Annotated in this window: 48 protein-coding genes (2 of these 48 cut by a window edge); 36 read left to right on the top strand and 12 right to left on the bottom strand. The window is 45.8% G+C overall.

The features are described from left to right. The 12 genes from pstA to PATL_RS16945 form a co-directional block, all read left to right on the top strand. Positions 1 to 1,270: the 3' portion of a phosphate ABC transporter permease PstA gene (gene pstA, locus PATL_RS17000; RefSeq protein ID WP_011576052.1), read on the top strand. Its footprint begins 56 nt before the window's first position; the window shows 1,270 of its 1,326 coding nt (coding positions 57–1,326); the start codon falls outside the window, past its left edge; its stop codon occupies positions 1,268 to 1,270. Positions 1,271 to 1,282: 12 nt separating this feature from the next. Then, entirely contained in the window at positions 1,283 to 2,155 is an 873-nt protein-coding gene (pstB, locus tag PATL_RS16995) for a phosphate ABC transporter ATP-binding protein PstB (RefSeq protein ID WP_011576051.1), read from the top strand. A 15-nt stretch (positions 2,156 to 2,170) separates the two neighbouring features. After that, positions 2,171 to 2,872, top strand: coding sequence for a phosphate signaling complex protein PhoU (gene phoU / locus PATL_RS16990; protein WP_011576050.1), 702 nt, complete (start codon positions 2,171 to 2,173; stop codon positions 2,870 to 2,872). Between the two features lie 393 nt (positions 2,873 to 3,265). Continuing rightward, positions 3,266 to 4,654, top strand: a complete 1,389-nt coding sequence (locus tag PATL_RS16985) for a porin (protein ID WP_011576049.1) — start codon at positions 3,266 to 3,268, stop codon at positions 4,652 to 4,654. A gap of 235 nt (positions 4,655 to 4,889) precedes the next feature. Continuing rightward, positions 4,890 to 5,801, top strand: a complete 912-nt coding sequence (locus tag PATL_RS16980; RefSeq protein ID WP_011576048.1) for a hydrogen peroxide-inducible genes activator — start codon at positions 4,890 to 4,892, stop codon at positions 5,799 to 5,801. A gap of 74 nt (positions 5,802 to 5,875) precedes the next feature. Then, a complete protein-coding gene (locus PATL_RS16975; protein ID WP_011576047.1) occupies positions 5,876 to 6,424 on the top strand; it encodes an RNA polymerase sigma factor in 549 nt (182 codons plus the stop codon). After that, complete coding sequence (locus PATL_RS16970) at positions 6,411 to 7,061, top strand: hypothetical protein (RefSeq protein WP_011576046.1); 651 nt, start codon at positions 6,411 to 6,413, stop codon at positions 7,059 to 7,061. The genes PATL_RS16975 and PATL_RS16970 overlap by 14 nt, the downstream gene beginning before the upstream one ends. A 10-nt stretch (positions 7,062 to 7,071) precedes the next feature. Continuing rightward, positions 7,072 to 7,995 (top strand): hypothetical protein, encoded by a 924-nt coding sequence (locus tag PATL_RS16965; RefSeq protein WP_011576045.1) that lies wholly within the window; start codon positions 7,072 to 7,074, stop codon positions 7,993 to 7,995. Positions 7,996 to 8,335: 340 nt separating this feature from the next. After that, entirely contained in the window at positions 8,336 to 8,779 is a 444-nt protein-coding gene (locus tag PATL_RS16960) for a PaaI family thioesterase (protein WP_011576044.1), read from the top strand. 104 nt (positions 8,780 to 8,883) lie between these two features. Then, entirely contained in the window at positions 8,884 to 10,233 is a 1,350-nt protein-coding gene (locus PATL_RS16955) for an alpha/beta hydrolase family protein (protein WP_011576043.1), read from the top strand. Positions 10,234 to 10,687: 454 nt separating this feature from the next. Continuing rightward, complete coding sequence (locus PATL_RS16950; protein ID WP_011576042.1) at positions 10,688 to 11,161, top strand: MgtC/SapB family protein; 474 nt, start codon at positions 10,688 to 10,690, stop codon at positions 11,159 to 11,161. Positions 11,162 to 11,493: 332 nt separating this feature from the next. After that, positions 11,494 to 12,024: a CC0125/CC1285 family lipoprotein gene (locus tag PATL_RS16945; RefSeq protein ID WP_011576041.1), complete on the top strand. Its 531-nt coding sequence runs from the start codon at positions 11,494 to 11,496 to the stop codon at positions 12,022 to 12,024. Positions 12,025 to 12,128: 104 nt separating this feature from the next. On the opposite strand, the gene PATL_RS16940 is transcribed toward PATL_RS16945, so the two are convergent. Beyond that, positions 12,129 to 12,761 carry an NAD(P)-dependent oxidoreductase gene (locus PATL_RS16940; RefSeq protein WP_011576040.1) on the bottom strand — a complete coding sequence of 211 codons (633 nt, stop codon included), beginning with the start codon at positions 12,759 to 12,761 and terminating at the stop codon, positions 12,129 to 12,131. Positions 12,762 to 12,876: 115 nt separating this feature from the next. Between PATL_RS16940 and PATL_RS16935 the strand changes: the two genes are divergently transcribed. From PATL_RS16935 to PATL_RS16925, 3 genes are all read left to right on the top strand, one after another. Next, on the top strand, positions 12,877 to 13,773 hold the full coding sequence (locus PATL_RS16935; protein ID WP_011576039.1) for a LysR family transcriptional regulator: 897 nt from the start codon (positions 12,877 to 12,879) through the stop codon (positions 13,771 to 13,773). Between the two features lie 81 nt (positions 13,774 to 13,854). After that, positions 13,855 to 14,103 (top strand): hypothetical protein, encoded by a 249-nt coding sequence (locus PATL_RS16930; RefSeq protein WP_011576038.1) that lies wholly within the window; start codon positions 13,855 to 13,857, stop codon positions 14,101 to 14,103. A gap of 235 nt (positions 14,104 to 14,338) precedes the next feature. Next, the gene (locus PATL_RS16925) at positions 14,339 to 15,148 is read left to right on the top strand and encodes a hypothetical protein (RefSeq protein WP_011576037.1); all 810 of its coding nucleotides are present in this window, start codon (positions 14,339 to 14,341) and stop codon (positions 15,146 to 15,148) included. 90 nt (positions 15,149 to 15,238) lie between these two features. On the opposite strand, the gene PATL_RS16920 is transcribed toward PATL_RS16925, so the two are convergent. Then, positions 15,239 to 17,635 (bottom strand): fatty acid cis/trans isomerase, encoded by a 2,397-nt coding sequence (locus PATL_RS16920; RefSeq protein WP_011576036.1) that lies wholly within the window; start codon positions 17,633 to 17,635, stop codon positions 15,239 to 15,241. Positions 17,636 to 17,888: 253 nt separating this feature from the next. Between PATL_RS16920 and PATL_RS16915 the strand changes: the two genes are divergently transcribed. From PATL_RS16915 to PATL_RS16865, 11 genes are all read left to right on the top strand, one after another. Next, on the top strand, positions 17,889 to 19,190 hold the full coding sequence (locus PATL_RS16915) for an MFS transporter (protein ID WP_011576035.1): 1,302 nt from the start codon (positions 17,889 to 17,891) through the stop codon (positions 19,188 to 19,190). 147 nt (positions 19,191 to 19,337) lie between these two features. After that, positions 19,338 to 20,711, top strand: coding sequence for a glycerol-3-phosphate transporter (gene glpT, locus PATL_RS16910; protein WP_011576034.1), 1,374 nt, complete (start codon positions 19,338 to 19,340; stop codon positions 20,709 to 20,711). Between the two features lie 423 nt (positions 20,712 to 21,134). Further along, a complete protein-coding gene (locus PATL_RS16905; protein ID WP_011576033.1) occupies positions 21,135 to 22,259 on the top strand; it encodes a beta-ketoacyl-ACP synthase III in 1,125 nt (374 codons plus the stop codon). A gap of 60 nt (positions 22,260 to 22,319) precedes the next feature. Beyond that, on the top strand, positions 22,320 to 24,338 hold the full coding sequence (gene prsK / locus PATL_RS16900) for an XrtA/PEP-CTERM system histidine kinase PrsK (RefSeq protein WP_011576032.1): 2,019 nt from the start codon (positions 22,320 to 22,322) through the stop codon (positions 24,336 to 24,338). A gap of 25 nt (positions 24,339 to 24,363) precedes the next feature. Further along, positions 24,364 to 25,722 carry a PEP-CTERM-box response regulator transcription factor gene (prsR, locus tag PATL_RS16895; RefSeq protein WP_011576031.1) on the top strand — a complete coding sequence of 453 codons (1,359 nt, stop codon included), beginning with the start codon at positions 24,364 to 24,366 and terminating at the stop codon, positions 25,720 to 25,722. 64 nt (positions 25,723 to 25,786) lie between these two features. After that, complete coding sequence (locus PATL_RS16890; RefSeq protein ID WP_011576030.1) at positions 25,787 to 26,164, top strand: CidA/LrgA family protein; 378 nt, start codon at positions 25,787 to 25,789, stop codon at positions 26,162 to 26,164. A 42-nt stretch (positions 26,165 to 26,206) separates the two neighbouring features. Then, a complete protein-coding gene (locus PATL_RS16885; protein WP_011576029.1) occupies positions 26,207 to 26,920 on the top strand; it encodes an LrgB family protein in 714 nt (237 codons plus the stop codon). An 86-nt stretch (positions 26,921 to 27,006) separates the two neighbouring features. After that, on the top strand, positions 27,007 to 28,722 hold the full coding sequence (locus PATL_RS16880; RefSeq protein WP_011576028.1) for a DUF1566 domain-containing protein: 1,716 nt from the start codon (positions 27,007 to 27,009) through the stop codon (positions 28,720 to 28,722). Position 28,723: 1 nt separating this feature from the next. Next, entirely contained in the window at positions 28,724 to 29,221 is a 498-nt protein-coding gene (locus PATL_RS16875) for a DUF1566 domain-containing protein (protein WP_011576027.1), read from the top strand. A gap of 90 nt (positions 29,222 to 29,311) precedes the next feature. Continuing rightward, positions 29,312 to 30,091, top strand: a complete 780-nt coding sequence (locus tag PATL_RS16870; protein ID WP_011576026.1) for a YggN family protein — start codon at positions 29,312 to 29,314, stop codon at positions 30,089 to 30,091. Between the two features lie 67 nt (positions 30,092 to 30,158). Further along, positions 30,159 to 30,815 (top strand): DNA-methyltransferase, encoded by a 657-nt coding sequence (locus PATL_RS16865; protein ID WP_011576025.1) that lies wholly within the window; start codon positions 30,159 to 30,161, stop codon positions 30,813 to 30,815. A gap of 58 nt (positions 30,816 to 30,873) precedes the next feature. On the opposite strand, the gene hemW is transcribed toward PATL_RS16865, so the two are convergent. Then, positions 30,874 to 32,064: a radical SAM family heme chaperone HemW gene (hemW, locus tag PATL_RS16860; RefSeq protein WP_011576024.1), complete on the bottom strand. Its 1,191-nt coding sequence runs from the start codon at positions 32,062 to 32,064 to the stop codon at positions 30,874 to 30,876. 4 nt (positions 32,065 to 32,068) lie between these two features. Further along, positions 32,069 to 32,683: an XTP/dITP diphosphatase gene (locus PATL_RS16855; protein WP_041714547.1), complete on the bottom strand. Its 615-nt coding sequence runs from the start codon at positions 32,681 to 32,683 to the stop codon at positions 32,069 to 32,071. 241 nt (positions 32,684 to 32,924) lie between these two features. On the opposite strand from PATL_RS16855, the gene PATL_RS16850 reads away from it, so the two are divergent. Together PATL_RS16850 and PATL_RS16845 are read left to right on the top strand one after the other, a co-directional pair. Next, positions 32,925 to 34,031: an energy transducer TonB gene (locus PATL_RS16850; RefSeq protein WP_011576022.1), complete on the top strand. Its 1,107-nt coding sequence runs from the start codon at positions 32,925 to 32,927 to the stop codon at positions 34,029 to 34,031. A gap of 144 nt (positions 34,032 to 34,175) precedes the next feature. Next, positions 34,176 to 34,577, top strand: coding sequence for a hypothetical protein (locus tag PATL_RS16845; protein ID WP_041714004.1), 402 nt, complete (start codon positions 34,176 to 34,178; stop codon positions 34,575 to 34,577). A gap of 190 nt (positions 34,578 to 34,767) precedes the next feature. Here the strand turns inward: PATL_RS16845 and srmB are convergent, their stop codons facing one another. The 3 genes from srmB to PATL_RS16830 all read right to left on the bottom strand — a co-directional run bounded on the left by srmB (position 34,768) and on the right by PATL_RS16830 (position 38,022). Further along, on the bottom strand, positions 34,768 to 36,006 hold the full coding sequence (gene srmB, locus PATL_RS16840) for an ATP-dependent RNA helicase SrmB (protein WP_011576020.1): 1,239 nt from the start codon (positions 36,004 to 36,006) through the stop codon (positions 34,768 to 34,770). Positions 36,007 to 36,093: 87 nt separating this feature from the next. After that, complete coding sequence (locus tag PATL_RS16835) at positions 36,094 to 36,750, bottom strand: dUTP diphosphatase (protein ID WP_011576019.1); 657 nt, start codon at positions 36,748 to 36,750, stop codon at positions 36,094 to 36,096. A gap of 54 nt (positions 36,751 to 36,804) precedes the next feature. Then, positions 36,805 to 38,022, bottom strand: a complete 1,218-nt coding sequence (locus tag PATL_RS16830; protein WP_011576018.1) for a multifunctional CCA addition/repair protein — start codon at positions 38,020 to 38,022, stop codon at positions 36,805 to 36,807. A 263-nt stretch (positions 38,023 to 38,285) separates the two neighbouring features. On the opposite strand from PATL_RS16830, the gene PATL_RS16825 reads away from it, so the two are divergent. The 8 genes from PATL_RS16825 to PATL_RS16790 all read left to right on the top strand — a co-directional run bounded on the left by PATL_RS16825 (position 38,286) and on the right by PATL_RS16790 (position 53,321). Beyond that, positions 38,286 to 39,197 carry an ExeA family protein gene (locus PATL_RS16825; protein WP_011576017.1) on the top strand — a complete coding sequence of 304 codons (912 nt, stop codon included), beginning with the start codon at positions 38,286 to 38,288 and terminating at the stop codon, positions 39,195 to 39,197. Beyond that, positions 39,190 to 40,335 carry a general secretion pathway protein GspB gene (locus PATL_RS16820; protein ID WP_011576016.1) on the top strand — a complete coding sequence of 382 codons (1,146 nt, stop codon included), beginning with the start codon at positions 39,190 to 39,192 and terminating at the stop codon, positions 40,333 to 40,335. Before PATL_RS16825 ends, PATL_RS16820 begins: the two co-directional genes overlap by 8 nt. A gap of 133 nt (positions 40,336 to 40,468) precedes the next feature. Further along, entirely contained in the window at positions 40,469 to 41,383 is a 915-nt protein-coding gene (locus PATL_RS16815; RefSeq protein ID WP_011576015.1) for a substrate-binding periplasmic protein, read from the top strand. A 1,087-nt stretch (positions 41,384 to 42,470) separates the two neighbouring features. Beyond that, positions 42,471 to 45,491 (top strand): TonB-dependent receptor, encoded by a 3,021-nt coding sequence (locus PATL_RS16810; protein ID WP_011576014.1) that lies wholly within the window; start codon positions 42,471 to 42,473, stop codon positions 45,489 to 45,491. 143 nt (positions 45,492 to 45,634) lie between these two features. Next, positions 45,635 to 47,167 (top strand): tryptophan halogenase family protein, encoded by a 1,533-nt coding sequence (locus tag PATL_RS16805; RefSeq protein WP_011576013.1) that lies wholly within the window; start codon positions 45,635 to 45,637, stop codon positions 47,165 to 47,167. 156 nt (positions 47,168 to 47,323) lie between these two features. Beyond that, positions 47,324 to 48,886 (top strand): tryptophan halogenase family protein, encoded by a 1,563-nt coding sequence (locus PATL_RS16800; RefSeq protein WP_011576012.1) that lies wholly within the window; start codon positions 47,324 to 47,326, stop codon positions 48,884 to 48,886. Positions 48,887 to 49,265: 379 nt separating this feature from the next. Beyond that, on the top strand, positions 49,266 to 50,807 hold the full coding sequence (locus PATL_RS16795; RefSeq protein ID WP_011576011.1) for an MFS transporter: 1,542 nt from the start codon (positions 49,266 to 49,268) through the stop codon (positions 50,805 to 50,807). 45 nt (positions 50,808 to 50,852) lie between these two features. Next, a complete protein-coding gene (locus tag PATL_RS16790; RefSeq protein ID WP_011576010.1) occupies positions 50,853 to 53,321 on the top strand; it encodes a GH36-type glycosyl hydrolase domain-containing protein in 2,469 nt (822 codons plus the stop codon). Between the two features lie 94 nt (positions 53,322 to 53,415). On the opposite strand, the gene PATL_RS16785 is transcribed toward PATL_RS16790, so the two are convergent. From PATL_RS16785 to leuB, 5 genes are all read right to left on the bottom strand, one after another. Further along, the gene (locus PATL_RS16785; protein WP_011576009.1) at positions 53,416 to 53,880 is read right to left on the bottom strand and encodes a CreA family protein; all 465 of its coding nucleotides are present in this window, start codon (positions 53,878 to 53,880) and stop codon (positions 53,416 to 53,418) included. A gap of 63 nt (positions 53,881 to 53,943) precedes the next feature. Beyond that, the gene (locus PATL_RS16780) at positions 53,944 to 54,966 is read right to left on the bottom strand and encodes a LacI family DNA-binding transcriptional regulator (protein WP_041714000.1); all 1,023 of its coding nucleotides are present in this window, start codon (positions 54,964 to 54,966) and stop codon (positions 53,944 to 53,946) included. Between the two features lie 266 nt (positions 54,967 to 55,232). After that, a complete protein-coding gene (gene leuD / locus PATL_RS16775; RefSeq protein ID WP_011576007.1) occupies positions 55,233 to 55,859 on the bottom strand; it encodes a 3-isopropylmalate dehydratase small subunit in 627 nt (208 codons plus the stop codon). A 15-nt stretch (positions 55,860 to 55,874) separates the two neighbouring features. After that, positions 55,875 to 57,281: a 3-isopropylmalate dehydratase large subunit gene (gene leuC, locus PATL_RS16770; RefSeq protein ID WP_011576006.1), complete on the bottom strand. Its 1,407-nt coding sequence runs from the start codon at positions 57,279 to 57,281 to the stop codon at positions 55,875 to 55,877. Between the two features lie 12 nt (positions 57,282 to 57,293). After that, positions 57,294 to 57,671, bottom strand: the 3' end of a protein-coding gene (gene leuB / locus PATL_RS16765; RefSeq protein ID WP_011576005.1) for a 3-isopropylmalate dehydrogenase. 723 nt of this gene lie beyond the right edge of the window; 378 of the gene's 1,101 nt are visible here — the last part of the coding sequence; the start codon falls outside the window, past its right edge; its stop codon occupies positions 57,294 to 57,296.

Here is a 57,671-nt window from a genome sequence, read left to right as displayed (position 1 = left end):
AGTTAACCGGAATCTTGCTAAACGTAAGCGCGCTGAATGGCGTTTTCGTGTGTACGGCATCGGGGCCATCCTATTTGGCTTTGCCTGTTTGCTCATTCTGTTTAGCGATATTATCAGCAAAGGACATGGTGCTTTTTTTAAGACCCAGATTCATTTACAGGTTCATTTTAACCCCCAGCGTTTGCAGGTATCACAGCCCAGTGCTATCGAGCAATTCAATAATGCTAACTACGATAATATTGTTCAGGACGCGCTATTTGCAGACAATGCACGTATATCGCCCACATCATTGAGTGCTGTGGATAAGCGCCAATTGCTGAGTTTGATCAGTACCGGGGCGGTGTACAGCCTGAGGGAAATCTTGACTGATTCACCTAGCGTATTTAACCAATCCGTGGGGATATGGCTAACGGTTGATGATGATGTGGATAATTACGTCAAAAGTCTTGCCCATGGCGGAAAGGGGTACACTGGCCGTTTGAGTCAGCAGCAGCAAAGCTGGGTAAACCGCTGGATTGAAAACGGGCAAGTAAGGCAAACGTTCAATACTACTTTTTTTACGTCAGGTGACTCCCGAGAGCCAGAGCAAGCGGGTATTCGCAGCGCACTAATGGGCTCTTTATATATGTTGCTGGTCACCATTGGCTTGTCGTTTCCCATAGGCATTGCCGCTGCGGTGTACTTAGAGGAATACGCGCCTAAAAATAGAGCCACTGATTTCATTGAAGTGAATATAAACAACTTAGCCGCAGTGCCCTCAATTATTTTTGGGCTGTTGGGGTTAGCCATTTTCATCGGGTTTTTCGATATGCCGCGCTCAGTTCCATTGGTGGGCGGATTGGTATTGACCTTGATGACCTTGCCAACCATTATTATTTCAAGTCGCGCGGCGATTAAAGCGGTACCCTCTTCTATAAGAGATGCGGCCTATGGACTTGGCGCATCGAAAATGCAGGTTGTGCTGCATCATGTTTTACCGCTTGCGATGCCCGGCGTGTTAACCGGCGCTATTATTGGTTTCGCCCAAGCATTAGGTGAAACGGCCCCATTACTCATGATAGGCATGGTGGCATTTATTGTGGATGTGCCCGCGGATTTAATGGATCCGTCTAGTGCTTTACCCGTACAGATTTTTCTTTGGTCAGATAGCCCAGAGCGTGCCTTTGTTGAGCGTACCTCAGCGGCAATCATGGTGTTACTCGCTTTTTTAATTTCGATGAATGGCTTAGCGGTTTGGTTGCGCCATCGTCTTGGTCGCAGTCATCAATAGTAGGAATAGGTAGTGAATTCAAAGTCAGGATACAATCGTTTGTTTGACCCTATGGCTGAGACAGGCCAGGCCTTAGATTTTTCTCAGCATGGCCTGGGGCAAAAAACCGTCGGTAACCCTTTTTCAGCGAAGGCTAAAATGTCGGTGCGTAATTTGAATGTGTATTACGATGACAAGCAGGCCATCCACGACGTGAGTTTAGATATTAATCGCAATGAAGTGATGGCGATGATTGGCCCATCAGGTTGCGGTAAATCCACTTTTTTGCGCTGCCTTAATCGCATGAATGACACCATAGAAAACTGCAGTGTTAATGGTGAAGTCACGCTTGATGAACAGGATATTTATCATAAAAAGCAAGATGTTGTACCGCTGCGTGCGAGAGTCGGTATTGTGTTTCAAAAGCCCAATCCGTTTCCTAAATCGATATACGAAAATGTGGCTTACGGGCCAAAAGTGCATGGATTGGTTTCACGACGTGCCCAGTTAGATGAGATTGTCGAAGACAGTTTGCGTAAAGCTAGCCTGTGGGATGAGGTAAAAGACCGCTTGTTTTCTCCTGGCACCGGCCTATCCGGCGGGCAACAACAACGTTTGTGTATTGCCCGTACAATAGCGGTAAGCCCAGAAGTTATTTTAATGGACGAGCCCTGTTCAGCGCTTGACCCCATTGCAACGGCTAGAATAGAAGAGCTGATGGCGGAATTAAGCCAAAACTTTACCATCGCCATAGTCACGCACTCTATGCAACAAGCCGCTAGGGTGTCGAGTCGAACGGCTTATTTCCACATGGGGCGGCTTATCGAAGTAAACGACACACGCCGCGTATTTACCAATCCAGAGCATGAGCTTACCGAAGCCTACATTACCGGCCGATTCGGTTAACCTAAGGAGCATAATATGGAACGCCATATTTCTCAGCGCTTTGACTCTGATTTAGAAGCACTGAAAAGCCAAGTCCTAGAAATGGGCGGCATAGTTGAGCAACAGATTATCGATTCAGTTAAAGCCATAGAATCTGTTAATAGGCCGCTAGCCGAACACGTTCTGGAAGTGGAAGACGATGTCGATCGCCGTGAGGTACTACTCGATGAGAATTGCACCATGATCTTAGCGTGTCGCCAACCCGCAGCGTCAGATCTACGCATGGTGCTATCGGTCACCAAAATGACCCGTGATTTAGAAAGAATGGGAGACGAAGCGCAAAAAATCGCTCAAATGGCCATTGCGTTAAGTGATGATGGTGCAGCGCCAGGTGGTTACGAAGAAATTCGTCACATGGGCGCATTAGTACAAAAAATGGTGAATTCAGTGCTGGATGCGTTTGCTCGTTTTGATGCGGACAAAGCCTTAGATGTCGCTCGGGCCGATACCCAAGTAGACAGAGAATATAAATCCGCTATGCGTGAAATTGTCACCTATATGATGGAAGACCCACGCTCGATTGGTCGCGTTATGAATATTTTATGGGCGCTTCGCTCAATTGAGCGAATTGGCGATCATGCGCGTAATATCGCTGAACACATTATATATCTGGTCAAAGGGTATGACGTGCGTCACACCAGTGTGCATGAAATAGAAAAGAGACTAAACAAGTCTTAATTCCTCTTATCGTGGCTGAAACGCGCGCCTGAAACGCGTTTTTCAGTGGTTCTACCTTATTTCTGTCTTTCGTTCGCTGGAGTCGCTTTCTCCACACGCTGCCAACTTTTCATAAATTATTCACATAACTGTCATTTTGTCATTCAATCGTCACAAAAGTGTCATACATTGCGCGCAATTCAGTACAATGCGCCATATACTGAACATGCGAACAAATATCGTATGTTTTTTGGCATTGATAAAGCACAGTAAGTCGTAATCTCGATACCCATAGTGTTAGCCAATGGCAGGTTGCAATCAGGGACAATCAGACAAGAAGTCATTAATAATTTGATTGCTAGATACCATTGCCCTTTGCATAAGGTTACGGCTGTATAATTGGAATTCGTTTATATGAAGATTAAATCTCCCCTAATTGCCTATTTTTCGTTAGTCGCCTTATTGCCCATTAGTGCCGATGCACAAACTATTAGTGACGAAGATTTAGCCTCGCTCATTAAACGCATCAATCAGTTAGAGCAAGAAGTGCGCTCATTGCGCAGCGAACTGGACTCTGTTGGCTCCGAGCAGGTTGACTCCAAGCAGGTTGACTTAGCGCAAAAAGAACAAAAACAAGACCAGAATACTAGCGTGGTTGCTAATGAAGATGCAGCACCTGTCTCTATTAAGTGGAAAGGTGCCCCTGAGATTAAAGGCGATGGCGGGTGGAGTGTAAAACCCAAGGGGCGCGTGCTTTATGATTTCAATACCCTTTCGTCTGTGCCTTCAAGTATTGATATACCAGGAGAAGGTTTTTCGAGTGAAGCTAGGCGTCTTCGATTTGGGATTCAGGGTACGATGCCAGGGGGCTTCGGTTACAAACTTATCGCTGATTATCTAGATGGCGTAAAGCTAACGGATGCCTACTTTACCTATGAAGATGGTCCTTTAAAGCTTACGCTCGGTCAGCACAATACCTTTCAAGGGCTTGAAGAGTTATCAAGCAGTAATGATACGAGTTTTGTAGAGCGTGCAGCTTACACAGATGCCTTCGGTTTTGAACGTCGAGTGGGCCTTTCTGCTACTTATAAGCTCAACGACTTTCTCCTCGAAGGTGGCGTGTTTACTGATAACATTGATGATTTAAACGATGGTAATAATTCGTTCAGCGTAGATGGTCGAGTTGGATACACTACCGTTGTCGACGATACTTTTATTCACTTGGGTAGCTCAGTACATGTGCGCGACTTAGGTAATGAAATTGACAGTATTCGATACCGTCAGCGTCCGTTTGTTCACAGTGTTGATACCCGTTTTATTAATACAGATGACATTTCTGGCGCAACGGATGAATTCAGTTATGGTCTTGAAGCGGCTGTCATTACTGGGCGTCTTCATGTCGTAGCTGAAACTCATTGGGCTCAAGTAACTCGTTCAGAATTTGCTGACCCGACCTTTTTTGGTGGCTCTATAGAAGCTGGCTACTACTTAACCCAAGACACGCGCGAATACAAAGGCGGCGTGTTTAAAGGTGTGAAGGTAAACGACCCTGTTAGCAATGGTGGAACAGGGGCGTGGCAGATTAACGTTCGCTTTGACCGACTCGACTTGGTTGATGCCGGTATAGTGGGTGGTGCACAGGATGCCTACATGGCATCGCTGATTTGGACCCCCATAAATGAAGTACGCTTCCTATTTAATTATGCTCATCTCTCCTACACAGATGCTCTTAATATTGTAGAAGGGGCACCAAACGACTTTTCTGTGAATGTTATTGGCTTAAGAGGACAACTAGGGTTTTAAGCCGGTACGGACACCGCCTATTGTCATCTGTGACGCTAGATTGCACTCGCGAAATGCCTGCGACTTGTCGAATTAACGTCAACGAACGCGGGCAATGCTGTTGTCAGGAGCGGCTTTAGCATTTACCGCCTCACTTTCACCTTTGAGCAATAAAAAAGAATGCAAAATCAACAAGAAACCCCTGCATATTTGATTTAAACTTGGCTTATCAATCGTTTTTATTAATGAGTCTCACATGAAGTGGCCTAATCTTAAACACCTGCATTATCTTGTTACCTTGCACCAAGAGCAGCATTTTCACCGAGCTGCTGATCATTGCCATGTAAGCCAATCCACATTAAGCACTGCCATTCAGAATTTAGAAGAGCAGTTTGGCTGTCAATTACTTGAGCGTGAACACAAAACCTTTGTTTTTACGCCTTTTGGATTGGAGCTAGTTGAGCGCAGCCGTCGGTTGTTAAATGAAGCCAATGAGCTGGTAGATTTCGCCCAAACGGCCGGGGATTGGCAATCTGGTAATTTGAAAATAGGCGTGATCCCTACCATTGCGCCGTTTTTTTTCGAGGGTTTGATCAGTGCAGTGCAACAAAACTTACCTGGTATCACGTTGCAGCTTCAGGAAGACACCACCACTAATTTACTCAGCCAGTTAAATGAAGGTATTTTGGACTTACTGATTTTAGCCTTGCCCATGGAAACCCCAGGCTGCAAACAGTTGGTGATTGGCCATGATCCGTTTCATCTGATTGCCCATTCTGATTTAGTGGATACTTTGCCAATGCCTATGGATGTTTCTGCATTGCCAGCCAAAAGTGTCTTTTTGCTGCAGCAAGAGCATTGTATGACCGGTCACGCGGTAAGTGCGTGCAACTTACGCCATAAAGAGCAAGTCAATACACTTGCCGCCAGCAGTTTGTACACCCTAGTGCAGCTTGCCAACAGTAAGCTGGGCTTTACCTTTATGCCTGAATTAGCCATACAGAATCATATTCTGAGTACTTCAAAATTGGTCTCGCTACCGGCAGAAGACAGTGCATATCGTGAAATTGGCCTTGTGTGGCGCAATGCAACCACACGTGTTCGCTTGTTTCGCTATTTAGCTGAATTGCTAGCGCCTTTGACACCAATCCCCACCTTGAAAAAATAAATTTTCTTTTATTCAAACTTTTTAAACCGGCCTTTCGACTTTATTTATAGTCAACACAATAGGGAATCGATTTGGTGTTTGAGAAGAGTGACGAACAGTTAATAGAGAAAGCACTGAAAGGACATAAAAAATCCTGGTTTAGTCTACTCAAACGCTACGAAAAGCCTGTTTATCATTACGGGCTGCGCATGACCGGGAATAACGCTGACGCGCTGGATCTGCTGCAAGATGTGTTTATTTCGGTATTTCGCAATCTTGCCACTTACCGGGGCGATGGGAGTTTTAAAGGCTGGTTATTTAGAATTGCTCACTATCGTTGCATCGAGTTTTATCGCCGTAAGCGCCCGATGCAAGGGTTTGATGATGCACCGGACATACCCTGCGACACCGCACCCGTTGACCAATATATAGAGAACACACAGCGTAATGCGCAATTGGTCAGTGCGATGCAGCAATTGCCTTTGGCACAAAAATCAGTGATAGAGCTGAAATTTTTTGGGCATTTTACCTTTGAAGAAATCGCTGAACAAACGGGCATGTCGGTTAATACGGCAAAGTCTCGTTTGTACAGCGCGTTATCTAAAATGAAAACCTTAATGGAGGTGGATTATGTCGAACTATGACAACGCCGAACTTCTGGCCTTGTGGCTAGAGGGCAAACTGACCCCAAAACAACGGGACGAATTTGAACAGCGCTGTATCCAAGATAGTCAATTTGCTGAGCAGGTAGATGCGGCCGCTATGGTTAAAATAGGGGCTGATGATTACTCCTCGTCTGAGGTTCCACAGTGGAATAAAGCCGCTACCTTCGAGCCCCAGCAAGCCAATAACAGTGGGTCCTGGTTATCCGGTGTATCTTTGGTGACGTCAGCGCTGGCTATTGTGCTGGTGTTAACGGGTACGCAAGTCACCACTTCTGAGGGGGAACTGCGTATTCGCTTCGGTTCTGGACAGTCAGAACAGGCATTAGTGAAATTAGTTGATAGCAAGTTAGATGCGTTTAAACAAAATCAACAAGACGCATTTACTTTGTATGCACAAACGTTGCAGCAACAGCAGTCAGAAAGCGCAAGCCAACTGACGAACTATTTGTTGAGTTCAAGTCGCAAGGAGCGCCGCGAAGACTTTGCCGAACTGATTAAGTTTGTTAATCAGCAGCGCAGCGACGATCAACTCTTTTATGCGCGCCAACTCAATCAATTACAACAAGACGTTTATCATGATGCGACTGGCGTCGCATTAGAAAGTATTCAACAGTAGAGGTAGCCCTATGAACATGTCTAAACGTATTTTCGCTCTCAGCACAGTGCTTGTCGCCATGTGGTCATCCCCCGTTTTAGCTGACACGAATAAGCAGGATTTGACCGGCGAGCTGGAAATAATGAGCAGTATTTTGCAAACCGCACTCAAGCAAGATAACCAAAGAGGAAGTTTGAGTATACGAGATATCGGCTATACCTATCTGCAAAATCAAGGGGTGGTATTTAAACTGGATTTAAATCGCTACGGTAGCAGGCAAGTGTTCTTTACTGATGGTCACCCGTCAGTGCCTGTCGCGCCGCTTGCGCCTAACGTTTTTGACATGCAAGACCTCGATATCGACATTCACATGGACGAAGATGAAATAGAGGATGCAGTAGAAGACGCCATGGAGCGAGCTAAGTATTTATCCCGGGAGTCCAGCAGTAAATTGCGGTCTCTCGGTGAAAAACTGCGGGAGTTCTCACGGGAACAGCGCGAATATGAACGCCGTAGCCGAGATCTTGAGTTTGAAAAAAGCAACAGTAACAGCGAACGTAAAGCTCGCATCGAAGAGCAGTTAGGCGAGTTAAACGCTGAGCTCAAAAAGCTTCAAACAAAACGCACAGAAGTGGAAAGATACAAAACTAAAATCGAGACTGAGCGCCAAGCGCAATTACAACAACGAAAAGAGGCCGCCGAACAAGAACGTAAGCGCTTTTTAGCCAACTTTGAACAGAATTTAGGCCAGGTGCTATGCCGCTATGGTGCTGGGCTTAACGCCCTTGATGATAAAGAGCATGTAAATTTTGTACTTAGCAATTTTGCTTCATCGACCAGTAACAGTAATCAAGACCGAGTCTACGTCTTCAAGCACAGCGACATTCAGGCTTGTGTAAAAGATAAAATCAATCACGAGGCACTGCTGAACAATAGCCAAGTGTATGCATTTTAGGTTTAGTTTTATCACTAGAGCGTTATTGCATTTCGCTCATTTTCATCGGTAATCAAATGCTTTCAAAGAGGCGGCTATAACCTAAATTTAGCAGCCTCTTTGTAGATATGGCTAAAATACGACCGCCGTTTTCTTTAAATAGCTTTCTATAATCTTTTTATCTCAATCCCTATATAACCCCTTATCACCGACACTTATTGGTAATTGTCCTGCTCGTTTCATAAATTGTTGTTCGTTTATAGCTGTCGATGCTTTCAAGCATGATGGAGCCTTGATTTTCGCCAGCCGCTAATGTGGTTATTAATTCGAGCATAAGTATTAATTTGAAAAGGGTATCAAGATGAATATTGCAAACATGACGGGTCTTGAAATGATGCAGGCCGTTGCCAGGGGCGATTTGCCGCATCCCAATATGGCGAGCACTATCCCAATGAAATTTATTTCGGTGGAAAAGGGCGTGGCCATTTTTGAGGCTACCGCCGATGATAGACATATTAATCCATTAGGTGGCGTTCATGGCGGCTTCGCTGCGACAGTAATGGATTCGGTTACCGGATGTGCCGTGCATAGTATGTTGGACGTGGGCGTCGGTTACGGGACAATTGATTTGAATGTGAAAATGCTCAAGGCCGTGCCTAAAGACACACCGTTAAAAGCAGAAGGCAGGGTCATCAGTATGTCAAATTCACTCGGCGTATCACAAGGTAAGCTAATTGATGAATCGGGGAAAGTTTATGCTTATGCGTCCGCGACTTGTATGATTATGCGACCTAGGGCGTCCTAGCCAGTTTTTTCTTTTTGTAGATGCTTTGCACAGCAGCATGCTAATTGTCTGCAAAGTGTCATTTTTTGTGGGCATAATCGCCTTTTTATTTTTTGGAGTAGGTAATGGGTTTTAAGGGTGTAACTAGTCACTTGGCGAAAAATATATGGCTCAAAGGTGCCGTCGTCGTATTAGCGTTAGGGGTAAATGTAACTGCATTTGCCGAAAATAGAATTGATACCCAGCGCCCTGATGCCCCTGAGCTTGCTGCTTATGGTGAGCACAGCATTGGCGTACGCCAGCTTGAAGTGGCGAACCCGAATCAGATTGAGATGCTAAAACTCGACCCCACTAAACCAGAGCCCGCAACGTTGCCCCGTTACGATCGGCCGCTTACATTAGAAGTTTGGTACCCAGCGCAAAAAGGCAGTACGGGCAATACTACTCTTAAGGCTTATATACGTGATGGTAAAACCGAAGTGGATTTACAGGGTAAGGCTGTGCGAGATGCTAAGCCTGAAATGACTGACAGCGCTTTTCCGTTGGTGCTTATTTCACATGGATACCCGGGGAATCGTTTTTTGCTCGCGCACTTAGCTGAAAATATTGCTTCGAAGGGTTATGTAGTGGTGTCTATCGATCACACCGACTCAACTTATCGCACTAAAGCGGCGTTTTCTTCGACTTTAGTTAATCGCCCGGTGGATCAGCTTTTCGTGTTATCACAAATAGAGGGCATGGCGAAAGACAAAGATTCATTTTTGTACGGTTTGGTTGATACCTCTGACACCGGTCTAATCGGGTATTCAATGGGAGGTTACGGCGCGGTGATTAACGCCGGGGCTGGGGTAACTGAACAAGTGGTAGCGAGCAAGCAAAGCCCGCCGTTTGGTACGCTCAAACGTCATCAGTCAGGCATTAAGTCAGGGGCAGACAAGCGTTTAAAGACCGTTATAGCGTTTGCGCCATGGGGTATGAATTACCACATGTTTAGCAATGATACCCTTAAAGAAATCAGTGTGCCTATGTTGCTCATCGCAGGCTCTCAGGACGACGTATCGGGTTATGAGAACGGCGTTCGTGCCATTTGGCAGGGGGCCAGCAACGTGAATCGCTCACTTCTGACCTATGATAATGCCAATCATAATGCGGGTGCGGTGATGCCGGCACCAGAAGAGTCCTATATGTTTGATAAGGAATTAGGTTTTAATATCAGTGAGCATTATATCGATGCTGTTTGGGATAATGCACGCATGAACAATATTGCACAGCATTTTGTGACCGCATGGCTAGATAAATACTTGAAAAACGATACGTCTAAAGAAGCGTATTTGGATATTGTGCCCGATTCAAACGGCGGTGTTTACGCCCTTGACGAAGAAGGTGAGCCGAAACCAGAACATACTTATTGGAAAGGCTTTGGAAACCGCACGGCCAAGGGACTGCACTTCGAGACCCTAGCGCCTAAAAAATAACAACGATAGTAACTCCCTTACGCTATGGATTGGTAAGTGGGATGGTAGATTTGTTTTGCCATTGTAAACACGGCGCTGTGTTTACAATGGTGGTTCCGCGTCTACTGTAAACGCTATTTTTTTCAGCTTCTTATCTACCGCTTTCATCTGCTTCTTCGTTTTTCTCATTTTCTATCTCATCCTTCTTGATTCACTTGTCATGGGAACACGCATGGTTAAATAATACGGTTAAATGTCACGGTAAAATTTACACAACCTCCTACCTATTCGCTTGATTGACGCCTTCTTTTTTTCATAAGCTCATGATTTTTAATTAATATTTATCTGGCGCTGCTTTTGCTTTGCTCTCCACTACAACCGCTTTACTACACAGTAATACGCTTCTTTGAAATACAAGGCGTTGCAATGTAAAGCATTAAACAACAAGCATTTATATACAAAGCAGGGCCTTAAAATGGATATTATTCCTGAGCATCTTATTAATTTTGAAATCGATCTTCAGTTGGTGGTGTATCACTTGTTCCAGCTAGGTCTGGCATTTCTGTTTGCGTTGCCCATTGCCTTGAACCGAGAAAGTGGTTCAAAAGGCGCGGGGCTGCGTACCTTTCCTTTAGTGGCACTAGCGTCGTGCGCGTTTATGCTCATTGCTATGAATGCTTATGCTGAAGGTGACGGCGAGGCAGAAGCAAGAGTGATGTATGGTATCGTCACGGGGATCGGCTTTATTGGTGGTGGCGCTATTTTTAAGCAAGAAAATGGCGCCAGTGGCACAGCAACCGCAGCGGGTATATGGAATACTGGGGCGATAGGTGTGGCAGTGGCCTATCAAAACTACGAAATCGCGCTGATTTTATCCTTGATGAATTTCTGCATTTTCCGGTTCGCCCGTAGCGTCAAGGTTCAAAGAGCGAAGCACCTAGACGATTAAGCCCGTTGGAACGCAGAGTGTTGAAGCTTAAAACCGCAAGGGGTTTTGGATCTGTGAAACGGGCAACGGGAGTATGCATGATTGAGGTCGTTCGAAATAACACAATTGGCTTCAGCTCTTGGGGTACACATTTTTGTTGTTCACTGGATGTTATACTCAGTTTCACGCTGGTTTTGCATTTTACAAAACACAAACCAAAACGGTAAATAGAAAGGCGAAAAAACGAAAACGACAAGGTAAAGTAATTCATAACGTCGCGTGCAATACATCAAACTAAACCATCAGGCAATCATGAGACGCTGGGTGGCTCCGGCCAAAAGAGGGACACAAAAATGAAAACGAATATAGTGCTATTACTCACTGCGATTCTGCTAGGTGGCTGTGAAAGTCAGCCTGACTATCGTGAAGCGACCAAAGGGGGCTTTGGCTATACCGAAAGCAAATTTACTGACACTCAATATCGCGTGAACTTTAAAGGCCGAGGCACGGATAAATCAAAAGCAATGGATTACGCCATGTTGCGCGCCGCGGAACTGACCTTAGAGCAAGGTTACGACTGGTTCGTAGTCACAGACAGGGAAACCTTAGTGGATAAAGAAAACGTGCAACTTAGCCCGCAGGTTGGTTTTAGCCGCCGCTACGCCACAGTAACCGACTGTGGGGCGTTGACCTGCCGGACCTCTCGCTTTCCCCGCAGTCAATTCGAGACAGGCGTGTTTATTGGCGGCTCTGAGCAAAGTGAAATTGAGAGTATTTTAAATATTGAGATGGGTAAGGGGGCACAACCTAATTCAGGCACCAGTTTTGACGCGACGCAAGTGACAGAAAATTTAGGGCCGAAGAAAGACACATTACAGGAGTAATATACTCAACTGCCGAGTTTGACTTCGAGGCTGTAACTTACCTGAAAATAGCTCAACGCCAACAACGTTGAGCTATTTTATTTTTGCTAGTCACAGAGTACGAATTAGTAAGCGACGCTAATGCGCTGATTTACATGCTCAGCATTTTCTGCTTCATCCACTAAGGCTTTGGCGTAATCAGTGACCGATATTTTACTCTCACCGTCACTGTTGGTGAAAAATGCATCACCGCCAATACGAAATTGTCCTACGCTATCACCTGGGTAGAGCACAGCCGCAGGGCTAACGAAGGTCCAGGGTGTTTTCGATTTAGTGCTGCGAAATACATCGAGGGCTTCACCTTGGGCGATGGCCTCATCTTTATATTCAGCAGGGAAGTCAGGTGAGGTAACAAGCGCTACACCCGGCGCTATTTCTAAACTACCGGCGCCGCCTACCCATATTAAACGTTTACTGCTATTGGCAAGAGATGCCAGTAGACGCTCAGCTGTTTTTGCGACTATTTCATGATTACCTGCTGCGCGTCCACCAACAGACGCGATAACCACATCCGCATCGGCAACGACAGGCGCGAAGTCTGCAGTGCTTTGTAAATCATAAACCCGGGAGGTAACGTCTTGAGCGTTTAACTTCGCAGCATCACGTACGATTGCCACTACTTCATGTCCTCGACTTTTCGCTTCTGTTACTACTGTGCTACCAATCCAACCTGTTGCACCTAAAACTGCGATTTTCATATTGTTTCTCCAATTGTTTACTGTGTTGCGTTAAGAAAGTGAAGCCAGTTTACTTGTGTTGGAATAAGTGATAAATACAGATTAATGATTAACATTGTTTCACTTTGGGATGCTAATGGACCGGATCACATCATTGCAAAGCTTCATAGAGGTGGCGCGTTGTAGCAGCTTTACTAAGGCGGCAGATAGTATTGGATTAAGTCGTTTGCAAGTGACTCGCCACGTTCAAGATATTGAACAGTGGTTAGGTTTACGCTTGTTTCATCGCACCACACGTAAAGTAAGTTTGACTCTACAAGGCGAAGAAACGTTGGGGTTTGCTAAGCAAATACTCAGTTCGGTTTCGGATCTGGAGAGCCGTGCTCATAGTCACAACCACGAACTCGTTGGGACCATTCGAGTTGCGACCCCAATTGGCCTTGGTCAAAATATGCTGTTTGATGCCATTCAAGCATTTGTGGCTATTCACCCCAAAACCCATATTCAAATGGTGTTATCTGATGGGCTGTCGCAGCTAGTGGATGAGCGAGTTGATATTGCGCTGCGCTATATTGATCAACCACATCAGCAATTAATTGCTAGAAGGCTAATGCACATCGATAGCGTTCTGTGTGCAACTCCTGGCTATATTGCGGAGCACGCCAAATTGAATCAACCCAGTGATTTGCTCGCGCATAATTGTCTTGTTCACAGTAGTAACCCTCATTGGCGGGTAGTCAGTGCAACAAGCGACGAGAAAGTCCCTGTATCAGGCAACATACAAGCCAATGAAATGGGCGTTATTTTAAAGGCGGCGCTGCGCGGGTTAGGCATTGCGTGTTTACCAAGTGATTTGGCCAATCATTATTTGCTGAACCGTGAACTGGTTCAAGTGCTGCCTGATTACAACACACCTGGCAGTAATCTGTGGGCGGTGTATTTGTCTCGTGACCACCAGCAAAATGTGGTGCGGGCTTTTATTGATTTTCTCGTCGAGCGTTGGCAAGCGGATATAGTGCGGGTTACAAATTGATGAATATTGAAATATGAACTTTTATAGGATTGAGTATATCAATAGATTGAATTCTTTAAAATTTATCAAAAAAGGCTTTATATGCTCACTCATAAGAAGAATACATCGCGCTATTTACCTCAGGTGACAGTGTCAGTTGCGATATTGATGATGATATCTGCCTGTACGAATAAGCAACTCTACAAAGCAGGGCAGTCTTATCAGAAGAGTGAATGCGAGCGTTCAGCACTTTCTGACGTACAATTCAGAGAGTGTGAAAATGTGGAGGCCAAGCGTTTTGAAGAGTATGAACGTGAGCGCCAAGAGACGCTTGAAACCAGTAAACCTTAAAGTGGCGCGCGGTGAAGTATTTGTACTTTAGTTCAGGATGAGTATATTTTTACCCAGTGCTATTTCACTGCTTTTCAAACTATAAATAGTGATTTATGTTAGTTTTCTGTCAAATTAATTTACATTTGCCTGCCGTTCGTATTTTGTGATTTTTTAAATGTCTGATACATAAGTTAAAATTAAAGTGGTGTTGTTCTTGCTGGTAAGGCTGTGATTTTACTAAAAGGAATGTCACATGCAGAAGAATAATAGCAAAAAAATACGTTCTAACTTGATCACTAAGATGGCCAAACTGCTGAGTTTAACCGCTGTACTCAGTTTGTCTTTTAATGCTTTAGCGACACCCATCAATGGTACAGGCAATATTACGCCTGACGTCATTTTTGGCGATGGTAATGCAAACGGCTCGTGGACAGGGGAAGCATTGAATGGCGTTGAAGTAGCCCTGCGAGGAAAGCTAAGATATAACGCTTCCGGAAGTCCTGAAAATACCTTTAACTACGACGGCGATCGTACTTATACATTTGACCCTACCTTAAGCTTATTACCTGCAAATCGTTCAGTATTTAATTTCGAGTACGCGGTGAATGTTGACGCGGGCGCTAACGCATCGGGCGCGATGTTAGATGATTTTACTTATCTGTTTGAGTTTGATGTAGACCCCACAGCCGGCACTGACTTTGTCAGTTTCGATATCATTACCTTAAAGACTGACAACGAACTGGGCGATAGCGGCACTGCGAATGGTGATGGGTTAGTGGATGTTGCTAACTACGCCTCTAATTTAAGTAATTATAGTGTTGCGCAGAATTCTCAGAATCGCGGCTTTGGCTATTCTGGCCTGCTTGATGCGGCTACTGAGGGCATGTTTACTTATAACTTGACGGTACTAGATGCAAATGGTGGAGAATTGGCCACCAGTTCAATTGATATTGTGGTTGGAAGTGTCCCGGTGTCAGCACCATCGACTTTTGCATGCTTATTTGCAGGTGTATTTGCGCTTAGTTTTGCAGGGTTGCGCAAACGTAGAAAACAAAATAGATAACGGCTAAAGAGTCACTAAAAAAGCTAATTAAAAGGGCTGCTACCTCAATGAGATGATTGAGGTAGCTGCCCTTTTTACTTAATTTAATCTCTAACGGTTTTCTAATCGATTGTAATCCAGCAGTCCACCTTCGATCGGATTGTGCTCCATGAAGGTTTGATTGAGTTTGTCGCTGAATGCCCAAAAATCTTTGGTTGTGCGCCTTACCGCAAATAGATCCAAGAAGGCTTCATAATTTTGCTCGTTTTCAATTTGCTGAGCTTTCGCCACTAATTTGGCCAGATCTGCTTCTTTTACCCGCCAGAATACATCGGGATAACTACCGAGTAACCCATGTACTAACGTCACGTCATCATTGGCGTGGTCGCGATTAGCATCTTCAGAAAACAAGCTGTTCACATTGAAATGCGCACTGTTTCTCACCAAGGTGAAAATCTCTGGTTTATCACTGTCTGTGGGCTCGACCATGATCATGCTCAGCTCGGGCAATATTGAGGCGCTTTGGCCTTTGATGTTGGCTAATTGTCCGAGCAGGGCTTTGCTATTTTGACCTAATTCGCTGTCTTGTAATCGGTAACGGCTGGGTTGCACGTCTTTCACATGTTCAGCAAAAATATCATATAATTCTTTCTTGTGGTGCTGGGTTTTAAACTGCATACCACTAGGTTGATCGAACGGGTTGATTTTACCCTCAACAAATTCGGTTAGCTCTGGCCCAGCTTTTTGATACCAAGAGGCCAACTCTTCGTGACGCGTTTTAGGCGGTAAAAAGGCCAAAAAGTTTGATTCACCTTCCATGCGCAGAAAGTCCATGTACAGGCGCGTCATCAATTGATGGCCATAATTGCCATACACATCAAACCCAGCGACTAACAGGTAGTGAATACGCTCTAGTAATGCGTAGTCGATAACCCAAGCGGTTTTGGGAGGCTTACCCACTAAGCCTTTAATGACGGTGGCATTGTCAAAGTGACGAAACACCGTCAGCGTGGCGTTGTCATTTTCACCGTCACCATCCCATATATCGTTAGCAGTGAAATGCTGGCCATCTTCCAAGGCGGTTGCCATGAAATCATGCCGTGCACGCATGTAATCACCTTGTCGTGAGGCATATTCAAGCCAAGTTACCGCAAATGCGGTGCTCTCGTGTTCCGCAGGGAGGCGAAGGTTGTCTTTTTGTGATTCGTAGAAGGCGTGTATCTTGGGTGAATCTGCCACTTCTGGTTTTACAAAGTAAACCCAGAAACGATCATTGATGACATTCAACGCCACCTGACCACGACAAACGGGCCCTTTGATGTAACCCATAATGGTGTTCTGTGCACGCTCGAGCATAAAGCGGTAGCGCGCGTTTTCCGGTAATTGAGTGAAAGCCGTTAGCGGGTTTGCCGCTACTTTTGGCTGATAGCTAGGTAACTCGGTCACTGTGTAGTCAGCGTCTACAAACCACTTCTGCCATTTGTCGGTGAGTGCTTTGTGAATAGCATAAGGCTGGTGTGTTTTGTTGACTATGGTCGACATAACAGGCTGCAAGCGGTAATAAACGCGCTTTACCCCTGGCTCATCAAAAGGGCGGCGACTCGGAATGACATCAATAGCTTGCCCTGATGGCGTTCTTGAACGCACAAGATTAAAAAACTGTGGCTGGGTATTAGGCGCGGTTATCTCACTAAAGTACAAATGAGAGCTAAACAAGTGTTCATAAATGTAGCGAGCACTTAACTGCATTTTCAAATCGTCAGCATTTAAAAAGTCTTCTAACGAGTTTATCGCTGTCTCTTGGGCTTCAGACAGTGGTGCGCGAGCAGGCATATAAGCGCCGCTCTCCATCCAACTCATGAGTATATTGTGCTCCTCACCGGTTAATTCTGGGAGAGCGTAGGGCATTCCACCAAATGCTTGGCTTGTGGCATAGCCATCAAATTCCGAAATGGTAGGACATTGTTGGCTGCGATCGATAGAGACATCGAAGCGTTCGTCTAATAATTTGTCGTCAGGTAAAGGGTGTTGCTGTTTAAGCTTCAGCATTTTTGCTAAAACTGACGCCTGCGTGTTGGCAATAGGGGTTTGTTCTCGCTCATTTAGCACAGGATAAAAGCCACGCTTGCGCCAGTCGGGAGAATCTAATGCGTCTAAAAACAATCGATTTGGCGTGGCGGCAAGTATACGCGAGCCATGGTAGACAACTTCTTTACTCGCGCCGCGATCTATTCCTTCTGGCGAGCTCATCTTAAGCTGGCAAGGGGCGTCGTAGCAGGCATGGCACACAACACAACGCCCTTCAATTACGGGTGCTACTTTGGTTTGGTAGAATGCGGTGGCAGGGCTTTCTAATAACGCTTGCGTGACACTGGCTGGTGCGCGGTTCACTGGGGCTTCGTGGCCATAAAGCTTGTTGAAATCAAGATTGGCAATGGTCGCGCAACCCGAACAGACAAGAATGACGGCGATGAATATTTTAATCCATCTGGAATGTGTATTTTGCATAAAGAGTCCAACTAAGGCAGTCACTCTGTGTTTATTTAAAACTGAGCGGTGTGGGGTAGCGTGTGTGTTTGCCGCGCAGTTTACCCTTTAGCGGATACCGACTCAACTGAGAATCACTCAATTTGAGTGCTTTGAGGTTTATTTATCTCTGTGCCAATTGCACATTACCAGGGGGGCAATTATGTACTTACTTGACAGTTATACACAAAGCAGGAACCCTACCGTGAACTCTTTGACAGACATTCGATAATTTATGCAGCGCGACGAAAAGGTGACATCGGTATTCGGTCATATCCTCATTATTATACTGGCGGGAGAGTTGATTTTCGCTTTACCTTTTCATCTAGCACGCTTTTTTCGACCAACGTTCCTACAAGCGTTCGAGCTAACGAACACCCAATTAGGCGATATTTTCGCTGTCTATGGCGTTGTGGCTATGCTGTCATATTTCCCCGGAGGCATAATTGCTGACAAGTACCCCCCAAATCGCCTTATGAGCATTTCACTGTTGGCGACAGCGGCGGGGGGCTTATATTTACTCAGCAGGCCGAGTCATTTGGGACTTACACTGCTTTTTGCTTATTGGGGCGCAACCACTGTTTTGGTTTTTTGGGCGGCGATGATTAAAGCCACTCGGCTTTCGGCTCCGCCCCATCGTCAAGGGTTCGCATTTGGTTTGCTCGATGGGGGGCGTGGGTTAGCGGCAAGTCTGTTTGCCAGTGTAGGCATATTGTTATTGAGCCTTGGGACATTCAGCTCGCAAGGCGATTTCAACAGCTCAACTGAAGCGTTCGATGCTATGGGCATGCTGATTATCTACTACAGCACGTTAACAGCATTAGCAGCTGGGTTAACTTGGTTTTTTGTCAGTTCTCAAGCTGATAATCCATCTGACACGTACGCTCAACAGCAGCAACAAGCACCTGGTTTGTCATTCGCTTCGACGCTTATTAATCCCTTGGTATGGCTGCAAGGAGGGATCGTTATTTGCGCTTATTGTGGCTATAAAGCGCTGGACAATTACAGCCTTTTCGTCGTGCAGCACTATGGTTGGTCACAAGTGGAAGGTGCCAAGTTTATTACGTTTGCCAGTTATATGCGCCCCGTAGCCGCGATTGGGGCAGGGTTACTCGCCGATCGCTTACGTACGAGTAAAATGACTTACTTACTGTTTGCCGCACTGGGGGCGATCTTTGCGGCGATTGCGTGGATGACGCATTTCAATGCAGGAGTAACACTGGTGTTAGCCATGTTGCTGTTTACCTTTTTTGCAGTATTCGCTTTGCGTGGAATTTACTTCGCGTTGGTAGACGAGAGTCAAATTCGTATGGGGGCGACAGGCACTGCTGTCGGGATCATATCAGTACTGGGTTTTACCCCCGATATTTTCTTTGCATCTATCTCCGGTCGTATGCTGGATGCCGGACAAAACGGCTTTGCGTATTATTTTTTATTTATTGCCGCGATTATGTTTATTGGCTGTTTTTGCGCTTTGCTATTGGCCAAAAAGGTCAAGAAATTGCGCTCGGCATCGGCTGCAAGCCCTAAAAATTAAGACCCGTCGTCAACATTATGAAGGCGCTATTGAGGTCGTCGAAATGTTGCTGTGCCGCTAAGGGACGTCAAAATGTCATATTCGCAACATATCATTAACGCTTAACATCTGTTTTAATTAGCAAAATTATAAGTAAAAAGTAACTCTATGTTTGGTATTTTTAAACCTGCTTCACACCAACCTCGACTCCCCAAAGAAGAAATAGACAAAGAATACAAAGCCCTGCGTTGGCAAGTGTTTATCGGTATTTTTGTGGGCTACGCTGGTTATTATTTAGTGCGCAAAAACTTTTCTTTGGCAATGCCTTTTCTGATTGAAGAACAAGGTTTTACCAAGGGCCAGTTGGGGATTGCATTATCGGCGGTCTCTATTGCTTATGGCCTGAGCAAATTTTTAATGGGCAGTGTGTCTGACCGCAGTAACCCCCGTTATTTTTTGATGACAGGATTACTAGTATCCTCCGGCGTAATGTTTCTATTTGGTTTCGCCGACTGGGCTACCCAAAGTGTTGCTAGTATCTTTGTGTTGCTGTTTATCAATGGTTGGGCACAAGGCATGGGATGGCCAGCATGTGGGCGGACCATGGTTCACTGGTATTCAGGAAATGAACGAGGCCGTACGGTCTCGTTTTGGAATATTGCGCACAATGTTGGCGGTGGCTTGATTGGTCCAATATTTATTTTAGGTATGGCGTGGTTCAATGACTGGCACAGTGCTTTTTATATGCCAGCTGCTGCAGCAAGCTTAATTGCCGTGTTTATCTATTTTGTAATGCGCGATACACCCCAGTCATGTGGTTTGCCGCCAATAGAAGAGTATCGAAACGATTACCCTGCTCAGTATTCTCAAAGCCATGAAGAAGAACTAACGGCAAAGCAAATATTTATGCAGTTTGTACTGAATAACAAATTGTTGTGGTTCATCGCTGTGGCGAATGCGTTTGTCTATTTAATACGTTACGGCGTGCTTGATTGGGCGCCTACCTACTTGTATGAAGTAAAAGACTTTTCATTTGATAAAAGCTCATGGGCTTACTTTCTTTACGAGTGGGCAGGTATTCCCGGCACCCTACTATGTGGCTGGATAAGCGACCGATGGTTTAAAGGTCGACGAGCACCTGCGGCCATATTGTATATGTTATTGGTATTGGTGGCAGTTGTGGTTTACTGGTTGAACCCAGCAGGTAATCCGACCATCGATATCGCTGCTCTCATGGCAATTGGCTTCTTGATTTATGGACCTGTCATGCTAATCGGTTTATTCGCTCTTGAGCTGGTACCTAAAAAGGCTGCTGGCACTGCCGCTGGCTTAACCGGGTTATTTGGCTATTTAGGTGGAGCAGTTGTAGCCAATATTGCGCTTGGCTATACGGTTGACCATTTCGGCTGGGACGGTGGCTTTGTATTATTGGTTGGCGGTTGCATAGGCGCTATTTTACTTATCGCGTTAACCTTAAAACACGAAGTCGCACATGAAAGTCATCAGCGGGAAGAAGGCGCTCAACTCCAAGAAAGTCAATAGTAAGAGCCGTAGGGCATCAGCGTAAGGCTTAAGCTATAAGTTGGGTGCTAGCCCTTAGCACCAAACTTATAGTTTCTACAAGCTCAAAGTCTGCCCCTCTCTGTTTCACCCCTGTTGAGACTAGAGATGGGAGAGCTTTGCAGGCAGCTCTCGCGCAGCGTGAACTTACTTAGCATACAACAAGACTAGGCACTTCCTTTAAGATCCAAAAAACCTAATATCGTCAGCTCGTTGTCGATAATTGTTACATAACTTCTGTGTTCTCTTTACCTTCTAGAGCCCCTAATCAAAGGGCGATGGGCGCTTACAGATCTATTTATGGGCTGATTATATGCATGATAGAAGAGGTAAACGTTTGAACGCTCATGACATTTCCTCGCCAAAGCGATAAGCTAAGGGGATATTTCAAGTGGAAAAACAAACATGACAAATTCTGTAGTGATCAGTGGTTCAGGATTATGGAATCCACCACATAGCATCTCAAACGAAGAGTTAGTAGATGCGTACAATGCGTATGCTCAGCAGTTTAATGAGCAAAATGCCGATGAGATTGAATCAGGTGCGATAACAGCGAAACCTTTCTCTAGCGCTGAATTTATTCAAAAAGCATCCGGTATACGCAGCCGTTATTGCTATATGAAAGATGGGGTACTGGATATTAACCGTATGCGTCCCATCATTCCTGAGCGCGGTGAAGAAGAATTATCTGATCAGGCCGAAATGGCGATCAATGCGGCTAAACTGGCCCTTGAAGCGGCAAATAAAACCGCTGAAGATATCGACGTAGTGATTGTATCTTGTGCATATACGCAGCGCTCTTATCCCGCGTTAGCCATCGAAGTGCAAGGCGCTTTGGGGATCAAAGGTTTTGGTTTTGATATGCTAGTGGCGTGTTCAGCAGCAACATTCGCTTTGCATCGTGCTTATGAAATGATCAGTGCCGGAACGGCAAAAGGGGTATTAGTGATAAACCCTGAATTGACTTCACCACAAGTCAATTATTGTGACCGTGACAGCCACTTTATTTTCGGAGACGTGGCAACCGCTATGGTAGTGGAGCATGCAGATACCGCGACATCTGAGCATGTGTTTGATATTTTAAGTACCAAAGCGATTACTCAATATTCAAATAATATTCGCTCAAACTTTGGTTATGTTAGCCGGGCTAATGATGTTGACCCCTATGGAGCAGATAAGCTGTTTCATCAAGAAGGACGTAAAGTTTTTAAAGAGGTGTGCCCTATGGCGGCTGAGCATATTAGCGAGCACTTAGAGCGACATCAGTTAACCAGTGCTGATGTGAAGCGTTGGTGGTTACACCAAGCAAACATCAACATGAACACGCTTATTAGTAAAAGACTACTAGGCCGTGAAGCGACTGTTGAAGAAGCGCCGATTGTATTAGACAGGTACGCCAATACGGCATCTGCTGGCTCAATCATTGCGTTCAATCTACACCACAAAGACTTACAGGCCGGGGATTACGGTTTACTGTGTTCATTTGGCGCAGGATATTCCATCGGCAGTTTGTTAGTCAGAAAAAGGTAACCTTGTTACGCTAAGGCGCTTGAAAAACACAATAGCAATCACGTCAGGGACAACACCATTATGCTAGCAGTTTGGGGATATGCAGCCAGTGCTTTGGGTTACGCACTGTTGCTGCTGTTATTGTTAACATCGCGCAAGTCGGGCTTAGCTAAATATTTATTAATATTGGCCACAGCTGCTACGTGTGTGTGGTCCCTTTCACCTTTTTTCATTGGCGAATTGACCGTAGAGCGTCTCATCGTTTTTGATAACGTCAAACAATTGTTCTGGCTGCTATTTCTGGCGGCGTGTTTAAAAGATAACTTTACCAGCTTGGTGGGCGTGCTTAAGCGCCCTGAAACATGGTTAATTCTGGCGTTGCCAATTACTGGCATAATTATTCCTCTGTTTCTAGATGTTAACGACAGTTGGTTGTTTTTACTGCAAACCATTCTGGCACTACAAGTGTTGGTTTTATTAGAGATTATCTACCGCCAATCAGGTGAAAACCGTTGGGCGTTTAAACCGCTAATTTTATACTTAGGCGCCACAAACCTGTTTGAATTTGTCACCTTCGCCAACGCGCTTATGGTCGAGCAAATCGACTTGACGTATATCGCCGCCAGAGGCTTTATTTACACCGCTATGATCCCGCTACTGGTGCTTGCCATACGCCGTGTACAGCATTGGGGCGTTGACATATTTGTTAGTCGTGAGGTGGTGTTGCACAGCTCTTTGCTACTGGTGGCAGGGTGTTATTTGTTTGTCATGTCGCTTATCGGCTATGTGGTGAAATACTACGGGGGAGAGTGGAGTACTTCAATCCAAGTCGCGCTAATATTCCTGTCGTTGGCGTTGCTTGCCACGGTATTTTTGTCAACGAGCTTTCGCACCAAGGTCAAAGTGTTTATTACTAAACACTTTTTTGCCAATCAGTTTGACTATCGTTATGAGTGGGTCAAGTTAACCAAATCGTTAGAAAGTAATCAGTCTGGGCAGGCTGTTTATCAAACTGTGCTAAACGCTTTTTTGCAGGCGATGGATTACCAATCTGGCTTGCTACTTAAGCGAGTCGATAGCAAAGTAGAATACCTAGCAGATGTAGACGCTGAACCTTTATGCGAAGAGCAGCTCGAAGTGATGAGGCAATTTTTTGCGTTTTTTGAGCAGAAAAACTGGATCATCGATATGGCGGAGCTGCGCACCAAGCCCTATGTGTACGAGGGCTTAAAAGTGAATCACGGGACCTTGAATAAAATTGCATTCCAATTGGTTATCCCTATCTATCGAGGCGATACGCTGTGGGGGTTAGTGTTGATGGGCAACACCAATGACACATCGCGCAGTTTAAATTGGGAATTACGTGACTACCTTACTGCGGTGACCGCGCAAATCACTAACTTTTTATTTCATCATGAGGCCGCAAAAGAAGTGGCTGAAAATGCTCAGTTCGCTGCATTCACCCGTATGTCGGCTTTCGTGTTGCACGATTTGAAAAATGTTTTGGCACAAATTGACTTAATTTTGTGTAATGCTGAGCAGCATAAGGATAACCCCGAATTTATCGAGGATACCTTTGAAACGCTGCATCACACCAAGGCTCGTATGGATAAAATGTTACGCCAGTTGTCAGAGAAGAATGCAGAGCCAGCGAGTCAGCACAGGTTAGTCAATTTGTCGGGGTGTATCGAAAACGTCATTGAACAGCGCTGTGCAACATACTTGCCCAAGCCAGAATTGAGGATCGATAGTGAAATAGATGTTGTGCTTGACCAAGAAAAGTTCGCCAATGTGATGTATCACTTGATCAGCAACGCGCAACAAGCCACCGCCGACGATGGTTTTGTGCGTGTAGATGTCTGCCATGCCCCACAAAACGAAAACATGGTGGTGACTATTTCTGATAATGGCTCGGGCATGAGCAAGAGTTTTATTCAGCAGCGCTTATTTACGCCTTTTGATACCACTAAAGGCAATGCCGGTATGGGCATAGGTGCTTATGATGCTAAAACGTTTTTAGAGAAAATAGGTGGGTTTTTACATGTTCAAAGTGAAGAGAATGTTGGTACAGTCTTTACGTTGAACATACCAGCGAACTAATAGAATAGGTTGCAAGGATAAAGGCATGGAAAAGATTTTAGTCGTTGATGACGACTTAGGTATTCAAAAGCAGTTGAAGTGGAGCTTCTCGGGCTATGATGTGGTGTTTGCAGATGATCGCACCTCTGCGATCACTCAGTTACGCCGGCATGAGCCTAAGGTGATTACCCTTGATTTAGGGTTGCCGCCAGATCCTGCCAATGCCACTGAAGGCCTAGCTGCGCTTCAAGAAATACTTGCGTTATCCCCTAACACCAAAGTGATTGTGGTAACTGGCAACAACGACAAAGTGAATGCCTTAAAAGCGATTGAGCTTGGTGCGTATGACTTTTATCAGAAACCCATTGACTCAGATACCATTCAAGTATTGGTCAGCAGAGCAGCACAGCTCTACGATTTAGAGCAAGAAAATCGTCACTTGTCTGCGGTGGCGCCCTCAATGGATCGTATTATAGGCAACAGTGAACAGATTTTAGCGGTCAGTAAAAAAGCTGAACGCATTGCCCAAACTGATATCAGTACGCTGTTATTAGGGGAGAGTGGCACGGGTAAAGAAGTGTTTGCGCGCAGCATTCACGAACACAGCTTACGCAAAAACAAAGCCTTCGTTGCTATTAACTGTGCCTCGATCCCAGAAAATTTGCTCGAAAGTGAACTGTTTGGTTATGAGAAAGGCGCGTTTACAGGCGCAAATAAAACCACACCAGGTAAAATTGAAAGTGCTCAAGGCGGCACACTTTTTCTAGATGAAATCGGTGATATGCCTGTAGGCTTACAAGCTAAGATGCTGCGTTTTTTACAAGAGCGTGTTATCGAGCGAGTAGGCGGGCGTACTGAGATCCCAGTCGATATTCGTGTTATTTGCGCGACCCATCGTGATTTAAATAGCATGGTCGCACAAGAGACATTTCGCGAAGATTTGTATTACCGGATAGGGGAAATCAACATCGTGATACCGCCACTGCGTGAGCGTGGTAACGATGTGATTTTGCTGGGTAAAACCTTCTTAAATCAATACAACGAAGACTTCAAAACAAAAGTGAAGGGCTTCAGTGACAGCGCAGCACAAGCCATGTTGCAGCATCGCTGGCCGGGTAACATTCGTGAATTACAGAACAAGCTTAAATCTGCGGTGATCATGGCTGAGTCAGCTTACATTCAACCAGATGATTTAGGTTTGCAGGTAAATGAAGAACTCAACACCATGCGCACACTTAACCTGCGTGAAGTGCGCGAGGAAGCTGAGAGCAAAGCTATTCGTTATGCGTTTCAAGTGGCCGAGCGCAATATGTCGCGCACTGCTGAATTACTTGGGGTGACACGCCCTACGCTTTATTCGCTGATTGATAAGTACCATCTAGAGGACATTAAAACTGGTTCCTAATGTGAACAACGTGTGTGAAGGGTTACCCGACGTTCGGCTAAGCCTTGTGTTTGAGCATATATAAATGCGGTGGCTCAAATACACATTAGCTTTGTTGTCGTTGGTTGGCTTATGGTTTGTAGGGTTAGGCCTAAGCACATTTATACCCTTGCCTGCTTCTTTATTAGGTTTGTTAGTATTGCTACTGGGTTTGATGTGGCTTAAGCGCGTTCCTTCTGCTTTGCTCAAAGTGTCGCAGTTTGTGCTTGGGCATATGCTGGTGCTCTTTGTGCCAGCGACCATGGGGGTGCTACTTTACGCTGAAAAGTTAGCGGATAATCTATTGTGGCTAATATTGAGTATTGTTGTCAGCACCGTGCTCAGTCTTGGAATAACCGCATGGATTTGCCAACGCTTATGGCAATCGACCAACCAACACCCGTCTGCGCCTCATGAAGATTGACATCTCAGCCAAGGCTAAACAAATGCAATTGATAGTGACATCATGCTAAACAATTACAGCGAGCAATACCCTCTCGTCTCTGCGTTGATGTGGACGACCATTACCGTGGGCGTGTATTTGCTTTCATTGACCGTTTTTCGCCTATTAGGGCGACGTCCGGCATTTCATCCAATGATCTTTTGCATTGCCATGCTCGCGGTTGTGCTCTTCTATGCTGGCGTCACTGTTGAATCATACCAAGGAGATACGAGCCTGCTGACGTGGTTGTTAGGCCCAGCGACAGTGGCGTTGGCCGTTCCTCTCTACAGTCAAATAAGAAGTCTTCGCGGAAATGGCCTAGGCATTATGCTGCCGATTTTGATTGGTGGTGCCATTGCGCCTATTTTGGCTCTGGCCGGTTTGTATTTTGTGCCTTTGGACAGCGACGTAAAGTTAAGCTTGCTGACCAAGTCGATTACAAGTCCATTGGCGATTGAGACCAGTCAACATATTGGCGGTATTCCTGGGCTTGCAGTCGTGATTGTTATTTTCACTGGCATAGTGGGGGCTGTATTTGGCTCCATAACGTATCGCATATTTCGCGTCACGTCCCCTCAAGCGCAAGGACTTGCTTTAGGTACTGTAGCCCACGCTATAGGCACTGCTCAAGGATTTCAGATGAGTCAGAAAATAGGTGCATTTGCCACCATAGGTTTGTGCATAAATGGGGTACTAACGGCCATTATTCTGCCGATTATTTTTTTTCTTATCAGCTAGTGGTACGAATACTGCAAACTTTCCGCTAAGTTAGCAACGCCCCATGATTATTGTAATGGGGGCGGTACACACGGGTTAATATATTTATGCGTAAAGTAGCGGACGATTCTATTCACATTTGGTTATTCGTGTTTTTCACGAGTGTGGTGCTAACAGCATGCGGCGGTGGTGGCTCTTCAGACTCAGACTCAGACTCTGATAACACGCCTGATGTCATTGTGAATGCGGGACCAAGCTCTACGGTTAATGAGGGGACGACAGTCAACTTGCAAGGTGATGCGCTAGGCACCACCGATGCCTTGACCTACGCTTGGTCTGCCTCGCCGGCATTAACGATTACCCATGACGATACCACCACGGGTGTGGCATCGTTTGTGGCGCCAACCACCAGCGATACATTGACTTATCAGCTAACCCTTCAGGCAACTGATGGCAATGGCAACGTTGGCTCTGACAGTCTAGAAGTGACCGTTTTGCCGTTAAACACTGCGCCAAGCGCGATCATTTCCTATCAACCGATTGACGGTTTTTCTAATAATATCTTTCCAGCTGGCACAGACGTTACCTTAAATGGCGACACCAGCACAGACGCCGATACGACGGATGCAGATAACCCTATTGCCGCATATCAATGGCAACAACTTGCCGGAGTTGATGTGCTTTCTGGGGTCAGTAGAGATGCAAGTAACATTACCTTTACCACACCGATTGTCGATGAAGACAACACGTTAACCTTCGAGTTGACCGTCACTGATCAAGAAGGCGCAACGGACACCGAAGAGCTGACTATCACCATATTAAGTGCAAGTAATAATGTGCCCACTGTTGATGCTGGTGTCGATCATCAAGTGTTTTCTGGAGAGAGCATTTTACTTTCAGGAACGGCCGATACTGCTATTCCCTCTGCAAAGCCATTAACCTACTTGTGGTTAACTGACTCTACCTTAGAGCCACAAATTAATAACGCCAATGTGTTACAGACATACGCTGTTGCGCCTATGGTCACCACGAGTCAGGTGTTGACCTTCACCTTAGAGGTTAATGATGCCAACGGTAATGAGGTGGACGACAGTATTTCGGTAACAGTACAACCGTTTCCTCGTAGTTTAATAAACGATACGGGGGTGATGCGCCAAGGCAGTGTGAACGCAGTGAACAGCTCGCATCAAGGCGATTACCCTGCGCAAGACGGGCAACGGGGGCGAGACGTTATTGCGACTAACAATATGCTTACCAAGGCCGGGCGGGGTGAAGGTGGCTTTGACTTTACCCGCCTAGATGACATAGGCGATGAAGTGGACGATACCAGCCAGCCATGGCGCTGTGTACGCGATAATGTGACCGGTTTAGTGTGGGAAATTAAAACCACCAATGGTGACTTACATGGCCGACGCCATACCTACAGCTGGTATTCAGAAGAGAACAATGGTGGATATAGTGGTCCGTTGAATCCAGCCACTCCTAGCTGTTCGCTGGGCGACTGCAATACGCAGGATTTTGTTGAAGCCGTCAATGACCAGGGCCTGTGTGGTTTTTACGACTGGAAGCTACCCAGTCATAACGAACTTCTTTCAATTATGCATTTTGGCAAATCTACCAGTCCTATGTTAGATACCGATTATTTTCCCTACGCAGATAACGGGCAAACCAGCAATATATGGTACTGGACATCACAAACCAGCGTCGATGGTACCAACGAGGAAGCGCAAAATGCATGGGCGATCGATTTCTCTAGCGGGAATGACAACTTTTTAAATAAATCCACAGCGGCTAACGTTCGTTTAGTCAGAGCAGGACGATAATATGAAAAAGATATTGTTTTTGGCGTTACTTAGTTTTAATAGCCTTGCCCAAACGTGCCTAGGGGACGTAACTGAAACGGCCAACGAAGAACAATTTACGGTCAACACCGATGGCACTGCAACGCATATCAGCAGTGGTTTGATGTGGATGCGCTGTAGCATCGGGCAAACCTATAGCGCTGGTAGTTGTGTGGGTGAAGCCGACGAATTGAATTGGCAACAAGCGTTAAGTGAAGCCCACGGTTTCACATATGCAGGATACAGCGGTTGGAGAGTACCGAATTTAAAAGAATTGGCTACGTTAACAGAGCGAGCTTGCGTGCGACCAGCCATAGATGAAAGTGTATTTCCTGATACCTTGTCTGATGATTACTGGACTTCTACCCCTTCTGTCGTCGATGCGGATCGTGCCTGGGTGGTAGCGTTTTTCAACAGCAGTAATGCGTTGAAAGAAAAAAGTTTATTCGTATACACGCGGCTGGTCAGAACAGTCGATTAACGTATATTTTAATTCGATTATCGTATCGAGCTTTTAAATTACCCGTTAACTGGTCAGAATGTGTTGGTCTTTTTAAGCTAGCGATCCGATATGCGTTTTTTGTGGTTATTTTTTCTGGGTTTTTACGCCGCGAATGTGAAAGCCGATTATAAGTGTGATGTAGAGCTAAACTACGGTTTGGTCGTGACGAACGATCAGATACGTATTATCGATAATAGCCGTACTGTTTACCAAATTAATAACGACGATCAGCTTATTGTTCAGGGGCAATGGATATCCTTGTCTGTGCAGCAACAAGCTGAATTAAAAGAGCTGGCCGACGGTGTGCATCACGTCGTACCTAAAATGATTTTACTGGCCAGTGAAGGTGTTGAACTGGCGATAGAAACTGTGGAACACGTGTATATTGGCTTAGTAGGTGAAGAGCACGAAAGTTACGAGAAATTGCGTTCGTCTTTAGCCAGAGTGCAGGCCAGAGTCAAAGAAAAATTCATTCATGCGGGCAGTAATTTCTATATGGGCCCTGGCACATTAGAGAACGTCGACGACTTAGTTGACCGCGAATTAGAAGCGCAAATTGAAGAGGCCATGAATACCTCATTAGGTGGCATTCTATCGGCCATAGGCGGCTTAGTGTCAGAAAGCACCAGCACAGAAGAAAAAATCGCAAAACTGGCTGAGAAAATTGACAACATCGGGAATACCGTTGACGCCGTCATCAGCCCGAAAAGCCAAACCCTGCAACAAAAAGCCCACTGGTTTTGTAATGAGTTTAAACGCTTAGATCGGGTCGAAGACCGCTTACGCCGTGATATACCCCAACTCACGAAATATGATGTAGTCACCAGTGAGCAAGGCCATAGCCATTAAGTTGCTGGTTTAGCCAATGTTTTACGATTAAGATAGCCGCCGTTTTTTCAGTCCTAAGAAATCCCCCATGCGTTTATTCCAGCAAGATGCCGTTGAATGGTTGCAGAGCTTACCAGCCAACAGCGTTGATTTGGTCATTACCGACCCGCCTTATGAATCGTTAGAAAAGCATAGAGCCAAAGGCACGACTACTCGTTTAAAGCACAGTAAATCTTCAAGCAACGAGTGGTTTGCCATTTTTCCGAATACGCGCTTCATTGAGCTGGTGGCAGAGATTTATCGCGTTCTAAAGCACAACAGCCATTTTTATTTGTTCTGCGACCAAGAAACGATGTTTGTGATCAAGCCGCTAGCAGAAGCGGCAGGGTTCAAGTTCTGGAAACCCTTAGTGTGGGACAAGTGCGCCATTGGTATGGGGTATCACTACCGCGCACGCTATGAATTCATTCTGTTTTTTGAAAAAGGCAAACGTAAATTACAGGATTTAAGCATGCCTGATGTGCTGCAAGAAAAGCGCGTATGGCGAGGCTATCCTACAGAAAAGCCCGTGCCCTTGATTGAAAAGCTGATTGTACAAAGCTCGAGTGAAGGTGATTTGGTTATCGACCCTTTCTTTGGCTCAGGAGCGACCCTAGTGGCTGCTCAAAATTGTAATCGAGAGTGGCAAGGTGCCGACTTATCACCTTCGGCACATGAGCACGCGGTTAAACGTTTAGGATGCTAGGGTAATAGAGCTGATGGCAACACGGGCAAAAGGACAAAGTGTCGCCATTTTGCGGATATTACACCAACATTTCTAACAATGAATTAAGGTAGCGCCTGCCAAGTGGTGTGACTTGCCAATGGGTGTCTGATTCGGCAAGTAAGCCCTTGTTCACTGCACTGGCCAGGTTTTCTTTTAGGTCTGTTTGCTCATCAAAGACTAAACCAGTGAAAGCGCTAAAGTCTTGTTTTGGGCAAGGCTCAAGTAAGCGTAATCGATTCATGAAAAACTCGAACGGTAACTCCTCATCTTGCACAGTATGTTGTTGGTGCATGTATGAGCGCGTGAGATCCATATAGCCCTTAGGGTGTTTCACTTTAACCGTGCGTAAAATCTGGCCCGAGTCTTTCAGTGTGATTTTACCGTGGGCACCACAGCCAATCCCTAAATAATCACCAAAGCGCCAATAATTAAGATTGTGCTGACATTGTTGGCCGGCCAAGCTGTAGCCCGATATTTCGTATTGCTCATAACCTGCTGCGGTCAGTATGTCATGGCCTTGCTCTTGAATGTCCCACAATATGTCATCCTCTGGCAACGTCGGCGGCTTAGAATGAAACTGAGTATTGGGTTCAATCGTCAGCTGGTACCAAGACAGATGCGGCGGCTGCTGGGCAATGCCTTGGCGCAAATCAAACAAGGCATCGTCAATGGACTGCTCAGGCAAGCCATGCATCAAATCAAGGTTGAAACTATTCAGGCCAGCATTGCGTGCGTAACCGGCAGCATTTAACGCTTGTTGCTCATCGTGGATACGCCCAAGTCTTTCCAATTTCTCTTGCTGAAAGCTTTGCACGCCAATTGATATACGGTTTACCCCAGCTTGGGCAAAGCCATTAAAACGTTCGCTTTCCACTGTGCCAGGGTTAGCTTCAAGGGTTATTTCGGCATCGACTGCTAAATTGACGCGCTCACGCACCCCTGTTAATAGGCGCCCTATGGCATCGGGCGAAAACAGACTCGGAGTGCCGCCACCGATGAAAATACTGTGCACGGGACGATCGCCAATCAGGTTGGCGTCTTGGGCTAAATCATCTAGTAAATGACTGACATATTCAGCTTCTGGCAAGGAGTCCTGCTTTTGACCATGGGAGTTAAAGTCACAATAGGGGCACTTTTGCACGCACCAAGGAATATGAATATACAAGGCAACAGGGGGGAGCGTTGTGTTCGTTTCACCGGCGTCATTCATTTCGCAAGTGTTTGCCATTACGCTATTCACCTGCTTTTTCAAAATCTGCGCTCAGTTTTACTAATAGCTGTTGTAACGCTTGGCCGCGATGACTTAGGGCGTTCTTTTGCTCTTTTGTTAGTTGTGCAGAAGTACACTTTTTTTGTTCTACCCAGAACACAGGGTCGTAACCAAAGCCACTTTCACCACTACGCTCGAGGGTTATTTCGCCATGCCATTCGCCTTGGCAAATGATGGGGGTGGGGTCTTCACTGCTGCGCATATACACCAATACACATAAGAAACGCGCTTGGCGTTTCACTGGTGCAATATCACTTAGTGAGTGAAGCAACTTATCAATATTATCACTATCTGTGGCATGGCTACCGGCATAGCGTGCTGAGTATACGCCAGGTGCTCCGCCTAAGGCATCTACGGCTAAACCAGAATCGTCAGCAATAGCGGGCAAGCCCGTAATCTTGGCTGCGTGACGGGCCTTGATGATGGCGTTTTCGACGAAGGTGGTACCTGTTTCGGCCACCTCAGGAACGTCAAATTCACTCTGTGGAATAATGTTTATGTGTAGTGGGCTAAGCAACTGACTAAGCTCAGCCACTTTGCCTTTGTTGCCTGTGGCTAAAACGATTTTACGTGACAAGGGGAAACTCATGCATTGGTCTATTATCGGCAAATTTTACCTGTTTAGAGATGTAATTGATATTGCGCTTTCACCTCTTTTGTCGATATGGGGGCTACCCATAACAAATACGCCTTGCTGTAGTTGGGTAAATTATTTAGTCTTAATACTATCTATTGAATATCGGAAGTTGTTCGCAACGTTATTCCTTTCAATATTGTCTTTTTCCAAACTTAACCGCTTAGTAGCGCAAGGATGCTTTATGACATTTACCGCCAAATTACTCCTCATTAGTAGTGCAAGTTTAATCACTGGTAATGCGAGTGCTATCAATAAGCCTCAAACGGAAGCACAGGCCCACCACATCGCAATCAGCGAACCAAGCACTGTGCTTTTGGAGTCCGCTAAGCTCCCCGAACCTATTGAACGTGTAGCACCTAAATATCCAGTGAGCATGGCACGAAAAGGCGCTGAGGGCTGGGTGCAATTGAATTTTGTGGTGGGTACTGACGGCAGCGTCAACAATATCGTTGTGGTTGATTCAAGTGGTATGAAAGCCTTTGAAAGCGCAGCAATAAAAGCAATGAAAAACTGGCAATACAGCCCGGCTTTTGTTGATGGCAAACCAATTGAGCAATGCCACAACAAAGTACAAATGGACTTTAAGTTAGACGGGGGGGAAAGAGGGGTTAGGCGCAAGTTTAAACGCAATTATGAGAGTGTGCGTGCTGCACTAAGCAGCAATGATATTGCCTTAGCGCGTGAGTTGAGTGACAACATGAAAGACAAAGGCTTGCTCAATAGCATAGAGTTTAGCTTTTATTCGTTGCTACGTGCTGACTTGGCAAAGGCTGAAGCGGATGAGGTGGCTGAGCTTAAGCACGTTCAACATATATTGAATACTGATAGCAAAGGCAAGTACTTGGGCAGCGAAGCGCATCGATTATTGTTAAACCGTAAGTTTGTGCTGCAAATCAATCAGTCCCAATACCTTGACGCCTTAGATACGTTTCAGCGGGTTGAGACGCAAGAAAATAACGACGAAAGCATCGCCATGCTCAAACCTTATGTGACCCAAATACTCAATGTGCTCAAAAGCGACCAAGTCATAGCCATTCCAGGGAAAGTCAAACAAGACGGTGATTGGTGGCATGCCCTGAGCAGGCGCGCCTTTAGTTTACATGACGTGAACGGCACCCTAAATACAGTGGAACTGCGTTGTCACAATAAAAGCGAGTTATACACAGCGACCACAGACAGCACATGGAATATACCCGCTAGTTGGGGACGTTGCAGTGTAAGGGTGGTAGGAGATACCGACAGCCAATTCACCTTGCTAGAAATACCCACCAAGAGTGAGCAGAGTTGATTTCAGTCTGTCTGCATATGTGGCAACGAGTATAAACAAATAGGCTGGAATATAAGGGGGCTTTGGGTTTCACCCTTATGTTTGTCAATATATGGCGGCAATGGAACTTTAATGTTGTGTGCTCGCCAGAATCTAGGACTTAACATGTACAGCACTTTGAAAGCTCGCAAACCAATATCACTGATTGCTATTATTCTTATGTTTTTTTGTATGAATGCAGGCGCTTCAGATTTGGGCGTTGAGAAAATTCAAACGTTAATATCGGGTAACGCCCTAAAAATAACCAATAGGTTTGGTGCAAGCATTATATATTTTGATCCTGATGGCTCTTTTGAACACCTTGCAGAGCAAGGTCAAACGAGTAAAGGGAAGTGGCGAGTAACGACTGATAGTATGTGTGTCACCATCTTTGCACAACCAAATGACCCGCCAAAAGAGTATTGTCTTAATCTAATAAACCGTAAATTAGGAGAAAGTTGGACCGAGCAGGATGCCAGAAATGGCGAATTAAAAAGAACACTGCTTAAGGGTCATCCAGCATGGTAAGCGTGAGGGGATTTGTATTGAGTTACAACATTTAAAGTACTCACCGAGCCCACCAGTACGAACTAACACCACACTTAACTAACACAAAAAAACCTGCAAATTTGCAGGTTTTTTGTGCGTTACATTCAGCTTAGCTAGACGTATTAAATGTGAAAGTTGGCGTCAAACCGGCTGGCTAAAACGACAGGCTTTAACCGCGATTCTTTTTCTTTTTGGCTTTCTTTTTCAGCGGTATACCGGCGGCTTTTTTCGCTTTGTTGCTGATCTTTCTTTTGGCTGGTGGCTTGGCTTCTTTATTTTTCGGGCGTAATTCGTCGATTACCCGGCGTTTAAGCGGCTGCTCGGTGTAGCGTTCGATTTTGGGCACTATGCCAATGTCGTGTGCTTCAACCAAAGAAATGGCCGTACCCTTGTTGCCAGCGCGACCTGTTCGACCGATACGGTGTACATAAACGTCTGCGGTACGCGGCATATCATAGTTGATAACATGACTGATGCTTTCAACATCAATACCACGGGCGGCAACGTCGGTGGCAATCAATATTTTGACTTCACCAGAGCGGAATTTTGCCATGGACAAGTTACGTTTGTCTTGGGGCATTTCGCCCTGTAGCCAGCACACGGTAAAGCCGTCGCGCTCCAGAATTTGCTTTAACTCATTCAGGCGGTCGCGGGTTTTCACAAACACCACGGCAGATTCCACTTGATGGGTCAGAATATGTTTTAGCAGAGCATATTTATGCTTTGCATCATCGGCGATATGTAGCCATTGATGAATTTTACCTTGCTCTTTACGACTAGATGCAGCCTCCAACTCAACGGGGTCGTTGAGTATGTCTTTGGCGAAACGACTAATGCCAGTGCCTTCTAGAGTGGCAGAAAACAACATGCTTTGCTTGCGCCAGCGGGCTTCAGCCGATATTTGATTAACGATTGATGAGAAGCCCATGTCGAGCATACGGTCAGCTTCATCTAAAATCAGGCACTCGATGTCACGACAATCAAAGCTTTCTTGTTCGATGTGCTCGAACAAGCGCCCTGGAGTGGCCACCAATATATCGAGGTTTTTCTCAAAAGTATCGCGATCGGTGCCGTAGTTGATGCCACCTGTGATCACGCCGCACACTATGTCTGTGTAGCGACTTAACTCAAGTGCTTGGTTATAAACCTGCTGAGCTAATTCTCGGGTTGGGGTTAAAATCAAAATACGGGTCGAGCCAGGATGGCGGCGCGGGTAATCTAATAAGAATTGGCATACGGGCAATAGAAACGCCGCCGTTTTACCTGTGCCGGTTGGGGCGGATGCGAGTATGTCTTTACCTTCCATCGCCGCTGGAATGACCAACTGTTGAATGCTGGTGGGTTCGCTGTAACCTAAATCGGCGACTGCGCGGCAAAGTTCATCATCTAATTCTAATTGCTCAAACATGGCGTTTATATGCTTCTTAACGTTGTACTTAATATTATGGTGGCTACAAAATTGTTGAGCCTCCGAGATGTTATTTTCACTGCGTGTTTAAGCAGTGGGATAGCGCTGTTGTAAACCCTGATACACTTGGTCGCTGTAATCTGGTAAGGCAATATCTAAGGCGTTTAACACATCAACCAAGTGTTCGTTATCTTCACGGCCATTCCATAATTTATGGTAGCTGCCTTCTTTGTAACCGTTATCTTGACGGAAGAAGTTTAGAACATTTTTGCCCACATATTGACGATAAAGTTCGTCGGCGTTCATTTCAGCCTGCTCAACGATTTTGATGAACAAAGGTACGTCAAAACGATTAGCGGCGCACAGGCCAGCCATTAATTGTAAATTGTCGAGTATATCTAAATTGGTAAAATCATAGGGTTTACCATCAAACGTCACACTGCTGGTATTTGATGCAAGTTGCTGAGCAATCGTGCTAGACGATTGGGCAATGTCACCGTCAAACTGAATAATGATTGACGATAGCGCGAAATGCCAAATATCGACTAACTCCATCTGTAGCTGAGGCAAGTCTTTTTGTTGGGCTTTCCACCATTTCCAGCCGTGATGCTCAATACCTTCAACCGACTCGATCATAGCGGCGCGTAAATAGGCGTAATTTGCGCTAAGCCATTGTGGGTTAACTTTTCGGTTCATGCCGTCTTGCAGTGTCAGCATGGTGTTTAATTGAGTGGTGGATAACATGGTAAGCCTTGTGTGTTCTGTTTATCGTTTGGATGCTACAAAAGCGGACGACTATTATGCCACGTTTGTGGCGATAGCATGAATGCGTTTTTGTCTGAGTTGTTGTTTTATTTCTGCGCCTTTATAACCTGCTTGCACTATTTCTTGTACGTTGACCTCTTTGGCGAGCAAATAGGCTTGCCAAATATAGTCTGCGTTGGGGTAGGGGCGCTCTTCAAAGCCCGTTCGCCCTTTCGCATCTGCGGTACAGGCCAGCAATAAATCGGCAAAGCGCTCAGGCTTTCGCCATACGTCACATTTGTCTAAAAAATCATTGATCGTGGCGGCTTTGAGCTTAAACGCATGATGCACATGACTATGAAATTCACTCATTAATAACGCTAAATCACGACAGTCATTGGGTACTTTTAGCCGCTCACAAAGGGTGTTAATGGGCACGAGGCCACGTTTTTCATGCCCGCGGTGTGACGGCCACTCTTCTGGTGGTGTTAACCCCTTGCCTAGGTCGTGCACTAAAGCGGCAAAACGTACGCTGAGCTTATGAGATACCCGCACAGATTGTTCCAGTACCATCATGCTGTGGATCCCAGTGTCAATTTCGGGATGCCATTTGGCTGGATTAGGAATGCCCCATAAGCAATCAAGCTCAGCAAACCACACTTTTAAGGCGCCGCATTCGCGCAGGGTTTCAAAATATATTTGGGGGGTATCTTCAAGTAAGCTCTTTGCGGTTTCGACCCACACACGCTCAGCGCTTAAATGACTGAGCTCCCCCGATTGGGTTATGTTAGCCATTAAGGTTTTGGTTTCATCCGCTATGCTAAAGCCATAACTCGCGTAGCGCGCTGCAAACCGTGCAACGCGTAATACGCGCAGCGGGTCTTCCTCAAACGCGTCAGACACATGGCGCAAAACGCGATTTCTAAGGTCTTTTTGGCCATTGAAGGGATCGATAATGTTGCCGTTGTCGTCCATTGCCATGGCGTTCACGGTTAGGTCCCGGCGCAGTAAGTCCTGCTCGAGCGTGACATTGGTAGAGGTGTCGCACTCAAACCCGGCATAGCCTTGGCCTATTTTACGCTCGGTGCGGGCTAGGGCGTATTCTTGCTGGGTTTTAGGGTGTAAAAATACTGGAAAGTCTTTACCCACTTGCTGAAAGCCCTTGGCCAGCATATCGGCTTCGCTAGCACCCACGACAACCCAGTCCTTATCTTTTACTGGTCGCTCGAGTAGCTTATCCCGTACTGCCCCACCTACTAAATATACTTGCATAGTCACCTTAAATTTGAGAATCGCCTTATTATGCCTGATTTATCCGATGAGCAAAAATACGCATAGGAATAAGCGATTAATAATGTGTATCGCCTGTGAAAGTCACTTAGCAGTTGAATTTACTCGAATTGGCGGGGGCGAAATTGCAGTGCTAAAACTGTAGACATCAGCTTTATGCATAACGCGTCTTACCTTTGACAAGCTTGAATGAAGCCGTTAGTTTATCTTCCGCTTATCCTCAATCGGCCACTAGAACCGCAGCTATGTATCTTAATTATTTCGGACTTTCAGATAATCCGTTTTCTATCGCACCTAATCCCGCGTACCTATATATGAGTCCAAGACACAAGGAAGCCCTTGCTCATTTGACCTTTGGGTTACGGGAAAGTGGCGGTTTTGTGATGTTAACAGGCGAAGTCGGAACGGGGAAAACCACCGTGTCGCGTAAGTTATTACAACAGCTGCCTGATAATACTCAGGTCGCCATGGTGCTTAACCCAACGCTCTCAGCCATTGAGTTACTCGCCACCATTTGTGACGAGCTAAGCATAGATTATCAACACGAACGAGCGAGCCTAAAATACTTTACGGATTTGATCCTCAACAAGCTGGTGATTAATCACAACGCAGGCTTGAACACGATATTGATTGTGGATGAAGCCCAGCATTTGTTGCCAGAGGTGCTTGAGCAGTTACGTTTGTTGACCAACCTTGAGACCAACCGGGAAAAGCTGCTCAAAGTGGTGTTAATCGGTCAGCCAGAATTGCAGCAATTGTTGAAACGTAACGAGCTGCGCCAATTAGCCCAGCGCATCACCGCCCGTTACCACTTGCTACCGCTCACTTCTGGTGAAGTAAAAGCCTATATTCATCACCGATTAGGGGTAGCAAATGGCGATAGCAGTGTTTTTAGTGCAGGCGCACTGGGCGCTGTGTATCAGGTCACTGGCGGTATACCGAGGGTGATTAATTTACTATGTGACAGGGCGTTAACGTTAACGTTTACTAAACAAGCTCCCGTGGTACATACCCATATATTTTATGCTGCCGCAGAGCAAATCTTGGGCGCTGATGTGGTGGCTCAGCGCAGAGGAAAACAGCGTACCCTAATACTCGCAGGCTTGTTTGTACTGGCCTTCGGGTTAGGCTTTATGGGAGGCCATTGGTATGGATAACCTCATCAATATTGATGCCTTACTGCCTGGCATGGTGATAGTAAAGATTACGCAGCAAAACGGCCCAATTAAAATACGTAAGTCCGGTTTAGTGACCAGCATGGAAATGGTCACAGGGTTAGGGGAAATGGGCGTACAGCAGGTGGAAATTGACCCTGCCCAAACCGTGGAGATTGACCGGCCTAAAGTACAAAAATCACAAACGCAGAAATTACTCGAAAGTGAGCGCGTCGCTGGGGCTAGAGCTCTGCATGGCGCTGATGCGGCGGTGTCAGATCAATTCAATCGCAGTTTGTTTTTACCGTCAATCCAGGCGTTACCTTCTCGCTGGCAATACTATACCAAGCCGCTATTGCAAGGCGTGGTGGTGGTATTTATTGGATTTGCATTAGGGTGGGGCGTAGCAATCGCCCCGTCATTGTTAGCCAAGCTCACCAGTCCAGCGGCACAAGATGACGCCGCCATTGTTGAAGGTTTCGCTGGAGGCAGTCGAGAAAATGCGAGTTCTGCGATAGACACTAATGGAACCCTTGCTGATAATTTGCGCACGAGCGAGAAGGATCCTGGGGGAGATAAACCTTCTGGGAAGAACAACGAAAAAGTCTTAATGGTAAAATCGAACGAGCCAGATGTTGCTCAAACACGCGGCAATCAAAATGCAGTTAATGAGTCTGTCGCAATGGCCGTTAACCAGCCGCATAGTAATACTCAACTTAAGACAACGACTCCCTTTGAACAGCAAGTCAACCCCAGACCTGAAGCAGAGCCAGAGCCAGAGCCAGAGCCAGAGCCAAGCCCCAGAATATCGTCTGACTTATTAAAGCGCTTTGAGAAGGTGATCACAGAATTGGACAAAGAGCCCGAACAGCCATTCGAAGCCACGCAAACAAAAAGTGAAGATACCCCGCGCATTGATCAGTTGCCTGCATGGGTGTTAACACAACTGCCCCCCATGGTTTTTACCACGCACATGTATGCATCTTCAGCGCAAGATAGATGGGTAAAGGTGAATAACAGGACGCTGAATGAAGGGGATATGATTGCAGATAAAGTGCGTATCGAGCATATAGAGCCACAACATGTGATCCTGAACTATCAGGGGCAAACGTTCAGTATGTCGGCACTTAGCGAGTGGTAAAATTATCACTCGCCAGTGGGCTACACAACCGACCACCTTTATAGTGACCATGATTATGTAGAACTGCAGCAAGTAATATGCATAATGCGTTTATTACTTGCTCGTTTACCGCAAATAGGAATATCAACCAGACATGGCTGCCAAGGAACCGCACTTTTGTTTGCTGCACTTTACCTTCGCCTCGAAGGCCTGCTTACTCTTCTTGGTAATTAGTATTCTGAAGGTGGCAAATGCATCAGACAGTCCAAGCCTCCCTCACGCTAATCAAGACGATTTGCATCAGCCTAATGATGCTCGCGTCATATATACGGATGACCAGGGCGCTGCCCCTAAACCTTTTGAAGCGGTGAATAAGCGGATACGCTTAACAACCGGCCAAAGCTACTTCCCTTTTATATCCGCCAAGATGCCCCACGGTGGCTGGTCTCAAGCGCTTGTAACACGTACGTTTGCAGAGATGGGGCTCAATGTTGATATACACATTTTGCCATGGAGTAGGGGAGAACGATGGACTACAGAGCAACGTTTCCTGGGGACATTTCCTTATGTCTATTCTGCTCAGCGGGCTAAGAAATACTATTTTTCTAAGCCTATCAATTTTATCCCAGTACGTTTCTATGTCAGCAAGGCATCGAATTTTACTGATGTACAACAATTGAAGGATAAACGCTTATGCTTACCTTACGGCTATTCGGCCGAATTTGTGAAAGGTGGTGTAGTGGAAAGTCTCAATTTGAAGATTAATCGCGTGGTTGATGGCGCCGCATGCATAGGACATGTGCAGCGGGGGTGGAGTGACGCTGGCCTGACAAATGACTATGTTTCTGTGAATGAGGTCAATAATGACCGCTTAACAGACAGTAAGCTGGTTGTGCTTAAAAAGTATGTAGAGCAAGTGCCTTTGCATTTCATCATTTCAACGTCTTACCCCGAAGCGAAAATGTGGATGGATAAGTTCGATCGCGCGTTTCAACGTTTGATTAAAAGCGGCGCGAAAGCGGAAATAGATAATAAGTTTATTCGACTACTCGACTCAAATTCATCCTAGGTATATCAACCCTCAACCCCTTATATCTCCTATTTCATAACGCTTTCAAACCGCTACATCTACAAAATTTCATCTGAAAACGTTTTCTGTAGAGCATACAGCGCGAGTTAACATGTTTTAGCGTATTGCATCATAAGCGGGTGGGTCTTATGAATATGCCGATCCCTCAAATGTAGAAACAGTGTCGACTTTTTCGGCAGATTTTCATCAAAGATAGTTACGCTGCATTTCACTCATTTACTAATGCATATTATCTTGACTCGATGGAATTTGCAGACACTAGCGCTATTTTTGTGACCCATTAAGCTTCATCCTGAATGGTCATTATGCACACAGTGGCGACGTTGCACCTTGATATAAGCCAATTATTAGTACCAGTCTGCCTGATAGGTGCAGCAGTATCATCGTATACGATACGTACTGTAAATGTTTTCGTTTTCATCAATTTTCATTCGCTATGCTTTGGATCTCAATATTTTCAGGTTACTTTGTTAACCTATATCTCATTGTTCTTGTATTTAATGCACGACTTCTTGTCGTTATTTGCGCATGTTGCACAGTGCTTCACATATAATTTTAACGCTTATTTGTCTACTTTCATTAACATTTTAACGTTTTAGGTATAGGCAAACATATAATTATTAATATTTTCGCTGTCCATCTTTACCCTTTGTTTATAAGGCCTTTGTTAACTTATAGCTATCTTAGCGCCGAATTTGTCATATTAGTCACCGATTTTGTGATACCCACACTGGTCGAGTTTGTATTAATGTATTTGTAACATTTCATTAGCTTGATAGTGATGTTTAAAATTAAACGGCTTATCGACTAAAAATGTTGACGAATTGTTAAAATAAACCTAGCATTATGAAAACGTTTACATTGGTGGTTGGGCGAGACTCAATTGGGTAAACGCAAAACATGTATTTATGCCCTGAGGGTATTGATGTTACAGCGACCGCGCAACGTATTTGGGAAGACCGGCTTTCATTAATGAAAATAAAAAAGTGGTCAAGAGCAGTAGCTGACTTCCAACTTGTATGGTTTAGGTTAATTCTACTAATAGAAACACAAAGGACGCACAAAAATGAACACATATGCGAAATTTAATAAGTCACTACTGACCAAGAGTATTTCAATACTGCTTGGTACGACAGTACTTGCTCCTGTGGTTGCCGTTGCTCAAGAAAGCGCGAATGACTTGGAGGTGATCCAAGTACGAGGCATGCGCTCGAGTATTCAAGAATCTATGGGGATTAAACGTGATTCTGCTGGTGTGGTTGATGCCATTTCTGCAGAAGACATAGGTAAGTTTCCGGATACTAACTTAGCGGAATCTTTGCAACGCATCACGGGTATTTCTATTAGTCGGAGTAACGGTGAGGGAAGCCAGATTACGGCTCGAGGCTTTGGACCTGATTTTAATATGGTGACGCTAAATGGTCGTGCCATGCCAGGTGCTGCTATTCCTGGCGGTGGTGGCACGCCAAATTCACGGGCTTTTGATTTTGCCGATTTAGCCTCTGAAAGCGTACGTGGTGTGGAAGTGTACAAAACTGGTCGTGCTAGCATAGCAACGGGCGGTATCGGGGCAACCGTTAACATTAAGACGGCGCGCCCACTAGACGCACTGGAAAGCGGCTTTACCGGCTCTGTTGGCGCAAAAGCATTGATGGACACCACTAACCGTGTGGGGGATGACGTAACGCCTGAAGTATCAGGGTTCTTTAATTTTGTTGATGACGACGGCATTTTTGGTGTGTCTTTATCTGCCAGTGTACAAGAGCGTGACAGCTCAGCAGTGGGTGCATTTGTTAATGAATGGCGTGTTAACCCATACGAGGGCAGCATTCCACAATCACCTAACCAAACCGATCCTAATTTACCTGGCTTTAATGGGCCAGCGGTGGTGGTAAACAATGGTCCAGCAGACGGTCAACTGTTTGCCATTCCAGCTGATTTACGTTACTCAATTGCTGATCGTGAACGTAAACGTACTAATGCGCAGCTTACTTTTCAATATGCCCCATCAGAAGATTTAACCGCAACCTTGGATTACACCTATTCAAAACAGGACCTATACGAGGCTCGCGCAGAGCAATCCATCTGGATGGATGATGGCTACTTCTCAGAGCTTACCTTTGACGACGAAGTGGTTAAAACCCCTATATTGATTGAACAAGAACGCCGTGATTTACTGCCGCGCGATTTGGGGCTAGCCATTCAGGAGCTGAACCAAGTCAATGAAAACAAATCTGTTGGTTTTAATGTTGAGTACCACGTCAACGACAGCTTAGTCATGTTCTTCGATGTGCATGATTCATCAGCCGAAGGGCGCCCAGATGCGCCTTATGGTACCTGGACTAACCTAGGGTTAGGGGCCAATGTTAACCGTGGGCAGGGGGCTGACTTCTCTGGTGATTTCCCTATCATGACGGTAGATTTTGATGACGCTGCGCGTGACAACTTAAACGGTAATGGCGTGCTTGACCAAGATGATGTAGGTACTGCAATTCTTGATATGAATTTTAATTCTCAGCGCACGGATATCACCCAATTCCGTTTGGATGGTGAGTACTCATTTGACGATGGCGGGATTAATTTCGGTGTTGAATCGCGCTCAATGGAAAGCACGTCACTGCAATCATTAACCAGACGTACCATGGGTAACTGGGGTATTGAAAACCCGGGTGAATTGCCAGCGGACTACTTAACGCCGTTTAGTTTTGCCGACGAGTTTGATGACTACAACACCAACGGCATTTTCAGCCAAGGTTTCACTGGTGATGTAGCACAGATTGGCGCATTTGCCGCGCAGGAATACGGCTTCGCATTTGCAGCCGATAACCCGTTCGCCACTAATCGCACAATTGAAGAAGACATATTTGCGGCTTATGTAGAGTTTGAATTAGACGGAGAGTTAGGTGGTCGTCCGTACAATATCCTTGCGGGTGTTCGTTACGAAAGCACTGATTCTACGTCGGTCGCTAACATCAGCTTGCCCAGTGCAATAGCGTGGGAAGGTAATAACGATTTTAATGTGCGCTTTGGCTCTGAGACTCAAGACGTGGCTGTTGATTCTGACTACGACCATATTCTACCTAGTATTGATTTTGATATTGAAGTGATGGATGGCGTTAAGGCGCGTTTGTCTTACAGCAAGACCATTGCTCGCCCAACGTACAATAACTTGAGCGCGGCAGCATCCGTGGGCACGCCAAGCGGTCCAACGCTAATCACCCAAGGCGCAACTGCAACCGCTAGCTCAGGTAACCCCTCTTTGGTGCCACTTGAATCTGACAATATCGATTTATCCGTTGAATACTATTTTGAAGATACCAGTTATGTATCGTTAGGCTTCTACGATAAACGAGTGAAGAACTTTATTGGTAACGAGCAGGTGGAAGAAAGCGTATTCGGTCTACGTGATGCGACCGCTGGTCCACGTGCAGAGGCTGCGGCCGCTGAACTTGAACGTATTGGACAACCGTTAACCGATACTAATTTGTTTAACATGGTGGCAGCCATGGAAAACAACATCGCTTATGACTCGTTAACCATAGAGCAATTCGAAGCCCAGTATGATGTGTTACCTAATGAAGATGACCCATTCTTAACCTTTATTAATTCAAAACCAGTGAATAATAAGAACGCCAATATTTATGGCTTCGAGCTGGCTGCTCAGCACTTCTTCGGAGACACGGGCTTTGGTTTACAAGCTAACTACACCACAGTCAATGGTGATGTAAGTTACGATATCACTGCTAACCCATCGGTAACGCAATTCGCGTTAGTGGGCTTAAGTGATACGGCAAACTTGGTTGCCATGTATGAGAAAGATGGCTGGCAGGGGCGTATTGCTTACAACTGGCGTGATAAGTTTTTGGACACCACGAGTCAATATGTGAATGAACCGGGCTTTACCGAGTCTTACTCGCAAATCGATTTTAATGTGTCGTATCAAGTGAATGATGATTTATCTGTATTCCTTGAAGGGATAAACATTACGGATGAGAACAGTCGCCGTCACGGGCGTACGTCCGCTCAATTATGGAACTTGGAACAACTTGGCGCGCGCTACGCGCTAGGTGCCCGATATACGTTCTAATGTGTAACAAGTGTGTACCTGTAGGTCTGCCGAGTTAATCGGCATTTAAAGCCGCGATTTATCGCGGCTTGTTTTTTAGTTATATTGAAACAAGAGCTTTAAAAAAGAGCTTTGAACCAAACGTACTCAACCTAATTATTTGGATGGCGAGGTTAGTCTTGAACAACGAGAAAACGCAGAGCACCCAGAATGGGCAGAAACGACAAAGAGTACAAAAAGTGGTTATCGCAGGTGGTGGAACGGCAGGTTGGATGGCCGCTGCTTCGCTATCTAAATTACTGGGAAAATCACTCGATGTCACTTTGGTTGAGTCAGACGAGATTGGCACGGTAGGGGTAGGCGAAGCCACTATTCCGCCCATTCGAACACTACACAAACTGCTGAATATCGACGAGCAAGCATTTATGCGAGCCACCAATAGTACCTTCAAACTGGGAATTGAATTTAATAACTGGGGACAAAAAGATGACAGTTATATTCACTCCTTCGGTGTCACGGGAAAAGAGTGCTGGGCTGGGGAGTTCCATCATTTCTGGCTACGGGGAAAAGAGCTGGGAATAGACGTCCCTTTCGGGGATTACTGCTACGAGCTTCAGGCTTCAAAGCAAGGGAAGTTTGCCTTCTCTGCAAATGCGCCAATGAACTTTGCCTACCATTTAGATGCCACGCTATACGCTAAGTTTCTACGGAATTTTTGCGCCGATTCGGTGACACGAATTGAAGGTAAAATTCAACAGGTGAATAAGCATCAAGAGAGTGGCTTCATTCAATCTTTAACACTTGAATCAGGTCAAGTTGTTGAGGGAGACTTTTTTATTGACTGCACAGGATTCAAAGGTCTGCTGATAGAAGAAGCCTTACATACTGGTTACGAGGATTGGTCACATTGGTTACCGTGCGACAGCGCAGTCGCGGTGCAAACTCAAGCCAATTCTGATCCTCTACCTTATACCCGTGCTACCGCCCATGAATCTGGTTGGCAGTGGCGAATTCCGTTACAGCATCGCGTAGGCAATGGCATGGTATTCTGTAGCCGATACACGAGTGACGACCAAGCAAAAACCACTTTGCTCGCTAACCTGGATGGCGTCCCCATTAACGAACCCAGAGTGATTAAGTTCAAGACCGGCCGCAGACGCAAGGGCTGGAACAAAAACTGTGTGGCATTGGGCTTAGCCAGTGGGTTTGTAGAGCCACTTGAGTCCACCAGCATTCATTTGATTATGACAGGCATCGTACGACTAATGCGCTTGTTCCCCTTCGATGGTGTGTGCCAATCCACTATTGATGAATACAATGAAAAACTCACCAGTGAACTGCACAGTATTCGTGATTTTATTGTTTTGCACTATAAGGTTACCACTCGTGATGACTCACCGTTTTGGCAGCATTGCCAAAGCATGGAAGTGCCTGCATCTTTGGCCCACAAAATTCGCTTATTTAAAGGAACGGGCAGAGTCTTTTTAGATGATGGCGATATATTCCGCGTCGATTCTTGGACGCAAGTCATGTTGGGGCAAGGCCTAGCGCCAGAGCAGTATCACCATATCGTGAATGAAATGAATAAGGATGAGTTAACGCGCTTTTTAGCCGGCATGCGCAGCGCAATAGAGCAACGAGTTGCCCAATTGCCTAGTCATCAACAGTTTATTCAGCGCTATTGCAAAGCGTCATAAGCACTAGCAAGCAGAGTGACGGGTAGGCCGCGAATACGCAGCAAAAGAAAACATAAAGCAGTTGTTGCGTGTCATCCACTTAGATGGGGTAGTATAAAGAGTATTGTGCCAAAGCGTCCGTAAATAGCATGTCATGTTTAACATGGGTAGTCACAAATGAGTAACCGCAGTATCAAAAATATCGTTGTCGTCGGTGGTGGCAGTGCAGGTTGGTTAACCGCTGGGATCATTGCCGCAGAGCACCAATGTGGCTCACAGCAAAGCAAAATCTGCGTCAGCCTAATTGAATCACCCGATGTGGATATTATTGGCGTGGGGGAGGGAACTTGGCCTTCAATGCGTAACTCTTTGCAGCGCATGGGGATTAGCGAAACTGAATTTATTCGCCACTGCGGCGCAGCGTTTAAACAGGGCTCAAAGTTTGTCGGCTGGAAAAACGGCGCAGACAATGACTTTTACTACCACCCTTTTGTGATCCCAAGCGGCTACGGCAAAGCAAATCAATACAGCGCGTGGAAAACCTATGCCTCTGAGCATCCTTTTGCTGACGTGGTTTGTGCGCAAAGTCATATTTGTCAGGCAGGGTTAGCCCCAAAACAAAACGCTACCCCTGAATATGCAGGGGTGCTCAATTACGGTTACCACCTTGATGCAGGCAAATTTGGCCAGTTAATCCAGCAGCACTGCGTGGCTAAGCTAGGCGTTCGCCATATTCAAGATCACGTTGAAGGTGTGATCAGTCACGATGATGGCGACATTAAAGCATTACAAACGCGTCAAAGTGGTGAGCTAACCGGCGACTTATTTATCGATTGCACAGGGGCGCGTTCGTTATTACTAGGGCAACATTTTAATGTGCCATTTATCGATAAAAGCGACGTGCTGTTTAACAACAGTGCTATGGCGCTGCACGTGCCATACACTAATGATGATGACCCTATCGTCTCGGCGACCGTATCAACTGCCCAAGAGGCCGGGTGGATATGGGATATCGGCTTACAAGACCGACGAGGGGTGGGGTATACCTATTCTAGCAAGCATACTGACGATGAGCAGGCGCAGCGAACACTTAAAGCCTATGTGGCGCAGTCTATTGGGCCAGAACGTGCTAATGCGCTCAAAGCACGAAAGATCAATTTTGAACCTGGGCACCGTAGTCATTTTTGGCATAAAAACTGTGTCGCGGTTGGCTTGTCAGCAGGATTTTTAGAGCCCTTAGAGGCATCTGCATTAGCATTGGTTGAGCTCTCGGCTACCGCCATTGCTGAAAACCTGCCTGTAACAACAGATCATATGAAGGTTACCCAGGATAACTTTAACCGACGATTCCTTTTGCACTGGGAAAACATAGTCGAATTTCTAAAGTTGCATTATGTTTTAAGCGCGCGCAGTGAGCCGTACTGGCATCAAATGCGTGCACCTGAGTCGATATCCCCACGGCTCAGCTCATTACTCACGCAGTGGCGTTTTCAACCACCTAGTCGCAATGACTTTGTGCAAAATGAAATCATGTTTCCATCAGCCAGTTACCAATATGTTTTGTACGGTATGGGCTTTGAAACCTTGAATGATGTGTCATCAAGGGAATTTGACACGCCACAAAGTGCCGTCAAACACTTGCAAGAAAACCAGCAGCATGTGCGTAAACTCATGGCTGGGCTGAAAAGCAATCGTCAATTGCTCAGTCACGTTAAGCAGTACGGTTTTCAAAAAGTGTAAGTGTTTGAACGGTGTTGCAGTGTACATAGGGCTACTGCTTTAGTGCGCCTAGACTGTAACGACCGGTAAGACAAAAGCACCTTAGGCATACCAAGACTGGCCTAGTGTCGGGTCTAAATAGTTACCTTTCAATATTTTAATCTTCGCTCTAGCGTTCGAATGACGGCTCTATCTTAAGCGGCTTAAAGAAAAAGATACAAAAGTCTTGAAAACGTTTTCATTTGCATTTAACGTTACGCTAACAATTACCTAAGACTAGGTTTATCACCACGTTAATCTTGTACTGTTGTTACAAAGACAGTCGCCCCAATTGCACTGGAATAGGAATAATAACAATGCTTCAACGCAGCCAGTATCCCCTCAACAGTACGCATCATTTATGAAAACCTTACCCTTATACGAGAAAATTGGCTACGCCATGGGGGACGCGGCTGCGAATTTGGTGTGGCGTGGCGCCTTAGCTTACTTAGCTGTGTTCTATACCGATACGTTTGGCTTGGCAGCGTCTGCTGCGGCTATTTTATTTTTGGTGGTGCGCCTGACCGATGGTGTAACAGACATCATCATGGGGATGATTGCTGATCGTACTCACACCGCTTGGGGTAAATTTCGACCTTGGATTTTGTGGTCTACCCCTTTTTTAGGGGCGTTTATGGTGCTGTGCTTCACCACACCAAACTTGAGTGACACAGGCAAATTAGTTTATGCCTATTTGACCTACATAGGTCTAACGCTGGCGTACACCGTTAATAACGTCCCTTATTCTGCTTTGATGGGGGTGATGACCGAAGATGATAAAGAGCGCACTAGCTTGTCTGGATTTCGTTTTGCTGGTGCCTTCGTGGGAGGCTTATTTGTGATGGGTTTTCTGCCAAGCCTAGTAGCTATGTTAGGGAGCGGTGACGACGTGCAAGGGTATCAGTACACCATGTATGTGTTCGCAGGCCTATTAATGGCTCTTATGGTGACATCCGTCGCAACGACAAAAGAGCGGGTTATTCCCATTGAACAAGTGCGCGGCAGCTTTCGCAGTGAGTTATGGGATTTAGCCAAACAATCTCCTTTTGTACTTGTGCCACTGCTCTCAATGAGCCTATTTTTCTATTACCGCAATCTTGCGACTGGCGTTCTGTTTGTGCTGGTTTTCGCAACCGCTACCTGGTTGGTGCGCCGGATGTTAAGTCGTCCTCGGGGAGATGTGTCAGGTACCCAGCAAGACATGCTCGATCTGTTGACGAATCGCCCTTGGCTTATTCTACTTGGGATGGGCTTTCTTACTATGATGTTCAACGGTATTAAGTACAGCGTGATTGCATATTACTTCAAGTACTTTGTGGGCGATGAGTTACTCACAGGCCAGTATTTTATCGCCTTGTTGGTAGTGTCAATCATAGGTGCACTGTGCACTAGCTACTTAGCGAATAAGCTTGGTCGGCGAAATTTGTTTATTGTTGCCCTGCTTCTAAGTAGTGCCCTAACGTGCGGGTTTTATTGGATACCAGGGGAAGACATTGGCTACATATTTATTCTTGGCTGTAGCGCGGAATTTTTTGCTGCAATGATGCCAACCTTATTCTTTAGCATGTTAGGTGATGCCGCTGATTACTCAGAATGGCGGAACGGTCGCCGGGCGACTGGCCTTGTATATTCCGCGGGGACTTTTGTGCAAAAAACCGGTAACGGTTTCGCAGGCGCGTTGGTGCTGGTTGTGTTGGCGGGCTATGGCTATGACGGTATGGATGCGAGCACGATTGAAGCCTCACTCCCTGGCATGCAACAGCTTATGAGCTTTATTCCCGCAGCTTTTGGGTTAGCCGGAGCATTGCTGATGCTGTTTTATCCATTAACGGATAAAAAGCAACAGCTAATGAACACCCAGCTTATTGAGCGCAGAAACGCCATTCAAACTAATCATCAATAGCGCTTTGGCTTTTAGGCCGCGTATTTACTTAGAGAGAGTTTTCCCATGATCGAGCCGTCCACTGATGCCATGAATACCGAATTTGGCTATTTTGATGATCAGCAAAAAGAATATGTCATTTCCACGCCGTTTACGCCATCCCCATGGATAAACTACCTAGGTAACGATGGGTTTTACGGGTTAATTTCGAATACTGCTGGTGGCTATAGTTTTTATCAAGATCCCAAGTTTCGCCGTTTAACGCGTTATCGCTATAACAGTGTGCCCGTCGATACGTCAGGCCGTTATTTCTACTTAAAATGTGATGATGAGATTTGGTCTGCCTCGGGCCGACCTGTGGCTAACCAACCCGAAAAATACCAATGCCGACATGGTATGGGTTACAGCCGTTTTCTCGTGAGTCACCAAGGGATCAATTCTGAACTTACTTGCTTTGTACCTTTAGGTGAAAAGGCTGAAGTGCATCGATTGACCCTTAAAAATACTGGCGCTAGGCACCGAAAAATCAGTTTGTTTTCTTATATCGAGTGGTGTTTGTGGAACGCCGAGGATGACGGCACTAATTTTCAACGGAATTTGTCCACTGGTGAAGTGGAAGTAGAAGACGGTGTTATTTATCACAAAACCGAATACCGCGAGCGCCGAGATCACTATGCATTTTACTCGGTTAATCAACCCATCAACGGGTTTGATACCGACAGAGAGCATTTTTTAGGGCCTTATCGAGGTGTTGAAAACCCCTTATGCGTTGAACAGGGCCAGTCTGCGAATTCTCATGCCCATGGCTGGTCGCCTATCGCTTCACATCATGTAGAAGTCGAGTTAGCGCCGGGTGAAGAGCGTACCCTAGTGTTTGTTTTGGGTTACTGTGAAGTGGAAAAAGCTCAAAAATGGCTATCTCCAGGGGTCATCAATAAAACGCCGGCGCAAGAACTGATCAAGCGCTACGCCGATAACCACAGTGTGCAACGGGCGTTAGATCATTTGGCGACACACTGGGACACCTTGTTGGGTAACTTTCAAATTAACAGCCCAGACAGAAAATTTAATCGCTCACTTAATATCTGGAATCAATATCAGAACATGGTGACTTTTAATTTGTCACGCAGCGCTTCATTTTATGAATCAGGGATCGGGCGCGGCATGGGCTTTCGTGATTCAAATCAAGATACCATTGGTTTTGCCCATATGGTGCCGGATAAGGTCAAAGAGCGAATTTTAGATCTCAGTGCGACGCAAAAATCAGACGGCTCGGCATATCATCAGTATCAGCCTCTGACTAAAAAAGGTAATGCCAATATAGGTGGCAACTTTAACGATGATCCCATGTGGATGGTGTTATCAACGGTTAATTATATTAAAGAGACGGGGGATTTTTCGATTCTCACTGAAAAGGTGGGGTTTGACGGTGATGAAACTGGGGAGCCAGACCATTTTGAACATTTGAAGCGTGCTTTCGAGCATGTGGTTAACAACCTTGGGCCCCATGGGTTACCGTTAATTGGCCGAGCAGACTGGAATGATTGCTTAAACCTTAATTGTTTTTCTGACGATCCAAACGAATCCTATCAAACCACCCAGCGCGGTAAGTCTGACGTTGCAGAGTCTTTGATGATCGCGGGCCAGTTTGTGCTTTACGGTCAAGATTTTGTGCAACTCTGCTTGCAACTAGGCAAGGCTGAACTGGCCCATTATGCACAAAAGCAAGTCGATGCAATGCGCGATGCTGTGCTCAAGCATGGTTGGGATGGGGAGTGGTTTTTGCGGGCCTACAATGCCAAGGGCGAAAAAATAGGCAGTCACGAAAATAAAGAAGGCCAAATATTCATAGAATCTCAAGGGTTCTGCGTGATGGCAGGAATTGGCATGCAAGATGGCAAGGCACGCCAAGCACTCGATTCTGTTGGAAAACGATTAGCCACGCCTCACGGCATCATGCTGAACCAACCAGCGTTTAGCGAGTACGATAAATATTTGGGGGAGATATCTTCATACCCGCCCGGTTATAAAGAGAACGCGGGCATATTTTGTCATAACAATCCGTGGATCATGGTGGCAGAGGCCATGCTAGGGCGGGGCGATAAAGCACTCGAATATTTTTCCAGTATTTCGCCTGCTTACTTGCAAGACGTTAAAAGCCTGCATAAAACAGAGCCCTATGTGTACAGCCAGATGATTGCTGGGACTGATGCTGCAACGCCGGGCCAAGCTAAAAACTCATGGCTAACGGGTACAGCGGCTTGGTGCTATTACGCGGCCAGCCAATATATATTGGGCATTAAACCGGACTATGCGGGCTTAACGATAGCGCCTTGCATTCCTGCTGATTGGCCTAGCTTTGCTGTGTCGCGCCGCTTCAGAGGTGCGCATTATAGTATTGAGGTACGTAATCCCGATGGCCTTGGGTCAGGCAAGGTGCAGCTAGAAATTGATGGTAAAAAAGTGCAGGGCAATCTCGTTGATTACAGTCAATTCAACGGTGAGCATCACGTGATCGCGACAATCGTCGGTTAAGCAGAGCACGCTAGCGGTCTGTTGAGGTGTGAATAACGCCCTCGCTGCATAAGCATCGAGGGCGTTTTATGACCTTTTGATTGCCTTTATTCGGTTAAGAGCCAGTATAGGTGTTGAATGCTTTTGTTCCCCACAAGGGAACGGTCGAAAGACTATGTTTAAAGCTGCCTGATGTCTCTTTCGTGGAGTAAGAAACATACATTAGGGTTTGACTGCGTGCATCAAAAATTCGGCGTATTTTCATGCTCTTGAAAAATACACTTTTGGATTTTTTGAAGACCACATCTCCGGATTCTGACTTGTCGATTTGGGCAATCATTTCAGGGGTGATTTCCCCAGTTTGACGACAAGCGATAGAGCTGTCCGATGGATCGGAAAAACTAAGATCGGCTTCAATGCTTGCTACATGGCAGGTTACACCACTGACAATGGGGTCTTGCAGTATATTTAGCTTAATGTCTTTGGTGGTAAATAAGCCTAAGCTCACATCACCCACTTCGTTTGAATCACATGCACTTAACAGAAATACACTGCTGATGACGACTAGTATTTTATTCATATCTCACTCACTAAGGGGATGTTTTCTTTAGTGTAATGGATTTTTGATGGGATAAATATCTTGTTAAGTATCGTTAGGCGCAGGGCCTGTACTTTGGCGAACGATTAGCTCAAACGGCAATTCAACGTATCTTGCTTGATCAGATTTACCCGATAGTTGCTCTAGTAACAGCGCCATACAGGCCTTGCCTATATCTTCCAAGGGCTGGTGGATCGTGGTCAGGGCTGGGGTCATTAACCTAGCGTAGCGAATATCATCAAACCCCATGATAGATATGTCTTGGGGAATGCGAAAACCATTCTCTTGCAAGACACTCATGGCGCCGATGGCCATATCATCACTGAAGCAAAACACTGCGGTGGGTCTAAGTCGCAATTTGAGTAACTGCTCCATGGCGCCGATGCCTGAATCTAAGCCGTAATCTCCGCGAATGATTAACTGCTCGTCTACCTCGATGCCGGCGTTATAAAGTGCGGCTTGATAACCTTCTAAGCGCTCGAGCGTGCTAGGTGTGTCCCGCGGGCCCATGACGGCAGCAATACGCGTGTGACCAAGGCTTAAAAGGTGCTCAACTGCTGTACGAGCCCCAGCGTTATTGTCAATCATGACTTTGCTAATACCTTCGATAGGGATTGATTCACAAGAGTTGACGATAGGCGGCAGTTGTTTGGCCGCAGGTTGATTTTCATTGAGATTAAATGGCATGTGGAAGGTGAACAAGAGTACACCGTCTGCTTGGCCCGATTGCGCCATATTCGCATAGTGCTTTTCACGCTCGGCTAAGCCTTGGGTGTCACCCAGTAAAATAGAATAACCGGCTTTTTGCGCTTCACTTTCAATCGCGCGGATAATACCAGCATTAACTTGATTGGTGATGTCCGGCATGACAACGATAATATTGCCACTTTTTTGGGTGCGCAGATTGGCGCCGAATCGACTCGGGGTATATCCGCCTTCTTCGACTGCCTTCATGACTTTTTTGCGGGTTTCTTCACTGACAATATCGGGATTGCGCAGTGTCCGCGACACTGTGGCTGGGGATACCCCAGAAATAGCTGCAATGTCCTTAATGCCTAACTTAGCCAAAAAATTCTCTCTTGTTCGATAGCCGTGATTAAGCATAGGTTAGCCGCAGAAAAGCAACCTGTAAACGTTTTCAAATTGTCTTAACTGGAATGCAAAACTATCAGGTGAAAAAACTAATATGAATCAGAGTGTTATATTATTTTCGGCGTAAATGATATTAGTGGGAAATGAAAGCAAAAAGGCTTTTCATTTGTATGATAATTATGCACAGGGTGCGTAGCCACGCATAAACATGGCTACACTGTGATTATTGATAGGCAGCGTGTCTAGTGCTGCCAAGCGGGTTGTTGGTCTTCAAATGCTTTAATTTTGGCATCAAGCTCTAAGGTTTGCCCAATGGCGTCTAAACCCTTAATCAAATTGTTTTTATGGTGAGGGGCAATATCAAAACCTATCACCTGCTCATGAAAACGCACTTGTTGTTGGGGTAAATCTACCACGACCTGACATGCTGGATCTTGTGCAACAGCGTCGAAGAGGGCGTCAATTTGCGCGCTTTCAAGTTGCACAGGTAACAGACTGTTATTGATGCAGTTACCGTAAAAAATATCAGCAAAGCTGGTCGCGATAACGACTTTAAAGCCGTAATCATCGAGGGACCAAGGCGCATGTTCGCGGCTAGAACCACAACCAAAGTTTTCACGGGTTAGCAAAATACTGGCCCCTTGATACTCAGGTTTGTTTAACACGAAATCAGGGTTTGGCTCTTGTTCGTGAAGATCCAAATAACGCCAATCATGAAATAAATGCTTTCCGTAACCGCTTTTCGTCACTGACGTTAAAAACTGCTTAGGAATGATTTGGTCAGTATCGACATTGGCTTGATTTAACGGCGCCACATGACCGGTATGAACGCTGATGCCAGCATTGGCTGGGCTAGATTGATTGCTCATGGTTATTCCTAATAATTAATCGTTGGCAATGAAGTCACGGGTATCGGCGAAACGCCCGGCTAAAGCTGCTGCTGCGGCCATTGCAGGGCTGACCAAGTGTGTACGAGCACCGCGGCCTTGGCGACCCTCAAAGTTACGGTTGCTGGTAGAAGCACAGCGATCACCTTGGCTTAGAATGTCATCATTCATGCCTAGGCACATTGAACAACCAGGTAAGCGCCACTCAAAGCCTGCATCGAGGAAGATTTTATCGAGTTGCTCGGCTTCTGCTTGTGCTTTAACTGCCACAGAACCTGGTACCACAATAGCGGTGACGTTCTCTGCGACTTTGCCTTGCTTAGCAATCGCGGCAGCCGCACGCATATCTTCAATACGGCCATTGGTACATGAGCCGATAAATACGTGATTTACGGTTAGATCTGCTAATTTTTGACCTGCTTGTATATCCATGTATTTCAACGCTTTAACGGCTGAGTCACGGTCGATAGGATCACTAAAGTCTTCTGGCGCAGGAATAGGCTGATTGACCCCAATCACTTGGCCTGGGTTGGTGCCCCAAGTCACTTGTGGTGCGATGTCTGTAGCGGCCAGTTCTACCACAATATCAAATTTAGCATCTGTATCTGATTTAAGGGTCTTCCAATAGGCTACAGCGGCATCCCAGTCTGCGCCTTTTGGCGCATATTCACGACCTGCAAGGTAGTCAAATGTGGTTTGGTCAGGGGCAATTAAGCCAGCCTTTGCACCGGCTTCAATGCTCATGTTACATACTGTCATGCGCTCTTCCATGCTCAAACCTTCAATGGTGTCACCGCAATATTCGATAACGCATCCTGTGGCACCGGCATGACCAATTTTACCAATAATGGCTAAGATGATGTCTTTTGCCGTTACCCCAAGTGGGCGAGCGCCATTGACCTTAACTTGCATGCACTTACCTTTACTCTGCTTAAGAGTTTGGGTCGCGAATACGTGCTCAACTTGAGACGTTCCAATACCAAAGGCAAGTGCGCCGAAAGCACCGTGGGTGGCTGTGTGTGAATCGCCACAAACCACAGTCATTCCTGGTTTGATTAGGCCAAGTTCAGGGCCCATTACATGTACAATACCTTGCTTTTGATGACCCACAGGGAACAACTGAATGCCGTTAGCTTCGCAATTGTCTGCTAGGGTTTGAAGTTGTAGTTTGTTCGCTGGGCCGCACGCATCTATGGCGAGAGAGCGCGTTGATATGCTGTGATCCATGGTGGCGAAGGTCAGATCAGGACGACGGACTTTACGTCCTTTTTGCGCCAAGCCATCGAACGCTTGCGGGGAGGTAACTTCATGGATTAAATGACGATCGATATACAATAATGCATCGTCGCCGATTTCATCGACAATATGGGCCTGAAATATTTTGTCGTATAAGGTGGTACTCATCTGGTCTTTCCTTTATGCGTTTGCGCTGGCGATAATATTCGCTATATAGTCGCCTACTTCACTGGTCGATTTGGCTTGGTCGTGGTTTTCTGGGCTAAGTAGCTCACCGGTTAATACGCCATCTGCCAGCGTTTTCAACACGGCGGCATCAATTGCATCTGCAGCGTCATTTAGATTTAAGCTAAATCGCAGTAGCATAGATGCTGATAAAATTTGCGCAATGGGGTTAGCAATGCCTTTGCCTGCGATGTCCGGTGCTGAGCCGCCTGCAGGCTCATATAAACCAAAGTTTTCGCTGTTTATGCTAGCTGATGGCAATAAACCCATTGAGCCTGTAATCATGGCGCACTCGTCTGAGATAATGTCCCCGAACAAGTTTGAACATAGCAT

This window comes from Paraglaciecola sp. T6c, assembly GCF_000014225.1.
Classification (GTDB): domain Bacteria; phylum Pseudomonadota; class Gammaproteobacteria; order Enterobacterales; family Alteromonadaceae; genus Paraglaciecola; species Paraglaciecola atlantica_A.
Note: the sequence above shows the minus strand (reverse complement) of the source record. Positions and strands in the feature narration are given on the sequence as shown.

Excerpts from the sequence above, each read along its gene's own strand:
- PATL_RS16925 (WP_011576037.1), top strand. The coding sequence starts at position 14,339 with ATGCAGAAGAATAATAGCAAAAAAATACGTTCTAACTTGATCACTAAG.
- PATL_RS16805 (WP_011576013.1), top strand. The coding sequence starts at position 45,635 with ATGGCGAGGTTAGTCTTGAACAACGAGAAAACGCAGAGCACCCAGAAT.
- PATL_RS16905 (WP_011576033.1), top strand. The coding sequence starts at position 21,135 with ATGACAAATTCTGTAGTGATCAGTGGTTCAGGATTATGGAATCCACCA.
- phoU (WP_011576050.1), top strand. The coding sequence starts at position 2,171 with ATGGAACGCCATATTTCTCAGCGCTTTGACTCTGATTTAGAAGCACTG.
- PATL_RS16830 (WP_011576018.1), bottom strand. The coding sequence starts at position 38,022 with ATGCAAGTATATTTAGTAGGTGGGGCAGTACGGGATAAGCTACTCGAG.
- PATL_RS16815 (WP_011576015.1), top strand. The coding sequence starts at position 40,469 with ATGGCTGCCAAGGAACCGCACTTTTGTTTGCTGCACTTTACCTTCGCC.
- PATL_RS16965 (WP_011576045.1), top strand. The coding sequence starts at position 7,072 with ATGAACATGTCTAAACGTATTTTCGCTCTCAGCACAGTGCTTGTCGCC.
- PATL_RS16820 (WP_011576016.1), top strand. The coding sequence starts at position 39,190 with ATGGATAACCTCATCAATATTGATGCCTTACTGCCTGGCATGGTGATA.
- glpT (WP_011576034.1), top strand. The coding sequence starts at position 19,338 with ATGTTTGGTATTTTTAAACCTGCTTCACACCAACCTCGACTCCCCAAA.
- PATL_RS16795 (WP_011576011.1), top strand. The coding sequence starts at position 49,266 with ATGAAAACCTTACCCTTATACGAGAAAATTGGCTACGCCATGGGGGAC.
- leuC (WP_011576006.1), bottom strand. The coding sequence starts at position 57,281 with ATGAGTACCACCTTATACGACAAAATATTTCAGGCCCATATTGTCGAT.
- PATL_RS16955 (WP_011576043.1), top strand. The coding sequence starts at position 8,884 with ATGGGTTTTAAGGGTGTAACTAGTCACTTGGCGAAAAATATATGGCTC.
- PATL_RS16970 (WP_011576046.1), top strand. The coding sequence starts at position 6,411 with ATGTCGAACTATGACAACGCCGAACTTCTGGCCTTGTGGCTAGAGGGC.
- prsK (WP_011576032.1), top strand. The coding sequence starts at position 22,320 with ATGCTAGCAGTTTGGGGATATGCAGCCAGTGCTTTGGGTTACGCACTG.
- PATL_RS16945 (WP_011576041.1), top strand. The coding sequence starts at position 11,494 with ATGAAAACGAATATAGTGCTATTACTCACTGCGATTCTGCTAGGTGGC.
- PATL_RS16915 (WP_011576035.1), top strand. The coding sequence starts at position 17,889 with ATGCAGCGCGACGAAAAGGTGACATCGGTATTCGGTCATATCCTCATT.
- PATL_RS16835 (WP_011576019.1), bottom strand. The coding sequence starts at position 36,750 with ATGTTATCCACCACTCAATTAAACACCATGCTGACACTGCAAGACGGC.
- PATL_RS16920 (WP_011576036.1), bottom strand. The coding sequence starts at position 17,635 with ATGCAAAATACACATTCCAGATGGATTAAAATATTCATCGCCGTCATT.
- PATL_RS16845 (WP_041714004.1), top strand. The coding sequence starts at position 34,176 with ATGTACAGCACTTTGAAAGCTCGCAAACCAATATCACTGATTGCTATT.
- PATL_RS16935 (WP_011576039.1), top strand. The coding sequence starts at position 12,877 with ATGGACCGGATCACATCATTGCAAAGCTTCATAGAGGTGGCGCGTTGT.
- PATL_RS16875 (WP_011576027.1), top strand. The coding sequence starts at position 28,724 with ATGAAAAAGATATTGTTTTTGGCGTTACTTAGTTTTAATAGCCTTGCC.
- PATL_RS16950 (WP_011576042.1), top strand. The coding sequence starts at position 10,688 with ATGGATATTATTCCTGAGCATCTTATTAATTTTGAAATCGATCTTCAG.
- prsR (WP_011576031.1), top strand. The coding sequence starts at position 24,364 with ATGGAAAAGATTTTAGTCGTTGATGACGACTTAGGTATTCAAAAGCAG.
- PATL_RS16870 (WP_011576026.1), top strand. The coding sequence starts at position 29,312 with ATGCGTTTTTTGTGGTTATTTTTTCTGGGTTTTTACGCCGCGAATGTG.
- leuD (WP_011576007.1), bottom strand. The coding sequence starts at position 55,859 with ATGAGCAATCAATCTAGCCCAGCCAATGCTGGCATCAGCGTTCATACC.
- hemW (WP_011576024.1), bottom strand. The coding sequence starts at position 32,064 with ATGGCAAACACTTGCGAAATGAATGACGCCGGTGAAACGAACACAACG.
- PATL_RS16810 (WP_011576014.1), top strand. The coding sequence starts at position 42,471 with ATGAACACATATGCGAAATTTAATAAGTCACTACTGACCAAGAGTATT.
- PATL_RS16940 (WP_011576040.1), bottom strand. The coding sequence starts at position 12,761 with ATGAAAATCGCAGTTTTAGGTGCAACAGGTTGGATTGGTAGCACAGTA.
- PATL_RS16985 (WP_011576049.1), top strand. The coding sequence starts at position 3,266 with ATGAAGATTAAATCTCCCCTAATTGCCTATTTTTCGTTAGTCGCCTTA.
- PATL_RS16790 (WP_011576010.1), top strand. The coding sequence starts at position 50,853 with ATGATCGAGCCGTCCACTGATGCCATGAATACCGAATTTGGCTATTTT.
- PATL_RS16960 (WP_011576044.1), top strand. The coding sequence starts at position 8,336 with ATGAATATTGCAAACATGACGGGTCTTGAAATGATGCAGGCCGTTGCC.
- PATL_RS16800 (WP_011576012.1), top strand. The coding sequence starts at position 47,324 with ATGAGTAACCGCAGTATCAAAAATATCGTTGTCGTCGGTGGTGGCAGT.
- PATL_RS16930 (WP_011576038.1), top strand. The coding sequence starts at position 13,855 with ATGCTCACTCATAAGAAGAATACATCGCGCTATTTACCTCAGGTGACA.
- srmB (WP_011576020.1), bottom strand. The coding sequence starts at position 36,006 with ATGTTTGAGCAATTAGAATTAGATGATGAACTTTGCCGCGCAGTCGCC.
- PATL_RS16825 (WP_011576017.1), top strand. The coding sequence starts at position 38,286 with ATGTATCTTAATTATTTCGGACTTTCAGATAATCCGTTTTCTATCGCA.
- PATL_RS16890 (WP_011576030.1), top strand. The coding sequence starts at position 25,787 with ATGCGGTGGCTCAAATACACATTAGCTTTGTTGTCGTTGGTTGGCTTA.
- PATL_RS16980 (WP_011576048.1), top strand. The coding sequence starts at position 4,890 with ATGAAGTGGCCTAATCTTAAACACCTGCATTATCTTGTTACCTTGCAC.
- PATL_RS16880 (WP_011576028.1), top strand. The coding sequence starts at position 27,007 with ATGCGTAAAGTAGCGGACGATTCTATTCACATTTGGTTATTCGTGTTT.
- PATL_RS16865 (WP_011576025.1), top strand. The coding sequence starts at position 30,159 with ATGCGTTTATTCCAGCAAGATGCCGTTGAATGGTTGCAGAGCTTACCA.
- PATL_RS16850 (WP_011576022.1), top strand. The coding sequence starts at position 32,925 with ATGACATTTACCGCCAAATTACTCCTCATTAGTAGTGCAAGTTTAATC.
- PATL_RS16885 (WP_011576029.1), top strand. The coding sequence starts at position 26,207 with ATGCTAAACAATTACAGCGAGCAATACCCTCTCGTCTCTGCGTTGATG.
- PATL_RS16785 (WP_011576009.1), bottom strand. The coding sequence starts at position 53,880 with ATGAATAAAATACTAGTCGTCATCAGCAGTGTATTTCTGTTAAGTGCA.